At 34.6% G+C, this 53,873-nt stretch carries 50 protein-coding genes; 27 read left to right on the forward strand and 23 right to left on the reverse strand.

The window, feature by feature from the left end; all coding sequences use genetic code 11:
• Positions 1 to 209: 209 nt before the first annotated feature.
• Entirely contained in the window at positions 210 to 1,208 is a 999-nt protein-coding gene (locus ACTNDN_RS14390) for an inorganic phosphate transporter (protein ID WP_031535733.1), read from the reverse strand.
• Between the two features lie 14 nt (positions 1,209 to 1,222).
• Positions 1,223 to 1,840, reverse strand: a complete 618-nt coding sequence (locus ACTNDN_RS14395) for a DUF47 domain-containing protein (RefSeq protein ID WP_251628420.1) — start codon at positions 1,838 to 1,840, stop codon at positions 1,223 to 1,225.
• A gap of 276 nt (positions 1,841 to 2,116) precedes the next feature.
• Between ACTNDN_RS14395 and ACTNDN_RS14400 the strand changes: the two genes are divergently transcribed.
• From ACTNDN_RS14400 to ACTNDN_RS14415, 4 genes are all read left to right on the forward strand, one after another.
• Positions 2,117 to 2,623: a GNAT family N-acetyltransferase gene (locus tag ACTNDN_RS14400; RefSeq protein ID WP_235251766.1), complete on the forward strand. Its 507-nt coding sequence runs from the start codon at positions 2,117 to 2,119 to the stop codon at positions 2,621 to 2,623.
• 49 nt (positions 2,624 to 2,672) lie between these two features.
• Complete coding sequence (locus ACTNDN_RS14405) at positions 2,673 to 3,512, forward strand: SDR family oxidoreductase (protein ID WP_251628435.1); 840 nt, start codon at positions 2,673 to 2,675, stop codon at positions 3,510 to 3,512.
• A 148-nt stretch (positions 3,513 to 3,660) separates the two neighbouring features.
• A complete protein-coding gene (locus ACTNDN_RS14410; protein WP_441131340.1) occupies positions 3,661 to 4,491 on the forward strand; it encodes an aldo/keto reductase in 831 nt (276 codons plus the stop codon).
• A gap of 263 nt (positions 4,492 to 4,754) precedes the next feature.
• On the forward strand, positions 4,755 to 5,009 hold the full coding sequence (locus ACTNDN_RS14415; RefSeq protein WP_031535725.1) for a GlsB/YeaQ/YmgE family stress response membrane protein: 255 nt from the start codon (positions 4,755 to 4,757) through the stop codon (positions 5,007 to 5,009).
• A gap of 46 nt (positions 5,010 to 5,055) precedes the next feature.
• Here the strand turns inward: ACTNDN_RS14415 and ACTNDN_RS14420 are convergent, their stop codons facing one another.
• Positions 5,056 to 5,988 carry an RluA family pseudouridine synthase gene (locus ACTNDN_RS14420; protein WP_235251763.1) on the reverse strand — a complete coding sequence of 311 codons (933 nt, stop codon included), beginning with the start codon at positions 5,986 to 5,988 and terminating at the stop codon, positions 5,056 to 5,058.
• 154 nt (positions 5,989 to 6,142) lie between these two features.
• On the opposite strand from ACTNDN_RS14420, the gene ACTNDN_RS14425 reads away from it, so the two are divergent.
• Positions 6,143 to 6,550, forward strand: a complete 408-nt coding sequence (locus ACTNDN_RS14425; protein WP_031535721.1) for a DUF5365 family protein — start codon at positions 6,143 to 6,145, stop codon at positions 6,548 to 6,550.
• Between the two features lie 85 nt (positions 6,551 to 6,635).
• On the opposite strand, the gene ACTNDN_RS14430 is transcribed toward ACTNDN_RS14425, so the two are convergent.
• The gene (locus ACTNDN_RS14430; protein ID WP_031535719.1) at positions 6,636 to 7,109 is read right to left on the reverse strand and encodes a thioredoxin family protein; all 474 of its coding nucleotides are present in this window, start codon (positions 7,107 to 7,109) and stop codon (positions 6,636 to 6,638) included.
• Positions 7,106 to 7,549 (reverse strand): disulfide oxidoreductase, encoded by a 444-nt coding sequence (locus tag ACTNDN_RS14435; protein ID WP_031535717.1) that lies wholly within the window; start codon positions 7,547 to 7,549, stop codon positions 7,106 to 7,108. The genes ACTNDN_RS14430 and ACTNDN_RS14435 overlap by 4 nt, the downstream gene beginning before the upstream one ends.
• Positions 7,550 to 7,753: 204 nt before the next feature.
• Between ACTNDN_RS14435 and ACTNDN_RS14440 the strand changes: the two genes are divergently transcribed.
• Positions 7,754 to 9,295: a bifunctional GNAT family N-acetyltransferase/carbon-nitrogen hydrolase family protein gene (locus ACTNDN_RS14440; protein ID WP_109768306.1), complete on the forward strand. Its 1,542-nt coding sequence runs from the start codon at positions 7,754 to 7,756 to the stop codon at positions 9,293 to 9,295.
• Positions 9,296 to 9,362: 67 nt separating this feature from the next.
• Here ACTNDN_RS14440 and ACTNDN_RS14445 read toward each other — a convergent pair whose 3' ends face one another.
• Complete coding sequence (locus tag ACTNDN_RS14445) at positions 9,363 to 9,608, reverse strand: YhdB family protein (protein ID WP_031535713.1); 246 nt, start codon at positions 9,606 to 9,608, stop codon at positions 9,363 to 9,365.
• A gap of 203 nt (positions 9,609 to 9,811) precedes the next feature.
• Here ACTNDN_RS14445 and ACTNDN_RS14450 point away from each other — a divergent pair, with 203 nt between their 5' ends.
• Positions 9,812 to 10,813 (forward strand): M14 family zinc carboxypeptidase, encoded by a 1,002-nt coding sequence (locus ACTNDN_RS14450; protein ID WP_035416050.1) that lies wholly within the window; start codon positions 9,812 to 9,814, stop codon positions 10,811 to 10,813.
• A gap of 27 nt (positions 10,814 to 10,840) precedes the next feature.
• The gene (locus ACTNDN_RS14455) at positions 10,841 to 11,173 is read left to right on the forward strand and encodes a DUF3889 domain-containing protein (RefSeq protein WP_031535709.1); all 333 of its coding nucleotides are present in this window, start codon (positions 10,841 to 10,843) and stop codon (positions 11,171 to 11,173) included.
• A 35-nt stretch (positions 11,174 to 11,208) separates the two neighbouring features.
• Here the strand turns inward: ACTNDN_RS14455 and ACTNDN_RS14460 are convergent, their stop codons facing one another.
• The 5 genes from ACTNDN_RS14460 to corA form a co-directional block, all read right to left on the reverse strand.
• Positions 11,209 to 12,189, reverse strand: a complete 981-nt coding sequence (locus ACTNDN_RS14460; protein WP_441131341.1) for an ABC transporter permease — start codon at positions 12,187 to 12,189, stop codon at positions 11,209 to 11,211.
• Complete coding sequence (locus tag ACTNDN_RS14465) at positions 12,182 to 13,096, reverse strand: ABC transporter ATP-binding protein (RefSeq protein ID WP_441131342.1); 915 nt, start codon at positions 13,094 to 13,096, stop codon at positions 12,182 to 12,184. Before ACTNDN_RS14465 ends, ACTNDN_RS14460 begins: the two co-directional genes overlap by 8 nt.
• Positions 13,089 to 13,883, reverse strand: a complete 795-nt coding sequence (locus tag ACTNDN_RS14470) for an SGNH/GDSL hydrolase family protein (RefSeq protein WP_441131343.1) — start codon at positions 13,881 to 13,883, stop codon at positions 13,089 to 13,091. Before ACTNDN_RS14470 ends, ACTNDN_RS14465 begins: the two co-directional genes overlap by 8 nt.
• A gap of 216 nt (positions 13,884 to 14,099) precedes the next feature.
• Positions 14,100 to 14,945, reverse strand: a complete 846-nt coding sequence (locus ACTNDN_RS14475; RefSeq protein ID WP_414630348.1) for a YitT family protein — start codon at positions 14,943 to 14,945, stop codon at positions 14,100 to 14,102.
• A 212-nt stretch (positions 14,946 to 15,157) separates the two neighbouring features.
• Entirely contained in the window at positions 15,158 to 16,105 is a 948-nt protein-coding gene (gene corA / locus ACTNDN_RS14480; protein WP_441131344.1) for a magnesium/cobalt transporter CorA, read from the reverse strand.
• A gap of 336 nt (positions 16,106 to 16,441) precedes the next feature.
• On the opposite strand from corA, the gene ACTNDN_RS14485 reads away from it, so the two are divergent.
• On the forward strand, positions 16,442 to 17,140 hold the full coding sequence (locus ACTNDN_RS14485; RefSeq protein WP_284561839.1) for a response regulator transcription factor: 699 nt from the start codon (positions 16,442 to 16,444) through the stop codon (positions 17,138 to 17,140).
• A gap of 100 nt (positions 17,141 to 17,240) precedes the next feature.
• Here the strand turns inward: ACTNDN_RS14485 and ACTNDN_RS14490 are convergent, their stop codons facing one another.
• From ACTNDN_RS14490 to ACTNDN_RS14500, 3 genes are all read right to left on the reverse strand, one after another.
• Positions 17,241 to 18,617: a hemolysin family protein gene (locus tag ACTNDN_RS14490; RefSeq protein ID WP_441131345.1), complete on the reverse strand. Its 1,377-nt coding sequence runs from the start codon at positions 18,615 to 18,617 to the stop codon at positions 17,241 to 17,243.
• Positions 18,618 to 19,080: 463 nt separating this feature from the next.
• A complete protein-coding gene (locus ACTNDN_RS14495) occupies positions 19,081 to 20,397 on the reverse strand; it encodes a hemolysin family protein (protein WP_349204426.1) in 1,317 nt (438 codons plus the stop codon).
• 161 nt (positions 20,398 to 20,558) lie between these two features.
• Entirely contained in the window at positions 20,559 to 21,107 is a 549-nt protein-coding gene (locus ACTNDN_RS14500; RefSeq protein WP_048718708.1) for a GNAT family N-acetyltransferase, read from the reverse strand.
• 319 nt (positions 21,108 to 21,426) lie between these two features.
• On the opposite strand from ACTNDN_RS14500, the gene ACTNDN_RS14505 reads away from it, so the two are divergent.
• The 8 genes from ACTNDN_RS14505 to ACTNDN_RS14540 all read left to right on the forward strand — a co-directional run bounded on the left by ACTNDN_RS14505 (position 21,427) and on the right by ACTNDN_RS14540 (position 31,946).
• On the forward strand, positions 21,427 to 22,698 hold the full coding sequence (locus ACTNDN_RS14505; protein WP_235251756.1) for a methyl-accepting chemotaxis protein: 1,272 nt from the start codon (positions 21,427 to 21,429) through the stop codon (positions 22,696 to 22,698).
• 321 nt (positions 22,699 to 23,019) lie between these two features.
• The gene (locus ACTNDN_RS14510; protein ID WP_031535687.1) at positions 23,020 to 23,238 is read left to right on the forward strand and encodes a FeoA family protein; all 219 of its coding nucleotides are present in this window, start codon (positions 23,020 to 23,022) and stop codon (positions 23,236 to 23,238) included.
• 1 nt (position 23,239) lies between these two features.
• On the forward strand, positions 23,240 to 25,246 hold the full coding sequence (gene feoB, locus ACTNDN_RS14515) for a ferrous iron transport protein B (RefSeq protein ID WP_235251755.1): 2,007 nt from the start codon (positions 23,240 to 23,242) through the stop codon (positions 25,244 to 25,246).
• Between the two features lie 13 nt (positions 25,247 to 25,259).
• Positions 25,260 to 25,415: a FeoB-associated Cys-rich membrane protein gene (locus ACTNDN_RS14520; RefSeq protein ID WP_081836553.1), complete on the forward strand. Its 156-nt coding sequence runs from the start codon at positions 25,260 to 25,262 to the stop codon at positions 25,413 to 25,415.
• Positions 25,416 to 25,518: 103 nt separating this feature from the next.
• Positions 25,519 to 25,971 (forward strand): helix-turn-helix transcriptional regulator, encoded by a 453-nt coding sequence (locus ACTNDN_RS14525; protein ID WP_031535683.1) that lies wholly within the window; start codon positions 25,519 to 25,521, stop codon positions 25,969 to 25,971.
• A 487-nt stretch (positions 25,972 to 26,458) separates the two neighbouring features.
• The gene (locus ACTNDN_RS14530) at positions 26,459 to 27,748 is read left to right on the forward strand and encodes an MFS transporter (protein ID WP_441131346.1); all 1,290 of its coding nucleotides are present in this window, start codon (positions 26,459 to 26,461) and stop codon (positions 27,746 to 27,748) included.
• 428 nt (positions 27,749 to 28,176) lie between these two features.
• Positions 28,177 to 29,937, forward strand: a complete 1,761-nt coding sequence (locus ACTNDN_RS14535; protein WP_235251752.1) for an ABC transporter ATP-binding protein — start codon at positions 28,177 to 28,179, stop codon at positions 29,935 to 29,937.
• Positions 29,934 to 31,946: an ABC transporter ATP-binding protein gene (locus tag ACTNDN_RS14540; RefSeq protein ID WP_441131347.1), complete on the forward strand. Its 2,013-nt coding sequence runs from the start codon at positions 29,934 to 29,936 to the stop codon at positions 31,944 to 31,946. The genes ACTNDN_RS14535 and ACTNDN_RS14540 overlap by 4 nt, the downstream gene beginning before the upstream one ends.
• Positions 31,947 to 32,016: 70 nt before the next feature.
• Here the strand turns inward: ACTNDN_RS14540 and ACTNDN_RS14545 are convergent, their stop codons facing one another.
• A complete protein-coding gene (locus ACTNDN_RS14545) occupies positions 32,017 to 32,220 on the reverse strand; it encodes an alpha/beta-type small acid-soluble spore protein (protein WP_031535675.1) in 204 nt (67 codons plus the stop codon).
• A 326-nt stretch (positions 32,221 to 32,546) separates the two neighbouring features.
• Here ACTNDN_RS14545 and ACTNDN_RS14550 point away from each other — a divergent pair, with 326 nt between their 5' ends.
• Positions 32,547 to 32,789: a hypothetical protein gene (locus ACTNDN_RS14550; RefSeq protein ID WP_231512503.1), complete on the forward strand. Its 243-nt coding sequence runs from the start codon at positions 32,547 to 32,549 to the stop codon at positions 32,787 to 32,789.
• Positions 32,790 to 32,868: 79 nt separating this feature from the next.
• On the opposite strand, the gene ACTNDN_RS14555 is transcribed toward ACTNDN_RS14550, so the two are convergent.
• The 7 genes from ACTNDN_RS14555 to ACTNDN_RS14585 all read right to left on the reverse strand — a co-directional run bounded on the left by ACTNDN_RS14555 (position 32,869) and on the right by ACTNDN_RS14585 (position 40,538).
• The gene (locus ACTNDN_RS14555; protein ID WP_031535670.1) at positions 32,869 to 33,966 is read right to left on the reverse strand and encodes an ABC transporter ATP-binding protein; all 1,098 of its coding nucleotides are present in this window, start codon (positions 33,964 to 33,966) and stop codon (positions 32,869 to 32,871) included.
• 234 nt (positions 33,967 to 34,200) lie between these two features.
• Entirely contained in the window at positions 34,201 to 35,103 is a 903-nt protein-coding gene (locus tag ACTNDN_RS14560) for a PucR family transcriptional regulator (RefSeq protein ID WP_235251750.1), read from the reverse strand.
• 228 nt (positions 35,104 to 35,331) lie between these two features.
• Positions 35,332 to 35,508 carry a hypothetical protein gene (locus tag ACTNDN_RS14565; protein ID WP_441131348.1) on the reverse strand — a complete coding sequence of 59 codons (177 nt, stop codon included), beginning with the start codon at positions 35,506 to 35,508 and terminating at the stop codon, positions 35,332 to 35,334.
• A gap of 31 nt (positions 35,509 to 35,539) precedes the next feature.
• Complete coding sequence (locus ACTNDN_RS14570) at positions 35,540 to 36,733, reverse strand: YheC/YheD family endospore coat-associated protein (RefSeq protein ID WP_441131349.1); 1,194 nt, start codon at positions 36,731 to 36,733, stop codon at positions 35,540 to 35,542.
• Positions 36,730 to 38,094 carry a YheC/YheD family endospore coat-associated protein gene (locus tag ACTNDN_RS14575; RefSeq protein WP_441131350.1) on the reverse strand — a complete coding sequence of 455 codons (1,365 nt, stop codon included), beginning with the start codon at positions 38,092 to 38,094 and terminating at the stop codon, positions 36,730 to 36,732. The genes ACTNDN_RS14570 and ACTNDN_RS14575 overlap by 4 nt, the downstream gene beginning before the upstream one ends.
• Positions 38,060 to 39,160: a YheC/YheD family endospore coat-associated protein gene (locus ACTNDN_RS14580; RefSeq protein ID WP_441131351.1), complete on the reverse strand. Its 1,101-nt coding sequence runs from the start codon at positions 39,158 to 39,160 to the stop codon at positions 38,060 to 38,062. The genes ACTNDN_RS14575 and ACTNDN_RS14580 overlap by 35 nt, the downstream gene beginning before the upstream one ends.
• Positions 39,153 to 40,538: a YheC/YheD family endospore coat-associated protein gene (locus ACTNDN_RS14585; RefSeq protein ID WP_031535659.1), complete on the reverse strand. Its 1,386-nt coding sequence runs from the start codon at positions 40,536 to 40,538 to the stop codon at positions 39,153 to 39,155. The genes ACTNDN_RS14580 and ACTNDN_RS14585 overlap by 8 nt, the downstream gene beginning before the upstream one ends.
• A gap of 247 nt (positions 40,539 to 40,785) precedes the next feature.
• Here ACTNDN_RS14585 and ACTNDN_RS14590 point away from each other — a divergent pair, with 247 nt between their 5' ends.
• Complete coding sequence (locus ACTNDN_RS14590) at positions 40,786 to 41,142, forward strand: YlbF family regulator (RefSeq protein WP_031535657.1); 357 nt, start codon at positions 40,786 to 40,788, stop codon at positions 41,140 to 41,142.
• Positions 41,143 to 41,309: 167 nt separating this feature from the next.
• Here ACTNDN_RS14590 and ACTNDN_RS14595 read toward each other — a convergent pair whose 3' ends face one another.
• Complete coding sequence (locus ACTNDN_RS14595) at positions 41,310 to 41,513, reverse strand: alpha/beta-type small acid-soluble spore protein (protein ID WP_031535655.1); 204 nt, start codon at positions 41,511 to 41,513, stop codon at positions 41,310 to 41,312.
• 483 nt (positions 41,514 to 41,996) lie between these two features.
• Between ACTNDN_RS14595 and ACTNDN_RS14600 the strand changes: the two genes are divergently transcribed.
• From ACTNDN_RS14600 to ACTNDN_RS14635, 8 genes are all read left to right on the forward strand, one after another.
• Positions 41,997 to 42,863 (forward strand): Cof-type HAD-IIB family hydrolase, encoded by an 867-nt coding sequence (locus ACTNDN_RS14600; protein ID WP_031535653.1) that lies wholly within the window; start codon positions 41,997 to 41,999, stop codon positions 42,861 to 42,863.
• Between the two features lie 159 nt (positions 42,864 to 43,022).
• Entirely contained in the window at positions 43,023 to 44,531 is a 1,509-nt protein-coding gene (locus ACTNDN_RS14605; RefSeq protein WP_441131352.1) for a coproporphyrinogen III oxidase, read from the forward strand.
• Positions 44,532 to 44,804: 273 nt separating this feature from the next.
• On the forward strand, positions 44,805 to 46,103 hold the full coding sequence (locus ACTNDN_RS14610; protein WP_031535648.1) for an NCS2 family permease: 1,299 nt from the start codon (positions 44,805 to 44,807) through the stop codon (positions 46,101 to 46,103).
• 271 nt (positions 46,104 to 46,374) lie between these two features.
• The gene (locus ACTNDN_RS14615; RefSeq protein WP_031535646.1) at positions 46,375 to 47,274 is read left to right on the forward strand and encodes an ABC transporter ATP-binding protein; all 900 of its coding nucleotides are present in this window, start codon (positions 46,375 to 46,377) and stop codon (positions 47,272 to 47,274) included.
• Positions 47,267 to 48,514, forward strand: a complete 1,248-nt coding sequence (locus ACTNDN_RS14620; protein ID WP_031535644.1) for an ABC transporter permease — start codon at positions 47,267 to 47,269, stop codon at positions 48,512 to 48,514. Before ACTNDN_RS14615 ends, ACTNDN_RS14620 begins: the two co-directional genes overlap by 8 nt.
• 167 nt (positions 48,515 to 48,681) lie before the next feature.
• A complete protein-coding gene (locus ACTNDN_RS14625; RefSeq protein ID WP_031535642.1) occupies positions 48,682 to 49,890 on the forward strand; it encodes a metallophosphoesterase family protein in 1,209 nt (402 codons plus the stop codon).
• Between the two features lie 5 nt (positions 49,891 to 49,895).
• The gene (locus ACTNDN_RS14630; protein ID WP_031535640.1) at positions 49,896 to 52,892 is read left to right on the forward strand and encodes an ATP-binding protein; all 2,997 of its coding nucleotides are present in this window, start codon (positions 49,896 to 49,898) and stop codon (positions 52,890 to 52,892) included.
• Positions 52,893 to 52,894: 2 nt separating this feature from the next.
• The gene (locus ACTNDN_RS14635; protein ID WP_414630347.1) at positions 52,895 to 53,788 is read left to right on the forward strand and encodes an OB-fold nucleic acid binding domain-containing protein; all 894 of its coding nucleotides are present in this window, start codon (positions 52,895 to 52,897) and stop codon (positions 53,786 to 53,788) included.
• Positions 53,789 to 53,873: the final 85 nt, after the last annotated feature.

Consider the following 53,873-nt stretch of genomic DNA (forward strand, 5'->3'; position numbering starts at 1 on the left):
CGCTGCGCTGCGGGGTCTCAGCCTTTCCTCTATTTCCCGCAGGAGTCGACCGTCCTCCGCTCCATTTCACTTCATTTTTAAACCTTTTCCCCAAAAAATAAATACGAACAATTATGTAAACTTACCGCATAATCGTTCGTATTTATTGTTAGCTGAAATGTTTATGTCCCAGCCTCTTTTTGCTTTAGTTATAGTACTAAATTTTTTTATTAAAAAAAGAAATGAAGAATGTAGTAACAAATTGCAGCGATGCTTGCTGAAATTGGCAATGTAATTACCCATGTAATAATCATTCGTTGTGCTGTTCCCCATTTAACCCCTTTTAAGCGGTGTGCTGATCCAACACCAAGAATAGAAGAAGAAATAACATGGGTTGTACTAACTGGAAGATGAATTAAAGTTGATCCGAAAATAATCATTGCCCCTGATAAATCAGCTGCAACGCCATTTACTGGTCGGATTTTCATAATATTTCCACCAACTGTTTTAATAATTCTCCATCCACCGACAGAAGTTCCGAGTCCCATTGCAGTAGCACATGCTAATTGCACCCAAAATGGCACATCACCAGTTGAAACATAATTATTAGCTAATAATGCCATTGTGATAATTCCCATTGCTTTTTGAGCGTCATTAGTTCCATGTGTATAAGATTGCAATGCTGCTGTGAATATTTGAAAATAACGGAACCGTCTATTTGTTTTTGTTAAATTTAAATCCCTAAAGAAGAATTTAAAAATGGAGTATATGATAAATCCAACAACAAAGGCGATGATTGGTGAGAGAATCAATGCCTCAATAATTTTAATAAAACCAGTATAATTAAGCGATGAGAATCCAGATGAAGCAATAGCAGCTCCAGCGATTGACCCAATAATTGCATGGGATGAGCTACTTGGTATTCCGAAATACCATGTAACCAAATTCCATATAATTGCAGAAATCAATGCAGCAAGGATAACGAGTGAACCATTTGTTAAAGCAAATGGGTCTACAATCCCCTTTGTAATTGTTTTTGCAACGCCTGTAAATGTCATTGCACCAACAAAGTTCATACATGCTGCCATAATAATCGCATGCTTTGGTTTTAATGCTTTTGTTGACACTGCAGTCGCAATGGAGTTGGCTGTATCATGGAAGCCATTGATAAAGTCAAATGCTAATGCAAAGACAACGATTAATATAGTAAGTATTAATAATGTATTCATTGGAAAAAGACTCCTTACGCGTTCTTCATAATAATACTTTCAAGTGTGTTTGCAACACTTTGACAGTAATCTGCAATCTCCTCAAGATTTTCATAAACTTCTTTATATTGGATAATGCGAATTGGATCTTTTTCTACAGAGAACAGATTTTTAATAGATTGTCGTAAAATGCCATCACATTTTGATTCATGATCTTTAATTCTAATAGCATACTCTCTAATTTTAGGTAATTTCTTTGTTGTAAGTAGGTCTACTGCTTTGTCAATTTCAACTGCACAATTCTTTATTTCTTCCACAAAGCGAAGCATATATTCATCTGCACTAATAATATTGTACATTTCAAATAGTGCTGCAGTATGCTCTAAACCATCTAATACATCATCCATACTCATCGTAAGAGCTAGTATGTCTTCTCTTTCAATCGGTGTAATAAATGCTTTATTTAATTCAGTGATTACTTCATGAACATATGTATCACCTTTTGTTTCGATTTCTTTCATTGTTTCAGAAAAAGTTTTTAAATCGCTAACATTTGTCAATTTATAGTCAGCAAAAAAGTCTGCTCCTTCTTTTAAATTTGAAGCGATATTTTTTAACATAACAGCAAACTTATCTTGTTTTTTAAAAACCATTGCGGTTACCTCCATTAATATATAACAAATTATGACTAAGCCTTACATATTTTATAGGAAACTTGTCGAATAGCCTAGTGTTTTTTTAATAAATTTACAAAATCTTAATATTTTATTTACGAAATTTTAAGAAAATAGCCTTACATATTTACAAAGTTTGCACTAATTTAACATTTTTAGTGATATTCCCTTCGATTTCTCCTTTCCTAACAACCGTGTCCAATTTGTTATTCTAGAATATAGTAATAACATAATTCCTAGGGAGGAGGAGGTACCGTGTTAATCGATGACACGATTCTTATTCGAAAAACACAAGAGACAGAATTAACTTATGTGCGAAAAACAGAAAAAGATCCTACTAATAGTCCTTATATATTACAATGGTCCTTACAGGAACATAAAAGGGCGCTTACAGATAATCCTAATATATTACATTTACTTGTTATCGAAAGATTATCGAATAAACCAGTTGGCTATGTTCTAATAAATGGATTGGAAGATGAAAATGATAGCATAGAAATAAAAAGAATTGCTTTTTCGGAAAAAGGAAAAGGATATGGAAGAAAAATGTTGCACTTAATAAAACAATGGGCTTTTACTGACATGCATGCAAATCGATTATGGCTCGAGGTAGTAGATCACAACTTCCGTGCAAAATCTCTATATGAATCAGAGGGATTTAAGATAGAGGGATTACAACGAGAAGCAATAAAAATAAATAATAATTACCAATCAATTTATATGATGTCCATATTAAGGAAGGAATATCAAGAAAATAAATGAGTATTAAGCGAATAATGGATGTAATATAAAGGAAGAAAAAGGTGAAAAAGTGGAGAAGCAAGTAGTCTTAATAACAGGAGCAAACAGTGGATTTGGTCAATTAATGGCACTAGAATTTGCAAAATCAGAATATATCGTTATAGCATCAATGAGAGATAGGAACAAAGGTAAACAATTAATCGATACTGCAACAAAATTAGGGGTAATATCCAATATTAAGATCACCTCTTTGGATATTACTTCTGCCCAATCGGTAGAGAACTTAACGTTAATGTTGCAGGATATTGGACAAGTCGATTTATTGATAAATAATGCTGGCTATGCTGGAGGGGGTTTTTCTGAGGAAATTCCGATTAATGAATATCAGCTTCAGATGGAAACAAATTTTTTGGGGGCAATTCGTGTAACGCAATGTGTACTTCCTTTCATGAGAGAGAAAGGGAGTGGAATGATTATTAATATGAGTAGTATAAGTGGAAAAATTGGATTTCCAGGTTTATCACCATATGTCTCTTCTAAATTTGCATTAGAAGGATGGAGTGAGAGCTTAAGATTAGAATTGGCTCCTTTTTCTATTCCGGTAATTCTTGTAGAACCTGGATCTTTTCAAACTAATATTTGGACTACAGGAAAAAAGGTAACCGTAAAATCTACCTTGTCTTCTTCTCCATATTTTTCATACATGAAACAATTGGATACATATTTACAAAGAAATAGAATAAAGGATGGAGATCCAATGGAAGTAGCGAAAAAAGTAGTTGCGATCGCTCAAACAAAGCATCCAAGATTGCGCTATGTCATTGGGAAAGGAACGAGAAGTACAATCCTGTTAAAGAACATGCTTCCTTGGAAATGGTGGGAGAAAATCGTTCTATTTATCTTAAAATAAAAATATATTAAGAAGTAGTCTTTTTGTTGTTAGAAGCAAGAAGAGGTTATTGAACGAGTATTTATATGAAAAAGTTAAATCAAAATTATAGAGAAGTATTCAAATAAGTGTTATTATATGGATAATTCTGATTTTGGGGGTGTTTTGTTTGGTCAATAGCATCGAACATAAAGTGAAACTACATAACGGAGTAGAGATACCTCAATTAGGTATCGGCGTCTTTAAAGTAGAAGAAGGAGAGACAGTAATCCAAACGGTAAAAGCAGCTTTGGAACTTGGCTATCGTTCTATCGATACTGCCGCCATTTATAAGAATGAAGAAGGGGTAGGTAAAGCGATAAAAGAAAGCGTTATCTCGAGGGATTCTCTATTTATCACCACAAAAGTTTGGAATGAAGACCAAGGGTATGATTCTACACTACGCGCATTTGAAGCGAGTTTAAAGAAATTGGATTTGGACTATCTTGATCTATATTTAATTCATTGGCCAGGAAAAGATAAATACGTCGAAACATGGAAAGCACTTGAAAGACTGTATGACGAAGGAGTCGTTAAGACAATTGGAGTAAGTAATTTTCAGGAACATCATTTAGAGCATTTGCTAGCAAATGCGAATGAGGTTCCAACCGTTAATCAGATTGAACTCCATCCAAGACTTTCGCAAGAGAAATTAAGGGAGTACTGTCAGCAAAAAGAGATAAAAATTGAAGCCTGGTCACCGATAGCCAAAGGTCGATTAGTAAATGAACCAACCCTTAACTATATTGCAAAAAAACATGGCAAGACACCAGTTCAAGTTATTTTACGTTGGCATCTCCAAAATGGAAACATCATTATTCCAAAATCGATTCATCCAGAAAGAATAAAAGAAAATGCGGAGATATTTGATTTTCAACTTAGCTTGGTAGAAATGGATCAAATAGATCGATTAAATATGAATGAACGACTTGGAAGTAATCCAGATGAAGTGATTTTTTAATTTCTTGCACTTTTATTTATTTAAATAGGAACAAAAGATCTATGCCAAATTATATAATGGTGTAGATCTTTTTTTGAAACATATTATCAAAATCTTCCTAACAAAATGAATGTTTTTAGTAGGTTTAAAAGAATCAAAGGGTGGTAAATATAAGTACAAGCAGATAGTGAAAAAAAACCGTACGGGTAAATAATAAGCTGCAGCATGATTCCTCACTATCTCATGTTAAAAAATTAAACACTATAATAAAAGGAGTGTTATATATGGGATTTCTATGGTCATTAATTATAGGTGGTATTATTGGATGGTTAGCGGGATTAATCGTTGGTAAAGATATTCCTGGTGGAGTAATTGGAAATATTATAGCTGGTTTTGTTGGTGCATGGTTAGGATCATTAATTCTTGGAGATTGGGGTCCATCAATTGCAGATTTTGCAATAATTCCAAGTATTATTGGTGCAGTTATTTTAGTCTTTATTTTAAGTCTAATTATGCGCGGCATGCGTAAAACAACATAAAAGGTATAAAAGGAAAGGAAATGAGCTTTTTTGGCCCATTTCCTTTTTACTTTGTTTCCTTTAAAATTTCTTCCCAGTTTGCATTAGGAAAAATTGGCTGTTTGTCTAATGGAGGTGCAAAGACAGTTATTTCCTCCTTAGAGATAGGATGGATGAATTGTAGTTTTACCGCATGTAGTGCTTGTCGATTAAAAATCGGTTTTCCGCCATATAGTATATCGCCAGCAAGAGGATGATGAATGGAGCTTAAATGAACTCTTATCTGATGGGTTCTGCCTGTATCCAATGAACACGAGATAAGTGTCAGTCCTTCATTTGGCAATTGTTTTATTCGTTTAAAATGGGTGATTGCCGTTTGTCCTGTTTCTGATATTCTTCTTCGGCTTCCGTGGTGCCTATCCTTCCCTATTGGTTTATTAATCGTTCCTTTTTTTTGTGATAAGAATCCTTGAACAAGAGCGATATAGGTTCTTTTAATTTTTCGTTCCCGTAACATATAATCGAGCATGTTTGCGATTAAATCGTGTTTAGCAAACAAAACACAGCCAGTTGTATCCCGATCTAAGCGATGTATATGCTTTAACGGTCTTTCTTCCCCATTCAAAAGTAAATGGTAGGCAACTCCATTCAATAATGAAGACGCATCTTCTGAAGAATGTGGATGTGTATCAATAGAAGCTGGCTTATTAACAACGAGCAGAAAATCATCTTCATAAAGGATTGATAAATCCATATAGGTCGGAATGATATCATTTGGTTGTGGCTGAAATAGTTTTATTTTTAAAATATCTTCCTTCTTGAGCATCGTATTCCAAGGAACATTTTGGTTATTTAACTGGACCTTTTTCTCCATTTTAAACAGATGAATTTGTTTTTTTGATGCCAACAATACCTCTGAAAAGAATGCTTCAATTAATAATCCTTCCCATTGTAGAGGGATTTTGAGCAGAAGCCAATCTCCCTTTTTTTCAAATATCATATAAAATCTCCTTTACTTCTCTATAAGTATACATAAAAAAATAGGTTTAAATTTGACATAGTCATCATATCATGGTTTTAATTACCACAGAAATGGTTTTGTGGGATATGGTAGACTAGTGGTAATAATAGAAACAAAGAGGGTGTGTCATTTCATGAAAGTAGTTTTTGCATCAACACCAACACAAGAGGAAAGAATTGATGAACTGATTCAGACCTTTTACTCGAAGATATTTCCTTTCTATTTTTCAGATAAGGAAATAAATAAGTTTGAACGGTTAAAGGTGCTTACGATCACTCCCGACAAAGCACAGCAATTAAGTACATTAAAAACATCTTATCAAGTAATTGCAAGTCTTCAAACCCTTGTGAATATTTTAGAAGCTCCAGAAGATAAACATAAATATAAACATCTATTTGCTAAAAATGTTCGAATTTTAGAGGACTTGGATATCTTCTTCCCATTTGATTTAGACAATTTTAAACGCAATGAGGATGGAAGTTCCTTCAATCAATCAAATTTTAGTATGTATGCAGAGGCAACTAATCAGTATTTAGTATAAACCTTTTATTGCTTGCACTTATTATTCCTATCTGGAATTAAAATAAGCCGTCGCTTATACCGCGACGGCTTATTTTTAAAGAATTCTATTTCGAAACACTATATTCTTCTAGCCACTGTCTAAATACTTCAGGTTCTTTATAGCCGTTAATTCTACCTACTTCTTCTCCATTTTTGTACTGAACGATTGTTGGGGTTGAATCAATATTGTACTTATCCCATCCTTCTTCGAATTCCCATAGGTTATATTGATCAATCGATACATCTAATTCCTCTGCAAGTGGCATTAATTCTGGTGTCGTCTGTTTACAATACACACAATTTGAACTAAAGAAGTATACGGTAACATCTTCTTCTGTTTTTAATTTTTCCTCGAGTGCATCAGGAACAATAATATTTTGGTAATTTGGATCATCTAATATTTCCATTGTTTCAGGTTCCAAATCCTCTTTTTCATATAAATTTCCTTCTACTGCTTTTTCTTTTTGCATATTAGATAAAAAGGCTACTCCTGCAAATAATATAATAATAAAAACTAAGAAAAAAATTACCTTTTTCATTTATTCATCTCCTTTGTTTTTTTCCAAATGATGATGCTACAAGTAAAGATAATAATAAATCCAACAAGTGCCATGAAGGGGATTGTGATAAAGCCTAGCCAATTTATGTATTCGCCTGTGCAAGGGACTGGTCCACAAGCGGCAGAGCTTTCAAAGATGCTAGCTAATTTTTGTTTCGAGTAATGGTAAATGGAAATGCATGCACCGAAACCTGAAAGAAACATTGTGTAAAAAGTGATTTTATAATCTTTTCGGATTACAGCAATTCCTAAAATAATCACAAAGGGGTACATTAATATCCGTTGATACCAACATAATGTACAAGGCACGAACTCTCTAATTTCTGAAAAGTATAGGCTGCCGAACATACTGAGAACAGATGCAATCCAAGCTAAGTATAAAAGATGCTCTCGGGAATCATTCTTTGTTTTTTCTTCCATACGATTCTCCTTTATTGTCTTTATTCAACCACTTAAAAACATTTTCAATATAGAAAAAGTATAAAGCTATTTGGAAATGATGTAAACAAACTAGTTTTAATGAAAGACAGAGATTATATCTGAAAAAAATGGGGAAATGTAGAAATAGTAAATAGAAAGTAACATTATTTGAGAAAAAAAGAAACATACATAAGGGAGTCAAAGATTATGACGAAATTGGACTTGTCAAAATTTGAAAAGAAATTAATCATACGAAATACGGAATACCAGGATATTGATAAAATTATGAAGTTACAAGCTGAATGTTTTCCCGGTATGGATCCTTGGAAGAAAGATCAATTAAACAGTCATCTCGATATCTTTCCAGAAGGTCAATTTGTAGCGGAATACGATGGGGAAATCATTGGTTCTTGCTCGAGCTTGATTATTAACTTCGACGAATATGATGCAAGACATACTTGGGATGAAGTGACAGATGGTGGTTATATAACAAATCATAATCCAGATGGCTATAATCTGTATGGGATTGAGGTAATGGTCGACCCAGCTTTTCGGAGAATGAAAATTGGCCACCGTCTTTATGAAGCAAGAAAAGAGCTAGTTCGGCAATTAAATTTACAAAGCATTATTATTGGTGGCAGAATCCCGAATTATTATAAATATGAAGATCAAATGACAGCTAGAGAATATGTGCAGGAAGTGCTGCATCATAAAATATATGATCCTGTGTTGTCCTTTCAGCTCATTAATGGCTTTACGTTAATGCGCATCAATACAAACTATTTGCCAGATGATGCACAATCAAAGAGCTATGCGACGATAATGGAATGGAATAATGTAGAATATATGCCAAAATCAAAACGCTTTTTCACGAGCAGCTATCCGGTGCGAATTTGTGTTGTGCAATATATGATGAGACAAATATATAGCTTTGAGGATTTCGCCAATCAAGTAGAGTATTATACAGACGTCGCATCTAATGCTGAATCAGATTTTGTTGTATTTCCAGAGCTGCTTACCTCTCAATTAATGTCGTTTATGGATGAGCGTGTTCCAAGTACAGCCATTAGAAGAGTGACGGAGTATACAGAGCAGTATATTGAGCTTTTTACAAATTTGGCGATTCGATATAATATCAACATCATTGGCGGCTCTCATTTTGTGAAGGAAGATGATGATGAGATTTATAATATTGCTTATCTTTTTAGACGAGATGGGACCATCGAAAAACAATATAAACTACATATAACACCGAATGAGCGAAAATGGTGGGGAATAAGACGAGGAGATGCTATAAGGGTTTTTGATACAGATTGCGGGAAAATTGCCATTCAAATCTGTTATGATATCGAATTTCCAGAGCTTGCTCGAATTGCGACAGATATGGGAGCAAAAATTATCTTTACACCATTCTGTACGGAAGATCGCCAAGGATACTTACGAGTACGCTATTGTGCACAAGCAAGAGCGGTAGAAAATCAAATCTATACCGTTATTGCAGGGACTGTTGGGAATTTGCCGCAAACCGAAAATATGGATATTCAATATGCGCAATCGGCGATTTTTGCCCCGTCCGATTTTGAATTTGCAAGAGACGGAATCGTTGGCGAAACAAATGCGAACATCGAAATGGTCATGATTGGGGATGTTGACTTAGAAATCCTTAGACGACAACGTCAAGGAGGAACAGTTCGCCAATTAAAAGATAGAAGATTTGACGTATATCGAATTGAGTATAAGAAGTGAAAAAAGGGATATTGTACAAATTAAAACCACGGCGTAAACCGTGGTTTTTTGGTGGAATTCTTTTTTCTTACATAGTGGTTGTGTGAATCCAGTCATCTTCCGCTAAATCGTTGGCGTGGTCAATATAGCGCAATAATGAATATAAATGTTTTTCTATGACAGAATAATCATGTTCAAAGTTATAGGCATGTAAAAATTGTTCGATTTTTTTTGAGAGAAAGTTATCCTGGGTTCTTACCATTAATAGGAGAAGATTATCCCATTCTGATCGATGTGTATAGTAAAGGGCTCGATCATAATCTGTATTGTTCATTTTATTGCCTCCTTTGTGGGAAGGAGATGATTATATTATATGAAAAAAGGTTAGAATGTTACCCACTAAAAGTTGGCTATCTTGATTTATAAGGGTTATCTATTTTTACCTGTATAATTTCTCGTGGTAGAAAAGGGAGAAATTTTCTTTAAAGTGAATAAGTAATAACATACATCCACAATATAAAGAAAAAAGGAGTTATTATGAAAAGGCGACTCATTATTTTATTGACAGTATGCTTATTTCTTTATGCTTACCCTAAGCAATATAGTGCAGAATCAATTATTGATGCAAGCAATGAATATACATATGAGGACTATCAGGAAGACATTTGGATTTTGAAAAGTAAATATAAAAAGCAATTACAGGTGCATACGATTGGAAAATCAGAGTTCGGCAGGAAAATCTATGCGATTCAAATAGGAACAGGAGAGAAAAGCGTCCTCCTTTCTGGAGCACATCACGGAAGAGAATGGATAACTTCTTTATTAACAATGAAAATGGCAGAAGACATTGCAGTTAACATGAAAAATGGCGCAAATTATCTCGGTTCTTATTCCATCTGGATTGTCCCGATGATTAATCCGGACGGAGTGACGATCCAGCAAGGAAAAATTAATAAATTCCCGTTTTTTTCAAAAAGAAAAATAAAGAAAATGAATGACGGGCTAGATGACTTTACACGGTGGAAGAGTAACGGACTAGGTGTGGATCTTAATCGACAATATCCTGCTGGATGGGAAAATTTACAGGACTCTAAAAAAGAGCCATCTTATAAAAATTATAAGGGGAAAGCACCATTTGAAGCAAAGGAAGTAAAAGCAATCGTTGAATTGACAGAAAAAATAAAGCCAATCATTGCAGTAGCTTATCATTCTTCTGGCCAGGAGATTTTTTGGCAATATAATAATGGTGTGAATGAAGAAAGAGATCGCATGATTGCAGAAGTGCTTGCACAAGAGACTGGATATAAACTTGGCACTCCACCAAAAGATGCAGTTGGCGGAGGATATACGGATTGGTTTATCAATACGTATCATTTACCTGCGTTTACAATTGAAATATGTCCATTAGTGGATGAGAAGAATCCATCCTTAACTAACTTTCCAGAAGCATGGGAAAGAAATAAAACGATTCCAAGAACTTTAATCGAAGAAGCAAAAAAAATCGATGCGATACATAAAAAAATGCTGGGGGATAAATAATACTAATAAAAATTATTGGAGGTATTTATGAAAACGCGATCCTTATCGATTCTTATTGTTAGCGTCACAGTATTAATAATGGCATTTATGTTTCCATCCCATAATGTTGCTGTACAGGAGTTAGATTATAAAAAATTCGGTTCAATTGCGATTGCCGTAGTAAAAGCGGATTATCCAGAGGAGTCTGTCACAGATTATAAATATTTAGGGAGAAAGAAAATCTCCGCACAAGAAGAGCAAGATTCCTTTCAATTTATTGTAAAAGAGGATGGGAAAGAAAAAACAGTGGTTGTCACTGTTAATCACAGAACACAAGATGATAAATTTATTTCTTTAGTTGTAGAAGAAGCGAAGTCGTAAAAAAAGACCAGAAAGGTCTTTTTTTATGACTTCTATTAATAAATATCTTTCTTCGTAAACACAAGAAATGAGATAATAACTCCAGCTACTCCCCAAATAGTAAGAACAATTAGGGAGAATGGGAGGGACATTCCTTCAATGGGCGGAATATTTCCTTGGAGATAATCTGTTAATCTTAGGTTTACCATGAAAAAGTATTTGGCTGACTCCCAAGAAGAAGCAATCGAACTAATAATCGAACCAGAGATCAAGAATGCAAGCATGGCACCCATTCCTGCAGCTGTACTTTTAATAAGCACGGAAAACATAAAGGAAAGTGTACCTACTACAACAGACACAAACCAACCAAGCCCAAAAACCATTAAAATATATTGCCATTGAGGTACTAAATGGACATTAGCAGTATTTAATTCACCAGCTTCTACCGTAAAACCAGTTAATATGGGAGCAGTCCAACCAACATATCCAAAGAATAGACCAGAAATAAGATAAGAAAATAATCCAAAGATAAATAATATAAAGGAAACAGACAGAATTAGGGTTATATATTTACTCAAAAGGATCTTCCAACGCCTTACCGGTCTAGTCAACAAAAGCTTAATGGTACCAATACTTTTTTCTGATGAAACAAGATCAGCTGAAATAATCATTACCATTAAAGGAAGAAGGAGCTGGATGGAATTGTCAAGAAACACACGCAAAAAGGTAGGAGCTCCTGGTTCTTGCGGATTAATATTATTATCGAGATAATACTGGCTTTGATCAATCCTAACCTTTAATTGAGAGCGGAATTCTTCAGAAATCCCACTAGAACCAATTCTGTTTTGCATATCTACGATGGATTGCTGTAAAGTGACTCGCCAATCAGCATCCCCCACTCTCTTTTTGACATTTTCCATTTCACGATACTGTGCATATGTAAACATCATAATCATTATTCCAATAATAATTGTTATAACTAATAGACGCTTGCTTTTGACCAATTTTAGCATCTCGTTATATATAAGTTTATTCAAAAGAGGAATCACCTCCTATAAGCTCCAAGAAAAGATGCTCAAGAGATGGGATTTGTCGATTCATCTCTGTAATATTCACGTTCGACTCCATCAATACTCGACTCCAATTTCCTACTTCTGCCTCTATATAGGGGGTGATCACATACTCCTCTTGAACATGGATAGAAGGAGCAAGCTTTTTCAAGATTTCTATTCCCTTTTCTAAAGGAGTAAAACGCCAGATTAATTTCTCCTTTTGGGTTAATAAAGAATGAACAGATTCGGTATGAATGATTTTACCTTGTAAAATAATCGATACGCGATCACATAGTAGTTGAATCTCGCTTAATAAATGACTGGATACAAGTACACTGAGTCCTTCTTCCTTTGCAAGGAAGCGAATAAATTGCCGCATTTCTCTGATGCCAGAAGGATCTAATCCATTTGTTGGCTCATCAAGAATTAATACTTTAGGTCTGCTTAATAACGCTTGGCCAATTCCTAGTCGCTGCCGCATACCAAGGGAATATGTTTTCACCTTGTCATGAATGCGATCGGTTAATCCAACTAATTTTACAACTTCAGTAATCCGTTTATCATCTGAATTTGTTAACATTCGCGCAAAATATTGGAGGTTTTCCCAGCCAGTTAAATAAGGATATAATTCTGGATTTTCGACAATACAGCCTAAACGTTCCATTGCCTTTGAAAAATCCTTTTTTACATCGTAGCCACAAATGGATATTTGACCAGAGGTTGGTTTAATTAAACCAACCAGCATACGTATTGTAGTCGTCTTCCCAGCTCCATTTGGCCCAAGAAATCCAAATACTTCTCCACTTTTTAATTCAAAGCTAATGTCTTTAATAATGTCCCGTTTGCCAATTCTTTTTGTTAAATGTTGAACAGATAATGTTATATCATTCATTTTCATTTACCTCCCATGAAATAAGAGATGCTACACGTTCAGCCATCAGCTGATAGCCCTTTTTATTAGGATGGAAATAATCCGAATATAAATACTGCTGGACATTCTGCTGGAAAATGTCATAGGTGGGCACAAAAATCGTTTGGGCATAATTGGCGCATATCTCTGCTGTAGCATTATTCCATGTGCGAACTACTTGAGAAGTTAAGGCACTATCGTCTAAATCGTTAAATGGATTATATAATCCCATTAAATAAATGGGTGCATCTTTGTTGACAGAACGGATGGTAGCTAGAATGGTATGTAAATGCTTGGAATAGGTTGCCATTAATTTACTTATTGATTCTTCATCAATTTTTGTGAGGGATTGTCCTCCTTGAAAAAGATCATTACCTCCTATTGTAATAAAGAGAAGGTCAGCATTTGCCGTTTGTCTTTGTATTTCCTGCTCTGTTAATTGCTTGGCTAATTGCTCGGTTGTTAATCCTTTTATTCCATAATTAGTAATCGTTATTTCTTCTTCCGTTTTTTCTGCTAGCGATTCCTTGAGGTACCCTATATACCCTTTTCCAGTATCATCACCAGTACCACGAGTAAGCGAATCACCTAAAGCTAAGAGCTGTACACCATTTGTTTTGCTTATCTTTTGCTGTTCTTCGGATGTTGTTTGAAGATTATTATCTGGATGATTGTTATAGTCAACTAGCACCCATCCTAAGCCAATTAACCATAGCAAACAAACGATGGTTGATAATGTTAAAATGGAAACGGTTATGTTTTTTCGCAAATTTTAACCTCCTAACAGATGAAATTTTTCACAAAAACAAAGAGAAATAAACCTATCCATTGTAAATCTTTTTCTACTCGCCTTTAAATAGCGAAATAGAAACGAGGAAGAGTAAATGTAGAAAAGGATAAATGAAACAAGTCAGACAAGAAAGAGGTAGCCTAAAAAATACGAGTGGGAAATTTGTTTTTTAGGCAAGAAGGCAGAAAAAGGATTTTAATGAATGTCCTTTTTCTTAAATCTTCCACCGCGAACTTCGGAAATATTTGCTACTGCTAGAAATGCTGTCGAATCTAATTCTTCTATAATCGTTTTTAGCTTTGCTTCTTCTAAACGGTTAATGACACAAAAAATGACTTTCTTTGTATCTCCTGTGTAAGCGCCTTCTCCTTTCAAATACGTTACGCCACGTCCTAGTCTTGCTAGTATCGTTTCTCCTATAATTTCGGAGTGATCACTAATAATCCATACTGATTTTGATTCATCCAAGCCAGCTATTACAATGTCAATTACTTTAAAAGCAATAAAGTAGGCAATTAATGAATACATGGCCCGATTCCAGGAAAAAACAAACCCAGCACAAATAAAGATAAATACATTAAAAAACATAATGATTTCACCAACGGAAAAGGGACTTTTTTTACTGAAAAGGAGAGCTAATACTTCTGTACCATCAAGGGAGCCGCCAAAACGTAGAACAATTCCAACTCCGATTCCGAGAATGATTCCACCGAAAACAGTTGCTAGAAGTAAATCAGAGGTGAAAACCGGTACATCATGCAATAAAATGGTAGTTACAGAAAGAACGCTAATTCCTAGCATAGTGGATAAGGTAAAGGTTTTACCAATTTGCTTGTAGCCAATGTAGAAGAAGGGTATATTAAGTAAAAAGATAAAGTAGCCTAGCTTTGCGCCAGATAAGTGAGAGAGAATAATAGAGATTCCAACAATTCCTCCATCCAAGATTTGATTGGGAACAAGAAATTCCTCAATCCCAATTCCCATTAAAATACTACCGATAATAATGAAAAATATCCTGCTCGCTAAAACTCTTTTTGGCATAATCTTATGCTGTGGTTTTTCTAGAAAAGCCTCTGTGTGTAAATTTGATGACTCCATCATCAATCCCCCCCAATAGTAGAAATTCTATGTAAAAAGCGTGTGAAAAACGAATAGATAGATAATTCTATTTTATCATACTAGTTTTGAAATAGATGCATCATAGCTTCGTATTTACTAATATAATCAGTAACGTAAAAGGAAAAACTCTATCTTTACTTAAACCATCCTTTTCTTTTGAACAATATAAACATGCCGATAACGATTATTGCCATAAGAAACAATAACCCAAAGTATCCATATTTCCAATGAAGCTCAGGAATATTTACAAAGTTCATCCCATATAAGCCCGCTAAAAAGCTAAGTGGCATAAAAATGGTTGTTATGACTGTAAGAATTTGCATAATTCTATTTGAATGATGGGAATTGTATGAGAGATAACTATCTCTTATATCTGTTGTCAATTCGCGATTTGATTCAATCAATTCACTGATTTTTAATAAATGATCATAAATATCAGAATAATATTCTCTTTTCATTAAGAGAGCAGATAATTTTTCGGTATTAATCATTTTATATACCAAATCTTTCATTGGTACGACCGTATGACGTAAGGAGAGAAGCTGATGCCTTGTCGTAAATAATTCATCAAGCAATGCTTCCATTGTTTTTTTATCAGGATTTTCATCAATTTCTGCTAAAGTATCCTCAATCTCATAGACAATGGGAATATAATTATCCACTAGATGATCTAATAGCTGATAAAGAACGGTATATTGTGTCCATGCTCCAATATCGTCATTTGCTAACAAATTATTTACAGCATGAACTTCAATAGAAGTATGATGATGAAAGGTAACAATATAATTTTCCCCTAAGAAAATATTAAGTTCGTCTTTTTTAATTGTTTTAGGATTTAAACAATGAGTGACAAAAAAGGTGTATGTTTCAAAAAAGTCTATTTTAGGACGCTGCAAATTATGGAGACAATCTTCTATTGATAATGGATGGAATTCAAAAGGATGATGTAATTTCTCGATTTCCATTTCGATGGGTTGATCAAAATCAACCCAAAACCACTTATAATCTCCGTCTAAGATTTCTTCTAATGTAAGATCAGAGATTAGCTGATTGTTTTTCGTTATAGCTAAGGTATGAATCATATCAATAACTCCTTTTATAATTGGTGTTATTAATTAGGATAGTTTATCCCACTCTTAACGGACAAGTAAGACGCTCCATCTTTTGTTTATGGGAATTAGAAAAAAATTAATTGTCCGTAAAGTAGAATGGTTGAACGAACCATCAGCGAGTGATGAAGGAAACGCCAATTGTTGCAAGTTTCTTTTTTTTATTAGTTTATAACAAATGAAAAGAATTTTATGCAGGTTTGAAAAGGATTTGTTTTTTCTTCCTCTTAGCTAGAGGGTATGAAAGTTCCTAACAACTTCTGCTATAATAGATATATTAAAGGACGCTAGTAAATAGGAAGTGTTAGGATGAAAATACTCGTAATCGAAGATAATGAAAGTGTTTGTTCCATGCTAGAAATGTTTTTCCTAAAGGAAGGGTATGAAGGGAAATTCATTCATAATGGAAAAGAAGCATTAGACTTTTTTATGGCTAATCAGAACTGGGATATTATCATTATTGATTGGATGTTACCAGGAATGGAAGGTGTTACAATTTGTAGAAGGATTAGACAGGTCAGCTCTGTTCCGATTATCATGCTTACTGCAAAAGACAGCGAGTCAGATCAAGTACTTGGGCTAGAGATGGGCGCAGATGACTATGTGACAAAACCATTTAGCCCTTTAACGCTTATGGCCCGGATTAAAGCCGTGACTAGAAGATATCAAAAAGATGCAACAAATCAAGTGGATGAAAAATTTCTTGCGACAGAGCATTTTAAAATTAGTAAGGAAAGGAGAGAAGTTATATACAATAATCAAGTCCTTACCAATTTGACACCGAAAGAATTTGATTTGCTCTATTATCTAATCAGTAACCCTAAACAGGTTTTTACAAGGGAGCAGTTACTGGATCGAGTTTGGGGCTATCAGTTCTATGGGGATGAAAGAACGGTAGATGTTCATATTAAGCGGTTAAGAAATAAAATTGGCACGAAAGATCAGCCATTTATCCATACTATCTGGGGTGTTGGCTATAAATTTGATGAATCATTGGTAAGTGGCTAAGTGAGAAGAGCAACAAGCAATTTTGCTTATTGATTCAAATATCTTTGAGTTTAACTGAAAAATGTAGCCTTTACCGCGTTTTTGGTAAAGGCTACATGTCTTATGATACAATTTCTGCTTCGGATGAAGGAGAAGGAAGAGTTTGCTTCATGGTAATAAGCTTTGTTTGTTGTTCGATCACTGTGGCAATTTTTTTAACCTCTACATATTTAACATGATGATCTTCCATTTCTATAATCTTAAAGGAATAGGATTCATAGTTAATGATATCTCCTTCAGATGCTTCATAATTGGAAGTAAGAATCCAGCCACCCAATGTATCGATTACTTCATCATTTATGCTTATTTGGAGTAAAGCATTCACTTCATTTATTATAACTTTGGCATCCAATATATAGTGATTTTCTTTTATCGTCCGAACTGGAGGGATTTCATCACTGTCAAATTCATCCCATATATCCCCAACGATTTCTTCAATAATGTCTTCCACTGTAACTAACCCTGAAGTTCCGCCATATTCATCCATTAAGATCGCCATATGAATGCGATCTTTTTGCATTTTTACTAATAAATCTTGAATGGGATAGGTTTCAATGACTCGAATGACAGGTCTTATATAAGGTTCCAACGTTTTTTTTGTTAAGTTCCTGCTTTTTAATAATTCGGTCATAATTTCTTTTACGTTTATCATGCCGATTATATGGTCCTTATCCCCATCAGTAATGGGATATCTAGTAAATTGCTCTTTCTGTATAAGATGAAGTAATTCATCTAAGGTACTAGATTGTTCAAGGGAAATAATTTCTGTCCGCGGCACCATAATTTCTTTAGCAATTCGATCATCAAAGTCAAAAATATTATTTACATACTTATATTCGGATTGATTAATCTCCCCATTTTTATAACTCTCTGATACAATAATGCGAAGTTCCTCTTCCGTGTGTGCCAATTCGTGTTCGGAAGCAGGCTTTAGTCCAAACATTTTTGTGATGACTCTAGATGAACCATTTAAAGTCCATATAAATGGATATAGCACTTTATAAAATAGGATTAAAGGCTTTGCTGCCCATAATGTAATTTTTTCTGCCTTATGAATAGCGAATGTTTTTGGAGCCAGTTCTCCAACGACAACATGTAAAAATGTAATAAATGTGAACGCCAAAGAGAAGGATAAGACGGTTATGGCTGTTTCAGGAACATGGATGATTTGAAGCAATGGTGATAAAAAATGCTGTACAGTTTCTTCTCCAATCCAACCAATTCCAAGTGCAGTAACGGTTATGCCGAGCTGGCATGCAGATAAATATTCATCAAGATTACTAGTAACTTTTTTGGCTGAAAGGGCATTTTTATAGCCTTCCTCTATAAGCTGATCAATCTTTGAACTACGAACTCTAATAATAGCAAACTCTGAAGCTACAAAAAAAGCAGTCAAAGCAATTAAAATGGCTATTATAACCAAGTTAAATATGTCCAAATAAATTTCCTTATCTCGTTTACCGAGTAAGGAGTCACCTCCTGATTAATTCAGATTGAAAGGAACTAAATCTACATTAAGTAAGCCACTTTTTGACGTATTGTCTATTTTTCTTAATAAACGAGGGTTGCAGGATGAGTTAGTATAATAATCGTTTTAAAGTAATCTTTGCTATTATATTCTTTATTTACATAAACAATCCCATTATACCACCTCACATTTGGATAATTGTATTAATAATTATACGGTAAGCCAAACTATCTAGTCAAACAATGATAACGTTAACTTTTTTAATTTTCTGTCTTTAATATAGTGTATGAAGTTAAAGGAAGCTTCATGTTCTCTATCCACTGATTCCTGTTAGGGACAGAAGAAAGAAAAAATAAGTATTACGATGAAACATTTTTGTTTAGCTGTTTCATCGTAACTAGTAAGGGGAAGTTTCCGATCATGGAAAGTAAAATCATTTTTCTATAGTTAGGTGTGAAGGTATTTTTTGAACATCAAAGGTAAAAATATGCTGTCGAATCATTTTGTCAATTTTAAATAGATAGCCATTATATTCGATGGCTTCCCCCTTTTTAATGTTGGGGTTTTGAAACAAAATCCAGCCACCAAGCGTATGAATATCCTCTCTATTGATTGTGATGGATAGCAATTCATTTACTTCTGTTAAGGATAGCTTTGAATCAAGGATATAGTGATGATCACTAATTTTTTGAATAAGCGGTGTTTCCTCTTCGTCAAATTCATCCCGAATTTCGCCAACAATCTCCTCTAATATATCTTCCGCAGTAATCAGACCTGCAGTACCGCCAAATTCATCATAAAGAATGGCAATGGAAGTTCTTTCTTTTTGCATCTTTAAAAAAACAGCTTGTATCGGTGTTGATTCAATTATATGAATAATTGGTTGAACATAGTCCGATAAAGATTTATTTTCATTACCATTTTTTATCCAATCAGTGAGAAATTGTTTTATATGGATAAAACCAATGATGCTATCTTTATCCTCATTTTTAGTAAGGGGATATCTAGTATATCGTTCTGTTTGAATGATATTTACGGCTTCTTTAATTGTTAAGTTATCAGTTAATGTCACCATTTCGGTCCGTGGAACCATAATTTCGTTTGCCAATCGGTTATCAAATGCAAAAATGCGATTAACATAGTTATATTCTGAAAGACTAATTTCTCCATTTTTATAGCTATCTTTTAATACAATTTGCAGTTCTTCTTCAGATAGTGCCTCATTATTGGCAGTTGGATCTGAGATTCCCCATAATTTTGCTACTTGTCTTGACGATTTATTTAGGAGCCAAATAAAGGGATACATAATGGTGTAAAACCAGATAAGTGGTTTACTTACTAATAAGGAGATTTTTTCCGTAAGAATAATAGCGACAGACTTTGGGAAAAGTTCTCCAATAACTACATTAATATATGTAATAATCGAAAAAGAGAGTACAAACGCCAAACCTTGGGATAGAGCAGCTGGAACGTCCCAATTTACCATTAAAGGCTGAATCAACTTTAAAATGGTAGGTTGTCCTAACCAACCTAGTCCTAAAGAGGTAATAGTTATCCCTAATTGGCAGGCAGATAGATAGCTATCAATATTTTCAATTATCTTTTTTACTGTAAGGGCATTTTTATGTCCTTCTTCTACAAGTTGTTCAATCCTTGCAGGTCTTACACGAACAATAGAAAATTCTGTTGCCACAAAAAAAGCAGAAAAAGCAGTTAGTATGACAATTACCAATAGTTGCATTCCAATCATTATTTCTTTCATCACCAATCATTTATTATCAAAGAAGTATTATCATAATTCTTTTATTTTCTTATTTTATACCTTTTCTTTCATAAAATAAAATAAAGAGAGGAGAGGATTTGAACAATTTTTGTTTTTTATCCTCATTTAAATGAATGGGACGGGAAAAATTACTGCTTTGCTGCCCATTCTCTTGCCAGCATGCTGTAGGAATATAAATCGTGATAATGGTCATAAAGAAATTCACCATCTCTGATAATTCCCTCTTTAGTAAAGGCTAGCTTTTCAGGAATTGCTTGGCTTTTTATATTTCTTACCCCACATTGTATTTCCATTCGGTTTAACTTTAAATAATAAAAAGCATAATTCAGCATGGCAGCTACAGACTTTGTCATAATACCATGTCCTTGTGCATCTTCTGCTAAAAAGTAACCAATGCTTGCTTTGCGGCTTCCCCAATCTATTTGTTGTAACGTAATCATCCCTACTAGCTTACCATTAAAAAAAATGCCTGCATTTAGTTCCGTTTGTTCAGTAAAGAGTTTATTCCATAAGGGAATAATGGTTTGATATTGATAAGGAGAAGTTATTTGATCGACCCATGGGAGCCACTCCCGTAAATACTTTCTGTTTTGATTAACGATTTGAAAAAGTTCACTGGAATCTTTTACTTCTAATAGTCGTAATCTAATCTGCTGATCTACAAAAATATTAAACAACATCGTTCATCCTTTCTAATTTTCTAAGAAGGAGATATCGTTGTATTTTATGCGAAGAAAAATATTTGGCTCGCAAACTTTGAAATCTTACGCTATCTAAAGTGGAAATTAGGCGTTTTGAAACCAGACAGTAATTTTTATAAAATATTGTAAAATAGGTTAAAAAATAGGTAGAATGTACCGATATTAAAGATATAGAGACATAACTAAGGCATTCTCTGATGGAGACGCTGTTTATTAGTGAAAGCGTTTATTTCATATCGGTGTTTGCTTAGAAATGGCCCCTTAATATGGACGGCGGAAGAGAGGATGTTTCGTAATGAAAAAGAAAAATAGTTTTAAAGTGAAAACGCTCATTATAATGAATGTGCTTATCCTAATAACTACATTAATTAGTGCATTTGTTGGTTTTTATGTCGCCAAAAATGAAAATTCAGAAACAGTAATAATCTTTATAGGTGCAGTAGTTATCATTACTGTATTAAGCTCATTTGTTTTATATGTTCTAATGAAAGGTAAATTTAAGGCAATCTCCCGCCTGAATGACAAAGTAAATATGGTGTTGCAGGGACAGCCATCTTTCGAATATAGCTACAAGGCGAAAGATGAAATAGGTCAATTAAGCCGTTCTATTGATCAGTTACAGGAGAAATATTCTTTTTTAGTATCCAGTTTAAAAACGGTGAATGAAAATGGGCTGAATCAAGCAAATGATGTTTCGGTTATCGCAGAGGAAACATTGGCAAGTTCAGAAGAAATTGGTAGAGCAATGGCTGAAATTGCGGAAGGAGCTGTAAGCCAAGCGTCCGAATTGGAAGAAGTGAAAAGAGAGATTGATAGTCTTACTAATTCGATTGATAATATGGAAGGAAAAAATCAAATCATTAAGCAAGCGACTGAAAATGCGCAAGAAGCATCCCATAATGGACAAAAGACGATTAATTCTCTGAAAATATGTAATGAGAATGCAAGTAAGTCTACAAACGATGTAAGTATTGGAATCAGCAGTCTCTATCAAAAAGTGCTAGATATTTCAAAAATTACTTCCACTATTAATAGAATTGCAGAACAAACAAATCTTCTCGCTTTAAATGCAAGCATTGAGGCTGCAAGAGCTGGCGAACATGGAAAAGGCTTCTCTGTTGTTGCAAATGAGGTTCGAAATTTAGCTGAAGAGACAAACTCTGCTACCAAACAAATTCAAGATATGATCCAAAATATTGAAAAAGAAATGGAAAGTACGGTCATGTCGATATATGAAACGACAAACCAAACAGCAGAATTAGACACAGCAGTAAAGGATACAGAAAAAGAATTTACTGCGATTGCAGCAGCTGTTATTAATAGTATTGCAGCAGTTAAAGAAATGACAGGTGAACTTAACCGTGTGGTTGAACAAAATAATCATATTTCCCGTTCCATTGCAATGGTTTCAGAAGTATCAGAGTCTGTAGCTGCAGCAGTTGAACAAATTGCTTCTAGTACTGATGAGCAAACATCTGCAATTGGAAATATGGCCAAAACAGCAGAAGTAATGAAGAGTAGTAATGAGGAATTGAAGGATTCATTGGTAAAATTTAATCTATTATAAAGGAAAAGCCTTTGCTTGGGAGCAAAGGCTTTTTTTTATAGTTTCGAAAACATAAAGAAAGCAATTATCAAAAGCTAGTTTCCTAGATAAAGATGCCATTTCACTATGGTTAGAAGAAGTCCTAGAGTTTTAACTAAAAGCCTCCACAAAAACAATTCATCTCAGTGGGGAGGGTAGTGCACAAATACATTAGTTTCTAAAATTCATTGAATTGTCACAATTATCTGTATAAATCAGATTGAATACTGTTGTTGTGATTGATATAACTATCTTATAAGAGAAAGATAATCATTCTCAATTGAAGAAAAGAGGTGAAGTAAGGTGGAAGTTAGGGTTGGACAAAGATTAAAAATAAATAAAGTAGAAGAAGGAAATTCTATGCTTCAAAGAAGATTACTTGATTTCGGATTAATGGAGGGTGCTGTAATAACTATCCAGCAAATTTTGCCATTTGAAGGACCATGCATTTTGGAATATGAAGGTACAGTAATTGGGATGAGAAAAAGAGATATGAAAATTTTGCAAATGGAGAGGGTATAAGATGGAATTAGCACTTTTGGGAAATCCGAATACTGGAAAGACATCTTTATTTAACCATCTAACGGGAACATATGAATATGTTGGAAACTGGAATGGAGTGACGGTAGAGAAAAAGATCGGTACTTTAAAAAATAAAAAGGCAATTTTAGTAGATTTGCCAGGTGTTTATTCTTTAACACCAATCTCTGAAGAAGAAGCTGTAGTCACAAAGTATTTATTAGAAGGAAAGATGAGTCGGATTGTCAATATCATTGATGCCTCTCAGTTAAAGCGAAATTTGTTATTATCAATCCAATTAATAGAATACGGTAAACCAGTTATTTTTGCCTTAAATATGATAGACATTGCAAAAAGAAATGGGAAGAGTATTGATTATCCTTTGTTAGCAACCTATTTAGGAGCTACTACTATTGCAATAAGTGCAAGAAAAGGGAATGGTTGTGAGGAGCTATCACGAGCGTCCACTATTAAACAGACGATGGAGAATGAAGAACATACTCTATCTATTCATTATGGAGAAATAATAGAAGAGGCAATAGAAAAAATGACCCTCATGCTTCAAGAAAAAACAGACCTTTCAATAAGATGGCTTACAATCCAATTACTTGATGGAAATGCAGCAATTCGTTCCTTTCTAACTAATCTTTTGACAAAACAAGAGATAGATTCATTGATTAATGATGTAACAATAGAATGTGAAAAAATAGGAAAAAAGCCAGAACAAGTAATCTATCTTAAACGGAGAGAAGTGGTTGATCAAATTGTACAAAGAGTCGAAGTAATAGCAGATAAAAAACGTATGCCAATCTCGGATAATTTAGATTATCTTGTAACAAATAAATATTTAGGTTTTCCTATTTTTATAGTCTTTATGTATTTATTATTTATGATGACTTTTGATTGGTTTGGAACACCGTTATCTGATTTGCTAGATTATTTTATTTCTGATTTATTAACGAATGGAGTAACAAGTCTTTTAACAAGTTTGCAAGCTACAGACTTTATAAAATCCCTTGTTATTGATGGAATTATTGCAGGGGTAGGTGGGGTTTTGGTTTTCGTTCCGCAAATTTTTATTTTGTTTTTTTGTATTTCCTTTTTAGAGGACTCGGGCTATATGTCTAGAGTAGCACTCGTAATGGATAAATGGTTAGAAAATGTAGGATTGAATGGGAAAGCCTTTATCCCAATGATTATTGGGTTTGGCTGCAATGTTCCTGGGGTCATGGCGGCAAGAACGATCGAAACAAAGAAGGAGAGATTATTAACGATTTTATTGTTACCATTAATGAGTTGCTCGGCAAGATTTCCTGTTTATGCATTATTCATAGGAGCTTTCTTTGGAAAAAATGGAGCGATAATAGTGTTATCTCTCTATATTTTAAGTATTGTAATGGCCTTATTACTCGCTAAATTATTTTCCTCCACTATTTTAAAAGGAGAAAAATCTATCTTTCTAATCGAACTGCCACCATATCGATTACCTAGTATAAAGGTATTATGGAAAAGTACATGGGACAAAGGAAAAGGATTTTTAAAGAAGGCAGGTACTTTTATCTTCGCTGGTTCTGTTTTCATCTGGTTATTAACTTATTTAGGCCCAGGGGGATTAGATGTAAAAATGGACCAAAGCTTTTTAGCGTTAATTGGTTCAGTGATGGCTCCAGTTCTTGCCCCACTAGGTTTTGGAACATGGGAAGCAGGAGCATCCTTATTAACTGGATTTCTTGCAAAAGAAGCAATTATTTCTGCTATGAATATCATATATGCCGTTCCTGATACAAGAAGCTTGCAGCATTTAATGGGTGAAGTCTATACGCCGCTAGCCTCCTATAGTTTTATGGTGTTTATTCTATTATACATTCCTTGCCTAGCAACACTTGGTACTATCTATAAAGAAACAGGATCAAAAAAATGGTCTGCATTTTCTGTTGGTTATGCACTTATTCTTGCATATCTTATTTCTTTTGTAATTTATCAACTCGGAAAATGGATCGGTTTAAATTAAAGGAGTGAATAGAATGTTGATCAGCATTTTACTCGGATTTCTGATTTTTAGTTACGCAAGTTATGGGTTATACCGTCACATTCAACAATCGAAAAAGGGAAGATGTGCAGCGTGTTCCTTACAGAAAGCTTGCGAACAAAAATGTGAAGCATTGAACAAAAATAATTAATTTAGGGCATCTCATAGTTTTAAATTGATATTTATGCAAAGGAAGCTTATAATATTAGTGATGGTGTAAAATTACACATAACTAATAAGGGAATGAAGAAACTTTGACTAGAGAAGAAATTATTGAGAGTGTATCGGAAAAGATGAGATTAATACGCACAGAAGCGGGATATACCCAAGATAAGATGGCTGAGGTTATTGGTTTATCAAAAAAGACATTAGTGCAAATTGAGAAAGGCAGACTATACGCAGGTTGGTCTACTGTAGTAGCAGTTTGCGCACTTTTTAGAGAGACAGAAACGGTTCGCTTTTTATTTGGTAATGAGCCATTAGAGGTATTAGAAACAGTTGCTCGAGATGGAATGGATTATCGAAAAGAGAAAACCCTTGGTGGAAAAGTATGGTGGAGAGAAGTAGAAAAAAAGAATGGATTTATTCTACAACAAAATATTATAAGTCAGCATTTTCGAATTATTGACGAGGACCATTTTCGAATCTTCTCTAGCTTTGAAGAAAAAGAATCAAAAGATCGTTTTAAGGAACTTAACGGCGAATAAATCATGCATAAATTAGGCTGTCCTATGAGTGTTAGTTTTTATTGAAAAAGACTAATAATTTAATAAGGGCAGCCTATTTTTGTGCTACTTTATTAGAAAATCACTTATAAATCTTAATATGAAATGATTGAATGGGTCCATGCGGTGAGGAAAAACAACAAAGGAAAACATAGATTGAAATGCTATACAGGTTTAAGCGTTAGCATCCGTGTCTATAAGAGCATCTTTCAAGAGGAAAAGGTAAAGAGAGAGCATCTCAGTAACCATAAAAGCCTCAATTAAACGAAAAAGAGACATCTGGCAAAGTATATTTTCATTACATTCAAAGAGCCTGGCTCCCTTTCATAAAGAAAACAATCTGATATCAGACTTAATAATGGAATTTCTTTCCGTCTATAGACGGAAAGAGAAACCATCGCATGAATGTTCATTATCTATAGCAAGAAAGATAGAATAAACTCATCAACTAAAGGATGAGGGATAAGAAATGAATAAATTTACAGAAATTTTTAAAAATGCGAGCTTTACCAGACTATTTATAGCCAATGTCACATCACAAATGGGGAGTGTTATTGGTTTAACAGCTTTCATGTTTTATATTCTTGATCGTTTCTCAGAGCAGCCATCTTATGCCACGATAACGGAATTAATGTTTTCCTTGCCAACGCTAGCCGTGTTTTTTCTTGTTGGAGTAGTGGCAGATCGACTAGACCGAAAGAAGATTGCTTACCATTGTGAGATGATAGCAGCAGCCATGTCTCTATGCTTATTAGGCGCAGTTTCCACTGGCTGGATGCCACTTATCTTTCTCACTTTATTTATTCGAAGTGCTGTTCAGAAATTCTTTTTTCCTGCAGAACAAGGCATTCTTCAAGGGGTATTAAGAAAAGAGGACTATACAACCGCAGCAGGACTTAATCAATTCATTAATAGTGTCTTTATGCTATTCGGTAATGCGATTGGTATATTCGTATATTGGACATTGGGGATTTATGGAGCGATAGTAGTTGATGTTGTTACTTTAACGATAAGCGGGCTTCTCATTAAGTCAATGAAGCTGAGTGAAGAAATTCGACAACCAAATGGCACCCACTCGTTAAAAGACTTAAATATTCGATTTATATGGAGTGACTTTATGATTGGTCTAAAGTACATACTCTCTAATAAATTATTATTAGCATTAATTTATGGATTTATTGCATTTGGGGTTGTAAATGGCGGATTTAGTGTGATACAAGTATTTATTTTGAAATATAAATTAGCTCCTGATAATTATGAACAAGTATCAATTTATTTGGGAATTGTCTTTGGCACAGGAGTAATGATTGGAAGCTTCCTTTCTTCTCTTCTTACCCAAAAGGTAAAATTATTTAAGCTGATTATAATCGGAGCATTTTATATTGCTGTTATGACAATTCTAGCGTCATATGCCACAAATGTCCTATTCTTTTTAACAATTTGTTTCTTATTAGCATTGGGGTTACCGATGATTAATATTGCAATTGGTGGATGGATGCCAACCATTATAGAGCCGAAAATGATGGGAAGGGTACAAGGCTGGATTACCCCGCTAATGATGCTGTCACAGTCCATTACGCTTGGGATTATCTCAATCGGCTATCCTAAATGGTTTTCTATAGAGATAATTTATTGGTTTGTGGGCACATGTTTTCTTATTGTTGGTGGCTATTACAGTTTAGTATTGCCAAGATTAGCAAGAGAAAAGGAAGCAAAAGAAAAGTTAGCTGGGAAAAAAGAGGTTCAACTAAATTATTAAATTCTTTTGATTTTCGAAATATTTGCAATTGACTTTATAAAAACTACGTGTTAATCTCATTTATATTGGAAAATAAATGTAGAGAAAGGATGGTTACTGATGAAAAGATTAAATAGATATTACTCCATTAAAACTTCATACATTGGTAACCTTCTTCTTTCTTATCGATAATTTTTTGCAAAAAAAAAGCTGGTTGCCATTATAGGTAACCTGTGTATTTTTCTATCATCTAGAGATGGGTCGCATGGTTGCGGTCTGTCTCTTTTTTTGTGGGAAAATATGGAATGCAAAAAAGGGCAAAACGTTTATTTTCTAATGAATAGTAAAGGAGGAAAAGTCGATGATTGTATCAGTAAAAGAGGCGAGAAATGAGTTAAAGGATTTAGAAAGTGGCTAGTCAGCAAAGAAGAGAGACAGGGGATGAGTGAATGTTTTCGATATTTTTTAAATTAAAATGGTTTTTTAAAGAGCATTGGAAAAGTTATACGATAGCTATAATTCTGTTAATTATTGTTGGATTTATTGAGGTATTGCCACCAAGAATTTTAGGATTGTTTATCGATGAACTAACGATTGGAACACTAACGACCAATAAAACAATGATGTATATACTTGTTGTATCAGGAATCACAATCAGTACGTATATCATTACCTATTTTTGGATGTATAAGTTATTTGGTGGAGCAAATATCTTAGAATTGAAACTAAGAAGCAAATTTATGAATCACCTATTAAAAATGACGCCAACCTTTTTTGAAAAAAATAAAACCGGAGATTTAATGGCAAGAGCAACGAATGATTTAAAGGCAGTGTCGGTTACTGCGGGGTTTGGTATTTTAACATTGGTCGATTCCACAGTATTTATGCTGACAATTTTAATTACGATGATCATAACAGTAAGCTGGAAATTAACACTTGCAGCGATTCTTCCACTTCCTATTATGGCAGTAATCATGAAAATATATGGGGAAAGAATCCATAAGCGGTTTATGGAAGCACAGGATGCTTTTGGTGATATGAATGATAGTGTCTTGCAGTCTGTTTCAGGAGTACGCGTGATTCGTGCATATGTTTTAGAAAAAGAAGAAGAAAAACAATTTCATCATTTCACAGAAGATGTGTTCAAAAAGAACTTGCGTGTTGCTAAAATAGATTCTTTATTCGACCCTACTATACGAATTCTTGTTGGGTTAAGCTATTTAATTGGTCTTGGCTATGGAGCTTATCTAGTATTCCAGCAACAGTTAACAATTGGGCAGCTTGTTACATTTAATGTGTATTTAGGAATGATTGTTTGGCCAATGTTTGCAGTGGGGGAATTAATGAATATCATGCAGCGCGGAAATGCTTCTTTAGATCGGGTGCAGGAAACATTAAGCTACAAAGCGGATGTCATCAGTTCGGGAAGTGGAAATGGACTGGGTGTTCCAGAAATTATCCAGTTAAAGGATGTGCAATTTCAATACCCATCATCTAAACAAGAAAATCTTCGTGATATTTATTTAACCATCAGAAGAGGAGAAACCGTTGGGATTGTTGGTAAAACAGGAAGTGGGAAAACGACAATTATAAAGCAGCTCCTTAGAGAATATCCAAAAGGGGAAGGGAAGCTTGAGATTAACGGGAATAGCATTGATTCGATCGATTTACATACGTTAAGAGGTTGGATTGGCTATGTTCCCCAAGATCATGTTCTTTTTTCAAAAACAGTGAAAGAGAATATCTTATTTGGAAAAGAAAATGCTACGGAAAAAGAATTGGAGGAAGCAATTAGCCTTGCCTCTTTTAAACAGGATATTGATATGCTTCCAGAAGGGTTAATGACACTTGTTGGGGAAAAAGGAGTCGCATTGTCTGGCGGGCAAAAACAGCGTATTTCGATTGCCAGAGCCCTTATCCGTAAGCCGGAAATTTTAATATTAGATGATTCTTTATCAGCGGTAGATGCAAAAACGGAGCAAAAGATTATTTCGAATATAAAGCAGGAACGCCAAGCAAAAACAACGATTATTACAACACATCGTATGACAGCTGTGCAACATGCTGACCATATTATCGTAATGGAAGATGGTTATATCATAGAGCATGGAACACATGATGAGCTAATGGATTTGAATGGCTGGTACAAAGAACAATATATTACGCAACAGACGAAAGCAGAATCTGAAGAAGTGGAGGTGCAAGCATGACTACTGGACAACGTTTATTTCGATATGCATGGAGCTTTAAAGGAATAATTCTTACTGCGCTACTCATGCTGACAATTGCTGTTATCGCCGACCTTGCAGGACCGTTTGTTGCAAAAAAAGTAATTGATGATCATATAACAGGGATTGAATCCCTTTGGTATCAAACAGAACCAACTAGCGATGCAGTAGCATATAACGGGAATTTTTACAAAAAAGCTGAATACCTTGATTTAGATGAAGAAATGCTTGCAGAAGCTAGAATTCTTCAGGTTGGAAGACAATTTCTTTTTGTAGATGGCACTATTTCCTTTGATGGAAGTCGACAATTTGCGAATGGCACACTGACAATCAGCAGAGAGGGAGAAATGGCAACCTATCCCGCTACTGCTTTAACTCGAACGGAAGTATTTGATTTTTATAAGCCAGAAATTATGCCTATTTTAAAGCTTTTATCTTTTTATTTTGGATTAGTTATTATTTCTGCCATATTCCAATACGGCCAGCATTACTTATTACAAAAGTCAGCAAACCGAATTATTCAAAAAATGCGGGAAGACGTATTTGCGCAAATTCAGCGGTTGCCGATCAAATATTTTGATAATCTTCCTGCTGGTAAAGTAGTTGCCAGAGTAACAAATGACACAGAGGCAATTAGGGAGCTATATGTAACAGTACTCTCGAATTTCTTTTCAAGTGGAATTAACATTATCGGAATTTATATTGCCCTGTTTATTTTGAATCCGCCTCTTGCAGCGATATGTTTAATTCTTCTTCCCATTTTATATATATGGATGATTGGCTACCGCAAATTTGCGTCTAGATATAATCATGTGATTCGTGCAAAAATTAGTGATATTAATGGAATGGTGAACGAATCTATTCAAGGAATGCATATCATTCAAGCCTTTGGCAAAGAAAAGCAAACAAGGGAAGAATTTGAGGATTTAAATAAGGAGCATTTTCGCTTTCAAAATAAGATGCTCCATTTAAATAGTCTTACCTCCCATAATTTGGTGAATGTATTAAGAAACATAGTATTTGTCGTGTTTATTTGGTATATTGCAGGTCAATCTTTAACAGCAACAACGGCTCTTTCTCTTGGGATGCTCTATGCATTTGTTGATTATATTAATCGTCTTTTTCAGCCGGTACAAGGGATTGTCAATCAATTGGCTAATTTAGAGCAAGCTCTTGTTGCAGGGGAACGAGTATTTGAATTATTAGATGAAGATGGAATTGATGTGAAGGATGTTACACTAGAACGCTATAAAGGGAATGTAACGTTTGATCAAGTAAACTTTGCCTATAAAGATAATGATTATGTATTGAAAAATATCTCTTTTGAAGCAAAGCAAGGAGAAACAGTCGCATTAGTAGGTCATACTGGATCTGGAAAAAGCTCTATTATGAATCTATTATTCCGGTTCTATGATATTCAATCAGGGAAGATTACGATAGATGGAAAAGATATCATGTCTATTTCCAAGCAAGATCTTCGTAAATATATGGGAATTGTTCTTCAAGATCCGTTCCTCTTTACTGGAACAATCGCCTCAAATGTAACGTTAAATGACCCATCCATATCAAGGGCAACCGTGGAGAAAGCATTAAAGGATGTAGGTGCAGATAGGGTATTAAAGCATTTAGAAAAGGGATACGATGAGCCAGTAATTGAAAAGGGAAGTACGCTTTCTAGTGGGCAAAGACAGCTAATTTCCTTTGCCAGAGCGCTTGCTTTTGATCCAGCGATTCTTATTTTAGATGAAGCAACAAGCAGTATTGATACGGAAACAGAACAAATCATTCAACATGCGATGGAAGTACTAAAGGAAGGCAGAACGACCTTTATCATTGCCCATCGACTATCAACGATTCGGAATGCTGATCAAATTATCGTACTTGATCATGGAGAAATCATCGAAAAAGGCAATCATGATGAATTGATGGGATTAAAAGGAAAATATTATCATATGTATCAGTTGCAGCAAGGGGAGAGTTTAGCAGGATAATGGATAATTTCTCTTCATAAGCAAGCCCTCCTAAATGTAGGAGGGCTTTAGCCATTATATTAAATTGTTATTAGCCTTGAAATCCACCTAGTTGCTTTTCAGCCATTTGTACTAAGCGTTTTGTAATTTCTCCACCAACAGATCCGTTAGCGCGAGAAGTAGTTTCTGCACCTAGGTTTACACCGAATTCAGATGCAATTTCGTATTTCATTTGGTCTAGAGCTTGAGATACTCCTGGTACTAATAGTTGATTTGAAGAATTGTTGTTTGCCATTGTGTTCCAGCTCCTTCTAGTTGTTTTTTTGGTTGGGTTAACTGGAATTGCACCAGTTGTAAGAGAATTCTTACTACCACTAGGTGTAACCCATTAATAGATATGGCATTTTGCTGGTTAGTTGTTGCCTTGGTTGTTGCTTGTACTATTATTATGGATGGATTTCTTGTTCTTATTCAACAAAAAATGGAGGAAATTAATTCCTTTTACAACAGTTGGATAGTTTCTATTTCAATACAGAAACTAAAGGCAGAATAAAGTGCATTTTCTCTTTAAGGCACTACTTAATGTCTCCGGATTGTGGAAAAAAGGAAGGTGAATATAAAGTGGGCTCAATATGTCCGATTTGTAATGGGATGGAAAGCTTAGAAAAGCCTTGTACTAACTGTGGATATCAAGTGGAAGACAGGGGGAGAGTGATGGACTATTATGATGACTATAGTGCATATATGCCAATTGATCAGATGAAGTTAGAAGATGGCTATCAAGATTTATCTGCACATTTATGTCCTCATTTTATACAGTGTCCTCATTGTGGGCAGGAAGAAATTTTATTAATAAAGGAATAAAAATGATATGGAGACCATTGTATCTAATAGTAAAAAAGCTTACCGAGCATATATAGGTAAGCCTTTTTTTAGTATGCAATTAACGAATACGAAGTTCTGTTTCTTTATCGAAGAAGTGACCTTTATTCATATCAAACGCTAATTTAACCGATTGACCAGCTTGAAGGTCGGCTCTTGAATCTAAGCGAGCAACAAATTCTTTTCCAGATAGAGTAGAGTACACAAGGCTCTCTGCACCTGTTAATTCAAATACATCTACTTTTGCGTCAAAGCTTGTATTTTCTGAACTGCTTATAAATACTAATTCATCATGGATATCTTCTGGACGAACACCGAAGATAACTTCTTTACCAACATAATTTTGTTCGCGCAATGTTTTTAATTTTCCTTCTGGAATGATGAAAGAACTATCGCCAATTACCATTTTATTGTCGACTACTTTTCCTTCAAAGAAGTTCATTGCTGGTGAACCAATAAATCCGCCAACAAAAACATTTTCCGGTTTTTCGTATACTTCTTTTGGAGCACCAACCTGTTGGATAACTCCATCTTTCATAACAACAAGTCTTGTTGCCATTGTCATCGCTTCTGTTTGGTCATGCGTTACATAAATAGTAGTCGTTTGTAGTCTTTGGTGAAGCTTTGAAATTTCAGCACGCATTTGTACACGTAATTTAGCATCTAAGTTTGATAATGGCTCATCCATTAAGAATACTTTTGCATCACGAACAATGGCACGGCCTAGTGCAACCCTTTGACGTTGTCCACCGGATAATGCTTTTGGTTTTCTTTTTAAGTATTCTTCTAATCCAAGAATTTTTGCAGCGTTATTTACTCTTTCTTCAATTTCCGCTTTAGGGAATTTACGAAGTTTTAATCCGAATGCCATATTATCATATACAGTCATATGTGGATATAGTGCATAGTTTTGGAAAACCATCGCAATATCGCGATCTTTTGGAGCAACATCGTTAACACGTAATTCATCAATAAAGAAATCACCTTTTGAAATATCTTCAAGACCTGCAATCATACGAAGAGTTGTTGATTTACCGCAACCAGAAGGACCAACAAATACGACAAATTCTTTATCCTGAATGTGTAAATTAAAATCTTTAACCGCTTCTACTTTTTCATCATAAATTTTATAAATATTCTTTAACACTAGTTCTGCCATTTTGTTCTCCCCCTACTATTTTATAGTTATACTTTAACACTTTTGATACCGTTTTCAAATTGGCGAATTGCATGAAAAACGCTTACAAAATTTTGAGCAAAATGCCTAAGAACTTGTATAATCAGGTGAATTCGCTCGTTTTTATAGCAAATAATCTATAGGCAATGTTTATTTGGGTGGAGAATAAGAGGGGATGCAAAAGAAAAAAGCCAATAATGGCTTTGGAAAAGTGTGCTATCTTCCACTTGTATAATATAAGCAAGCAAGATAGGTTGTTATGTAACTATGATAATTTTTTAAGTCAAATCCTGTTTTTTCAGTAAATTTATCAAGGCGGTATTGTAATGTATTGCGGTGGATAAATAATTGTTTGGCTGTATTGGTGCTGTGTCCATTGTTTTCTATGAATGTTTTAATGGTCAGCAGAAGTTCTTTATCTTCATCAAATATCGAGAACCATTCTTTAAATAAATGAAGTTCGTCTTCTCTTAGTCGGCTGATTAATAGGTTTGGGAGAATCGTTTCCATACTGAGTACATTTGATTTTGGCATAAATGCCAAGCCTTTTGAAAATAAGTTTCTTTCTTGTCCAAATATTGTGGGGATTGGACTACTTAGCTTCATTTCTTTTCCTAAATAAAAACAAATGGAAAAAAAGAAATCGGATTGTAAAGCTTGCGCAAGAGCAAGTAAATCTTCCTCTTCTAAATATTGTGCATTTTGCTCAATGACCACACCTTCACTTAAGCCATTCCATATAATAAGACTATTTGTATCTATAAATCCTTCAAAGGCAGACTCAATCAATTTTTTTTCAAGAGAAACAGAAATTCCTTTAATTTGAAACTGGATGAAACGTATGGTTTCAACATTTTTAAAAGCAGGCTTTTCTCCATTGAAATAAAGATATTGATTCCAGGTATACTCTTCTTTCTTTAATGTTTCATCAGGTTCGAAAAAATCATAGCATGCTTTTAATAATTCTAGCTGAGATTCATCGATCTCCTGCTTTAGAATGCCAATCCAATCATCTTGAAAATTAGTCTTGAACCAATGATAATCAGAAAGCTGAGACGGGGCTGGAGGCGTTGATTGCTCCAAGCTATGTTTATAATAAGCTAATATTTTATGCTTCAATTGATGTTACCTCCGAAATAGTAAAAACATTATCATAATTTTATTTTATAACTTTTTATAGAAATGGGGCAAGTGGGGGCGTTTGTGGAGGGAGAGTTTGGCTGAAAAGGATTCAGTATTGGCTGAAAAATCTGAAGTTTGGCTGATAAAAACTAACATTAACCGAGATAAAGTTAAAATGCACCCCCTTCCATATAAAATCACTAATTAAGGGGATGCTGAATGAGTTTATTCACTTATATAAGGTGGTTCTTCTTCAGGCAGCTCTCTTGCTTCTTCGATATTAGCATTTTCTTCTCTATTGAAAACCGTACCGCCAGCTAATCCTTCATTAATCATACGGTCAATATCTAAATAGGCTTTGTCCTTGCCTTCAAATTCAAGATCTTTTTTTGCTCTTTTCATGAAAATCCCTCCTACCATTAGGATGAGTCTTCTAATTAGTTTTATTCTTGGAGGGAAAATTAGTTAGTGTATAAAAAAGCTTTACTAGTTGCTGGCATCTTTTTTCCTCAATCTCTACTTCATCAAATAACATTGGTTTTGCATTGACTTCAAAAAGATAATAATTGCCTTCTTTATCTACACAAGCATCAATCGAGAATTCACCTATGAAACCATATTTTTTTGTTAAAACCTCTCCACAATGGGTGACTAGTTTTTCGAAAAATAGATCATGTTCCTTTTGTGCTACTTCACGATAGGCCAATAGTTTTCCGCCTGATGGAATATGAGTCGTTACATCTTGTTGATTTGCCTGTCTTACGCCAACTCCTGATAGAACATAGCGATTTTCTTCAAACATAACTAACAGGCGGAAATCATAGCGGCTTCCTTTATATAATGCTCCGTCAATTTCTTCTTGGATAAGAAATTTCTTTTGGGACCATTCTTGATAATACTGATTCCAAACTTCATCTATCGAAGAAAAAAAAGCTGTTTCCTTCGTTGTACTTACTTGAATGGAATGCTCTTTTTCTAGCCTTATGCGATAAATATGATTCCCCTTAGATCCCTCAATTGGTTTTAAATAGATTTTTTTATATGCATGAAAAAAAGCAACAAAATCCTCTTGTCTCTCTAAAAGTGATGTTTTTGGTATGTGTCTATTTAACAAAGGATGCTCGCTAAATAGCTCATAAAGTTCCCATTTATTTATAAAGGATGGATTAAAAAAAGGGATTCCATTTTTTTTTAGAAAAGATACGGCATTTTGGAAGACCTCTTGCTTTTCTGTGTTTCGAAATGGCACTCGGTTATAAACTATGTCTGGCAATGGTGTAATGGCTTTAAGCCACTTATTTTGAATGGAACAAAAAATATAACCTGTTAGCTCATCTCTTTGTAAATTTTCAGGCGGAAAGATGACGACAATCCCGCCTGTAAGCTGCAGCTGTTTCTGAATCTCCTTAAAAAGCGCACCATTCCCTATTAATTTGTCCTGCTTATTTTTTGCAATCATAATGCCAATTAATGGGCCAACTTTATTCTGGTATTCGACAATCGGAAAAGCTACATGATTGGAAGGAGGCCTTGCGAAAGATAATCGCGTTTTAGATGATCCAAAAAAGTAATTTTTTGTTGAATCTGTATACCAACATTCTTTTTCGGAATCATAATAAATATTCATTGATAAATATCCTCTAGACTAAGGATGCTTTGTTCCATTAGAAAGACTGCGTACTCTAGGGATTTTCGGCGTGTTTCCAGATCGAATTTTTTTAGAGAGGGATGTTTAAAGATGCTTCTTCCAGGTTTAGCGTTCGCCTCAAATAACCAGACACGCCCTTTGCGATCCAACCCTAAATCGAATCCGATTTCGCCAATATATCCTTCCATCTGCTTTTCTAGAGCTTTACTGATTTGCAAGGATGCTTTAGTAAGTTTAGTTATCATTTCTTCGCTTTTTAAATCTGTATCCGATAATTCGTCCATTGCTTTAACAATTCCTCCATTATTAAGATGTGTAGTCACACTTCCTGGACCAGCAATTTTTGCTGCAATTGCAGTCATTTCCCATTGTCCATCTTTATTTTTATTTGTATGAATTCGAAAATCGACTGACTTATTTTCCGAACGAATTAAGTGAATGCCTTGTTGAACGATATAATGAGATAAGTTTTGCTTATCGAATAAATGATTCATTAATGCTTCTAAATGGTCAAATTTCATGAGCCGATTACCTTGGTCTATATCTTTAAAGCGGGTGTAGTAATAGCCATCTTTTTTATCATACAATAGCTGGTAGATCCCTTTTCCAAGACTCCCGTTTTTTGGTTTAATATAGACATTGCCAAAGTTTGAGAGCATTCTTTCGATAACAGAAAAATTAGTGAGTGCATGGGTCTCTGGCAAATAATCGGAAATATTATCATCTTGCAGTAATCTTTCATAAATATCCAATTTATTAAAGAAGCCTGGATTATACCAGGGAATCGAATATTCCTGTTGCAATCTGTTTTTAACGGCTTGAATTTTGTTTAAGTTTTCAATTCTACGATTAGGTATGCGGTCATAAATAACATTTGGGAAAGGAACCTCTACTGATTTCCAGCCATCCTCATAAAGTAGTCCATTAATGGTACCAGTATCCCAATTAACATGTTGCTCCCCAAATAGGAAGGCTATGACACCAACTGTTTTTTGCACAGAAAGAAGCTTTGAAAATAAAATGGAACGATCTCCGATTGGACGCACTTTTATAGTTGAAAATCCGGATGTGAATATTCCTAGTAGTGGACCTGCGTATAACGTCTCATTAACCACAAATAAATGAATATTAGAAGTGGACGATGGGAAATGCAAGTCATTAAATAGATTGGAACTAATTCCTACCGTATTTCTTGATTTATTCTGTTTTTTGATCGTTGCTTCCTTACTTGCAGTGCCAAAAGCAAGTATTTTTAAATCTGTGTTTATATCAAAGTCAGTTGGTAAGTAGACTGTATTTTCGCTATCAGTTATTATTTCGATAGGATATAGCTTTTTCATCCATATTCCTCCTTTTATCATCAGCTAATTTAGCAGCATAAAGGACAGGAGCTTTATAAAGTTTCTCGCTTAGATGAGGATAGGCTGTCATGATTACTTTTCTTCCTGGCTTTGAATTTACATCAAGAATCCATAGGGAGCCATTTGGGGTAATACCAATATCTACGCCGATTTCAAATAATGGAGAGAAAGAACTTTCTAATATGGAAGGAAGGAGTGAAAATATTTCCTCTATTTCCTGTTTAAGAAAGCTTTTTAATTTAATGTGAATGGACAAAAACCAATCATCAAAGGCAACAATCGATGCACCAGCACTTAAATTTGAGATGATTCTCCCTTTTTCCCCAATACGGACTCCTTTCTCAACGACTTCCCATTCTTCCTTCACGTTTTTTTGCATAAGAGCACGAATATCAAATGGTTGTTCGTCTTTGTTTGACAGTGGAAGATATGCTTGCATTAAATAAGCATTTCTTTTTAAAAGCTGATTAAGCCATTTATTAAAAGTTATCCGATCAGAAAATAACTTTTCTACGGTTTTATCTTTTTTATCCGTTCTTACCAATATTCCTTCTTTTTGTTTCTTGATAAAAAATAGTCCATTTCCTTGGGAGCCGTTTATCGGTTTTATGATTATTGGATTTAAGCTCTGAAAATTAACTTGATTTGCTGCTTGTAAGAGAAATGTTTCTGGAAGATATGCTGCAAGCTTTGATTCGCGCAATACTTGATATAGTTGCCATTTATTTGGTAATCCATTGCCGATAAAGGTGATATTAGGCTGTTTTTTTAGCCATTGAATAATATTTTTGCATTGGATAGAATGAGAATCATCATGATAAAAACAACGATCATATAGAATAGTAGGAACTGGGAATTCTGATTCTATCCAAGTATCTGAGTCTGGCATATATTCTTTTCCTTTTACAGTATGTGTAAAGGGATGATAGGTGGATGGGACAAAATGATAGATCGTTAAATGATAATCGCGTCCATATTTTGCTATTTCGTGAATGTATTTGTTTTCATGCTCTAAGGATAATGACATAATTCCAAATTTATTCATCTTCTGATATCTCCTTTAAACAAGGGGAAAAGGAAAGTGCAATAAAATATTCAAGCAAAGCTTTCGTAGATGGCCTTGTTTTTTCAATATGTTCTTCTAATTTCTTAGAAGGTTTGGAATTTACTTCGATAACCCACAGATGACCTTGTTTATCCATACCAATATCGATACCTAATTCTCCTAAGTATCCATCTGTATTTTCACTAAGGATAGCTGCTATCTCTAAAGCTAATGCTTTTAACTCTTCTATTTTCTGTACTGCTTTTTCTGTAGTCAGTAATTCATGTAACACGACTTTTGCTGGCTTCATTTCTGCACCTTGGGCCAAATTTGCAACGATCGCATTTTTTTGAGCAATTCTTGCAACAATGGAGGTAATGCTCCAGTTGCCTTGGTAATTTTTATGACAAAGAATACGGAAGTCAAGAGAGCGCCCATTTGATTTGAAAAAATCAATTCCTTGCTGACATATATAGCTTCTTCGCTTGGCATAACCTTCTAGCCATTTCCATAGCTTTTCTTCATCTGAAAATAGTTTAGTTATCCCTTTTCTTTTTCCAGAAGAAATAGTTGCAGAAAATCCATTGTTTAAGTGTTCAATATGAATGATATTTCTACCTTGGCTACCATGAACTGGTTTAACATAAAGAAGTGGGAATGTTAGCATGGAGATAAAATTTTGATAGGTGAGTTCCTTTGTTACAGGTAAATGTTCATGCATTGTTGCACTTTTGTTTAGAAGTTGATAGGTTTCATCTTTTGAAAAAAATCTGCTATTGAAAATAGGAATATCTTTTTCCTCAAGTAATTTTTTAAGCTTTAAAAAGGCGGTGCTAGAATCTGCTTTTCGAGAGTGAAGCCGGTTATAAATAACATGAGGATAAGGGAAGTCCAGCCTATTCCAAGTGTTATGATGAAAAAAATATCCGTTCATTTTATCCTCTTGAACATTTTGTAGTCCAAAAAGATAAAAGAATCCACCTATTTGAGTTAATTCTTCTGTTAATTCCTTGCATAAATGTTGAATGCTAGGAAATATGATTTCTTTCTTATCATCGTTAATTTCTGTTAATATGCCAATCACTGGGCCTAAATGGATTAATTGATTTTTGTTAAAATATGGGATGAGAAAAGTATCGATTTCCTTTGGAAGTAGTAAACTCTTTTCTAAATCAGTACTAAACACAATATCTTGCTTTTCAAGAGAATGTGTTTGAACTGCAACTTGAACATTCCTTTTAGCTAGACATACATACACAGGCTCATTCAAATTTATGTTTAAAAATTTTAGCAAAGAGGGACTGATAGCTATAGATAATCCATCTAAAGCTTCTTGAAAATCGTCTTTTTTAAATAGTTGCAAAAATTTAAGTGTCATTCAGATTCCCCATTTGTTTTTTCAATTTAGGAAGAGCGATACTGACATTCGCCTATTTTGGTGCTGATATATCGTATGAAAATATAGCTAAGTTGTGATAACTTTGAAAAAAGATTTCACTGGCTCAAGCTCAAAGCTGATACAGGCATAGATACTTTTCCTATATTTCTGAAATAAAGGTATTTCTGGTATTATGATGCATAGTTTGTTATAGTGGAGACAATTGTTAAATAAAGGAGTTGTTTTAATGGCAGTAAATGTACATGACCCTGCAAATGAATTAGAGAAAGCGATTCGTCAAAGTGATGAATATACAGAATTGAAAACAATGTATGATACGGTAAATGGAGATCCTTCCGCAAAAGCAATGTTTGATAATTTCCGTAATATTCAACTACAGCTTCAGCAAAAGCAAATGGCAGGTCAAGAAATTACTCAAGAAGAAGTAGAACAAGCACAAAAAACAGTGGCACTTGTTCAACAACATGAAAGTATTTCAAAGCTAATGGCTGCAGAACAACGCATGAGTGTGTTAATTGGTGAATTAAATCAAATTATCATGAAACCATTAGAAGAGTTATATGGACCAGCACAACAACAATAATAAGACAAACGAAAATCCTCTGCTTATGTAGGGGTTTTTTTATGGAGAAAAGCATAGAGATTGAATGCCAAGTACTAAAAATCATAGGGAAAGTGGATAAAATAATAGGAGGATGGCGAAATGCCATCCTCCTAAAGTCATATCTATTTAATTAAAATATTTTTTAATTAAAACTTGCTTCCGCCAAGTTGTTGCTCAGCCATTTGTACTAATCTTTTAGTGATTTCGCCACCTACTGAACCGTTAGCACGAGAAGTAGTTTCAGCACCAAGGTTTACTCCAAACTCTGATGCAATTTCATATTTCATTTGATCCAATGCTTGAGATACTCCTGGAACTAATAATTGATTTGATGAATTGTTATTTGCCATGATGAATGTTTCCTCCTTGAGTGATTTAATTTGTGTTACGTTTATTATTTTAAAAAAAATCACGTTTTTTATGCAAAAAAGCAAAAAGTAATTTTTTCCATAGGAAATAAAATGTTGTTTTTATGCAGTTATTGTTAAAAACAGGTTCGTTCCATTTCGCTCCAGAAAGTTGCTTTCCGCGGGGAGGAACCTGAGCCTCCCTCTAGAAATGTTGGAATATCAACCTTTAAAGCCGTTTTATGGCTCCTCGGCTTTGCCTGCGGGGTCTCAGCCTTTCCTCTATTTCCCGCAGGAGTCAACTTTCTTCCGCTCCATTCCACTCTCGATTTTAAATTAATTTTCATAGCTACTAACCTTTTAGAAATAACCACAATAAATCGCTATATCTTCTGTTAATCTTCTGTCAAAAGTTCTAATATGCTTGTTTCTCACATAAATGATATATAAAGACAATACATCTACATCGAAGAAATGGGGGATTTTATGATTTATCGCTTATTAGCTTTAAATATCGATGGTACTCTCCTTCAATCAAATGGGCGTTTAACAAAATCGACGAAGGAAGCAGTTGAATATGTTCAGCAAAAAGGAATTTATGTGACACTTGTAACCGCTAGGAGCTTGCCATCTGCAAAAAAGGTAGCTAAAGCGTTAAAATTGGATAGTTATATCGTTGCACATGAAGGGGCATTAGTTTCCAATCATGATGACGATACCATTTTTGTGAAACGAATAGCAGAAGATTTAACAGCAGATATTGTTCGATTTTTAGAAGGATTTATCTGCCAAATTCGCTTAGTACATGAAAAGTTCTCACTAGCTAATAAATCAAAGCTCCATCATAATATGCTTGCAAAGACAGTCTTATCTTCCGGTGATCCTGTTTTTTATTCCCACCAATTCGTCGATGTTTTAAGTGATGTTTTATTAGAAGAACCAGTAAGCCCACCTAAAATGGAAGTATATTTTGAAGAGAAAAAAGATTGTCAGGATGCAAAAGAAGTGCTTGAAAAAATGTTTGATGATATTTATGTTGTTCAGCATAATGAGTTGCGCTTAGATATTTTGCCAGCTGGCGTGTCTAAGCTTAATGGCTTGTTATATTTGGGGGAGAAACTCGGAATTAAGAGTAGTGAAATGGTTGCTATAGGTGATGGGTTGGATGATTTAGAACTAATTGAAACAGTTGGTCTTGGCGTAGCAATGGGAAATGCATCAAATCAGGTGAAAATTGCTGCAGATTGGGTAACGAGATCGAATAACCAAGATGGCGTTGCCTATATGGTAAAAGAGCATTTCCGTAAACAGCAGCCAATTGAATTTTTACGAAAAATGAATATTATTAAATAGCCATTATTTATATTTTTACTAAAGGAGAAGTCATTATAGGGCTTCTCCTCTTTTAGCTTTTCTTTACAAAGTTTTTTGACCTTTCTAGTTACTTTTTGTAGACTAAAGTATAATCGGATAAGGAAGCATTATTTTTGAATAAAGGTGAGTTGAATGATTATGAAAGTTATATATATACAAGGATTAACAGATGAACGTTATATAAGGCCATTAGAGCATATAGCTAATCTATTTTTTGAAGATACAAAAGTGCTTTATAGAGCAGAAGAAAAGGCAGACCTTCATGTTCGATTTGAAACAGAAAGCATTGGAAATGTGTTTTTTGTAAAAGGGAAGCTAGATGAACTAGAAGAAGGAACTACATTTGAAAGCAATGCAGATCTTAGCCATTTAACTGATAAAGAAATATTTAAGCAAATGAAAAAAGCTATTTCAAAAAGCTACTTATTAATGTTGCAAGAATACACAGGTATGGTGCAAAAATGGGGAATATTAACAGGGATTCGCCCGACGAAGCTCCTTCATCGACATATGCAAGCCCAAACTCCCACAGAGGAGGCACATCAGGCTCTTCGCGAGGAATTTTTAATGTCAGAAGAAAAAATCCATTTAATGCAGAAAATTATCGATCGGCAACTAGCGGTGATCCCTGATTTGTATGATTTAAAAAAAGAAGTAAGCATCTATATTGGCATTCCGTTTTGTCCGACAAAATGTGCTTATTGCACATTCCCTGCATACGCGATTAATGGACGTCAAGGTTCTGTTTCTTCCTTTTTAGGTGGGCTTCATTATGAAATGGAAAAAATCGGCGAGTGGCTGAAAGAGAAAAATATTAATATTACAACCGTTTATTATGGTGGCGGTACACCAACAAGTATCTCGGCAGAAGAAATGGACATGCTTTATGAGCGCATGCATGCTTCTTTTCCGAATGTCGAAAACATTCGTGAAATAACGGTCGAAGCGGGAAGACCCGATACGATTACCCCAGAAAAGCTGGAAGTTCTAAAAAAATATAATATTGATCGCATTAGTATTAATCCACAATCGTATACACAACAAACTTTAAAAGCAATTGGCAGACATCATACAGTGGAAGAAACAATTGAAAAGTATCATTTAGCGCGTAAGCACGGAATGAATAATATTAATATGGATTTAATAATTGGTCTTCCTGGTGAAGGAATAGAGGAGTTTAAGTATTCTCTTGATAAGACGGAAGAGTTAATGCCTGAATCATTGACTGTTCATACCTTATCTTTTAAACGTGCATCTGAAATGACTCGAAATAAATCAAGATATAAGGTAGCAGATAGAGAAGAAATTCAGCAAATGATGAAGATGGCAGAAGAATGGACAGAGGAATATGATTATGTACCATACTATTTATACCGTCAAAAAAATATTCTGGGGAATTTAGAGAATGTCGGCTATTCAAAGAAAAACCAAGAAAGTATCTATAATATTATGATGATGGAAGAATTGCAGACGGTAATTGGTGTAGGTTGTGGAGCGTCCAGTAAATTTATCCACCCTGTTACTGGGAAGATTACACAATTTTCTAATCCAAAGCATCCAAAAACATATAATGAAAGCTTCGAGGAATATACAGATAAAAAAATAGCATTGTTAAACGAACATTTTTCATTAGAAGCTTCAAAATAAGGATTAATAAATTTTTCTGAGTCAAAATATCTGCGTTGTTTGTCTTGGACGCGGAATAAAATAAAATCTATTAGAACCATTTTTCGTTCTGGTAGATTTTTTTCTATGTTCCCGCCTTTATTTTTCGTATGGAAAAGAATAGCTAGTGTCAAACTAATAAATGCTTTTCACTAAATAGACATTTTTTTATCAAGAAAAATAGTTGCTTTTTGTGTTAAAAACGAATAACATAGAAAATGTTGTTTTTAAATGTTCGTTTTTTGGAGGTCTTTTATGTTTAACTTAAAGCAAAATAATACTACCGTGAAAACGGAGTTAATGGCTGGATTCACTACTTTTTTAACAATGGTTTATATAGTAGTTGTCAATCCAGATATTCTATCAAAAGCAGGAATTCCGTTCGATCAAGTGTTTCTTGCGACGATTATTGCAGCAGTTTTAGGAACATTATGGATGGCTCTTTTCGCCAATTATCCAATTGCAATCGCACCTGGGATGGGGTTAAATGCCTATTTTGCCTTTTCGGTGGTCGGAAATAATAATGTTGATTATACAGTTGCTCTATCAGCAGTGTTTGTTGCAGGTATTATCTTTCTAATTCTGTCTTTAACATCCTTTAGAGAAAAACTGATACTAGCAATACCAGATAATTTAAAGCATGGCATTACAGCGGGGATTGGGTTGTTTATTGCTTTTATTGGATTAAGACAAACAGGAATTATTGTGGACAATGCAGAAAATCTTGTTGGCTTAGGAGATTTTAAGTCGACTACCGTTATTCTGGCATTGGTCGGTTTGGCTATCACCATCATTCTGTTTAGCTTGAATGTAAAAGGAGCTTTATTCATAGGGATGATTGCAACAAGCATTATCGCTTATTTCACTGGATTCTTATCTTTTGACAATGGGATTATGGCAACACCACATTTGCCAGAAGGGCTTATTATCAGTAATCCATTTACTGCGTTTGGCGATGTTATTCAACATGGGCTATATGCCGTCGTTTTTTCTTTCTTATTGGTAACGATTTTTGATACTACGGGAACAATGGTTGGTGTAGCAGAACAAGCAGGACTCATGAAAAACAATAAATTGCCTAAAGCAAGACAAGCCCTACTTGCTGATTCACTTGGAACATCTGTTGGGGCGATGTTTGGAACAAGCCCAACAACAGCATTTATTGAATCTACTTCAGGTGTGGCTGCAGGTGGACGTACTGGGTTAACAGGGGTCACTGTATCCGTATTATTTATTTTATCTGCCTTTTTTGCACCGTTAGTAGGTAGTATATCTGGATTATCTGCTATAACTGCACCTGCATTGATTATTGTAGGAAGCTTAATGATGGGATCGATAAGTGATATAAAATGGAATGAATTTGATGAAGCTTTTCCAGCATTTTTGGTTATTTTAAGCATGCCACTTACATCAAGCATTGCAACCGGAATAGCACTTGGCTTTATCTCCTATCCATTATTAAAACTAGTAAAAGGGAAGGGCAAAACGGTACATCCATTAGTATATGTGTTTGCTGTGTTATTCCTTTATCAATTAGTATTTTTACCACATTAATAGGAAAAAAGCTGCTGATAGACTCAATAGAGCTTATCAGCAGCTTTTTTTATAGAGTTAGTTTCTTGCTTGACGACATAGCTTCTGGCGAATTTTCCACATGGGGTGAAGGAGAAAGGCTCTTAGTTAACTACTTTATATGGGAAAAGAATAAATCCAAACGTAGAGGATGAAAATATATATGGTGAGTTATCAAAAATAGTAGTAACATCCGTATACAATGAAACCTTTTACAATCTTAAACCGTATAGAGGAGTGAGGAGGGGATTCTGTGTCTTTAGAGTTAAAAAACGTGACAAAAAAATTTGGTTCGTTCACTGCAGTGGATGATTTATCCATTTCCATTCCTGAAAATGAAATGTTCGGCTTTTTAGGAGGAAATGGGGCGGGTAAGACAACGACTTTTCGCATGATCCTAGGTATTTTGGAAAGTACAGATGGGCAAATAACATGGGATGATAAACCGATTAATTATTCCACAAGTCCTTATATTGGATATCTTCCAGAAGAAAGAGGGTTATATCCAAAATTAAAAGTACGTGACCAGCTTGTCTATTTAGCTAGACTAAGAGGGATGGAAAAAAAGGCTGCTTTAAGGGAATTGGAATATTGGCTTGACCGTTTTAAAGTTCCTGAATATATAGATAAAAAAGTGGAGGAGCTTTCCAAAGGAAATCAGCAAAAAATCCAATTTATCAGTGCTGTTTTACATAAGCCGAAACTATTAATTCTCGATGAGCCGTTCAGCGGTTTAGACCCAGTAAATGTTGAGCAATTAAAAAGTGCTGTCGTTGATTTAAAAAATAATGGAACGAGTATTGTTTTTTCCAGTCACCGAATGGAGCATGTGGAGGAATTATGTCAGCATTTGTGCATCATGCATAAAGGAAAACCTGTTGTTCATGGCGCGCTTAAAGAAATTAAAAGAAGCTTTGGGAAGAAAAATGTAACCATCCATGCTGATTTTGATTTAACGCATTTAATCCGATATCCAGGCGTATTAAAATTAAAGGAGAAAGCAGAGGGAGTTTCTCTTCAGATTGAGGGAGAGGAAATTGCAGAGAGAATTTTAAAGGATATTGTTGGAAAAGGCTTTATCCGCAAATTTGCCTTAGAAGAGCCTTCTTTAAACGATATTTTTATCGAAAAGGTAGGTGCTTCTCTTGAATAGTTTTTGGATTATCCTTTTTCACACCTTTCTAAGCAAGTTTAAAACAAAATCCTTTCTCATCACAACAGCTATCACTTTAATATTGGTTATTGCACTTACAAATCTTACTACCATTATTGAGACATTTTCTGGAGAAGACGAAAAAACAGAAGTGGCAGTTATCGACCAGAGTTCCTCACTATTACCAGTCATTCAAGAGGCAATACAGACGATGAATGAGGATGTCAAACTTATTTCATTTGAAGATAGTGAAGAATCAGCTAAAAAAGAAGTAGAAGAAGGCAACTATAGTGGTTTGCTGATTGTAGATGTTGATTCGAGCAAATTACCAGTAGCCACCTATTATACGATGGATATTGCGGAATCGTCTCTTTCTGATAATTTATTAAATAGTATTCAACTAGTTAAAAATCAATTAGCAGCTAATCAGCTTAATTTAACAAATGAGCAGCTCGTTAAATTGAATGAGCCTGTTTCCTTTGAGAAAATTGCTCTTGTAAAAGATGCAAAGACAGAGGAAGAATTAAGTCAAGCGAGAGGATTAGTTTACATTCTTTTATTCTTAATATATTTTGCTGTTGTTTTATATTCTGGAATGATTGCAACAGAAGTAGCGACGGAAAAATCATCGCGTGTGATGGAGATTTTAATTTCAAGTGTATCTCCGATTAAACATATGTTTGCTAAAATACTAGGAGTTGGTTTATTAAGCTTGACTCAACTTGCGTTATTAATGATTGTTGGTTATTTTTCTTTAACAAGCAATGATAGCATGGGGTCAATGGAAGGATTCTTAGGATTTAGCGAAGTACCTGTAAGCACGATTATTTATGCTGCTATCTTCTTTATTTTAGGCTATTTCCTATATGCTACACTTGCTGCATTGCTTGGATCACTTGTAAGCAGAATTGAAGATGTTCAGCAAATGATTACACCAATGACATTATTAATTGTTGCAGGATTTATGATTGCTATGTTCGGGCTAAGTGCACCAGACAATACGTTTGTAACCATCACATCTTATATCCCATTCTTCACTCCAATGCTAATGTTTATGAGAGTAGGAATGTTGAATCTGGCTTTTTGGGAGCCGATTTTAGGTATCATTATTTTAGTTGCTACTATTATGATTCTTGCTATATTTGGGGCAAGAGTATATAAAGGCGGAGTACTGATGTATGGAAAATCAAATTCTTATAAAGATATTAAAAAAGCTCTGCAGCTTACAAAAAAAGAATAAACATAAAAAAGCCTCATGAATAGTGGGGCTTTTTTTTGTGGAGTAATCTAACTAATAACGATAAACGAAGGTATTCTATTAAAAACACTGACTAAGAGAAGATAAGAACGTGCATTCGTATTTTTGGCATGGTAAAATAGAAGCAAATAGCTTTAGGACGTGAGAGTATGGAAATATCCTTTATACATTGTGCAGATTTACATTTAGACAGTCCGATGGTTGGGTTGAAGAATTTGCCTGTAACACTGCATACTAAATTAAAAGAAAGTACGTTTACCGCATTTAAAAAAGTTATTGACACAGCAATTAGCAAAAAGGTAGATTTTATGATTATTGCTGGAGATATATACGATGGGGAAGACAGAAGTATCAAAGCACAAATACGTTTTCGAGATGAAATGCTGCGTTTAGAAGAAAAGCAAATTGAGGTATATCTTGTCCATGGAAATCATGACCATTTAAATGGAAGCTGGGTACAAATAGAATTACCTCCTAATGTTCATGTGTTTCCATCTATGGTGAGTGTAAAACAATTTGTGAAAAATAAATTATCGGTTAATCTTTACGGTTTTAGTTATGAAACCAGACATGTAAAAGAGAGAAAGATTGATGAATACGCACGAAGAGATCCGGCTCATTTTCATATAGGAATCTTACATGGGAATTTAGAGGGCTCTACTGAACACAGTTCCTATGCTCCTTTTCAAGTGAAAGATTTGCTTGCTAAAAAAATGGATTATTGGGCATTAGGTCATATCCATAAAAGGGAAATTTTAGAGAGCATACCTCCGATTGTCTATCCTGGTAACATTCAAGGGCGACATAAAAAGGAAACAGCGATTAAAGGATGCTATTATGTGGAGTTAAGAGAGGGAGATGCTAGTTTAGAATTTATCCCAACATCTGAAGTGATTTGGGAGACTGTGAAAATAGATGCTAGCACTGTAAAAACATTTAATGATTTATACATGCTTTGTCGGAAACAAATAGATGAAATAGGAGATGGAAAATCTTCTTTTATTATTACTCTGGAGATAGAGCAATTGCGAATAGAAGAATCTTTTCTTGATTCCGATTTATTAGAAATTCTTCAGCAGGATGAGGTAGATTCAGACTCTTTTGTCTGGGTTAGCTCTATTAAGATACAGGAAAATACAGTATGGCTAAAAGAGAATCTGTTAAGAGAATCAGCTTTTTATGAGGAATTATTTGCTGTAACAAAAGATTCAGAACTGTTAAATGAAGCAGTTGCTCCTCTATTCCAACATCCAAAGGTTCATCGATTTTTAGCAGAGCTTACAACCGAAGAGAAAAAAGAACTAGCAGAAGAAGCAGAAGATTTGCTCCTTACAATGCTTGTGAAAAGTGGGAGGTAACAGATATGGAACTAAGAAAGATAACCATTTACGGATATGGAAAACTAGAGAATATAACATTTTCCATTCACTCCCCTATTCATGTGTTTTACGGAGAAAATGAGGCTGGTAAATCGACCATAATGAGTTTTATTCATAGTATTTTATTCGGATTCCCAACAAAACAGCAAACAGAGTTACGCTATGAGCCAAAACTTCAGCATAAATATGGTGGCAAATTGGAAATCTTTTTTCCAGAAATTGGGCTTGCGACAATCGAAAGAGTCAAAGGTAAATCTTCTGGGGATGTGACCGTTACTTTAGAGGACGGGAGAAGAGGGCAAGAGGAGCTTTTAACTGAATTATTAGCAGGAATAGATAAAGGTCTTTATCAATCGATTTTTTCTTTTAATTTACACGGATTGCAAAATGTCCAGCAATTAAGAGGAGAAGAGCTGGGAAGATTTTTGTTTTCGACTGGTGCGGTAGGCTCTGACCGCTTATTGAAAGTGGAAAATGAGTTGCAAAAGGAATTGGATATACGCTATAAGCCTAATGGTAAGAAGCCTGCCATTAATGAAAAACTGCAAGCATTACGAGATAAGCATAGCCAATTAAAAAGCGCAGAGAAGGAAAATAATCAATATGAACACTTACTTACTAAGAAAAGAAAGCTAGAAAAAGAAAAACAGCTTATAGAAGCAGATTTAAAAAAAGAAGAGCATGAAAAACGATTATTAGAAGAATGGATTAAGATTAGAGGAATTGTACAAGAAAAGGTAGTATTAGAACAAAAATTAGCTACCTACAAAGAGCTTCATTTCCCGCAAAATGGATTAACTAGATGGGAAGCGCTGAAGGAAAAATTACTCTCCATAGAAGCGGAAATTCGCAATGTAGAAGCAAGAGCCTTAGAAATAGATCAAGAACTATCAAGCATTCCTACACAGGAAGAACTTCTTAGCGCTGAACATAATATCTTACTTGCTGTGGAAAAATTCCCCGTATATGAACAGTTACAGAATCGGCAAACTCAAGTAGAAAATCAAATGAAGAAGATAGAGGAAGAAATTGATAGTTTAAAAAGTAAATTGCATTTACCGATTGAAGAAGAAATTCTATTAAAGGAAAGCAATACAAGTATCTTTTTAAAAGAGCAATGCGCACAAGCAGCTTCTAAACAACGGAGGTTAAAGGAGCAGAAGGAAGAGCTAGACGAGCGATTAAAGGCTGAGCAAGCAGCTTTAGAATCTTTAGAAGAAGCAGTGAAGATAGATAAGCAGAAGCTCTTGCCAAAAGAGGAGAGAGCTAGATTAGAAGAGCATGTACAAAGTGATCATCAGGTTAGATGGAACAAAGAGAAGGCAGAATTATTATCAAGAGAAATAAGTCAACTGGAAGCTCAAGGGAAGCTAGAAGAGAAACGGATGAAGCAGAATACGTTAATAACAAGTGGTTTATCGATATTTCTTCTGCTGGTTGGAACAGGGGCTTTGGTATTTGGGCAATGGGTATTAACAATTATTTGCTTTACCGTATGTGTTGTTTATTTTTTTGTCTTCCTTTCGGGAAGAAAACTCGCAAAAAATGAAATTCGCAAAAAGGAGCATAAATTAGCGCTTGTTAAGGAAGAACATGCTCAGCTACTTGTAACCTTTGAAAAGGGACAAGGTGTTTCTCGTTACGAGGCACAGAAGCTAGAAGAGGATACAACAAGGAGAGAGAAATTCACTCAGCTTCAATTTAAATTAGAGCAGCAAAATGAGAGCTATGAAAGAGTTCTACAGGGATTTGAAAAGTGGGAGGCGAATTTTCTTTCCCATCAAAAGTTGTTAAGACAATTGGCTAATGAACTTAAAATTCCTTATGAATTAGCGACACAACAAATATATGATGCATTTCTATTAATAGAAGAATGGAAAGCAAAAGATAGAGAGAGAAATTCCTATCTTCAGGAACTTAAGGAAATTCATCAGGAAAGGGAGCAGATAATTAGCAAGATCAGCTATTTTTTTGAACAGTTTATGGAGAATGAGAAAGATACGATCGCTAATATGTGCTACCGTTTAAAAACAGCATTAACGGAAGAAAAAAAGAAAAGGGATCGAATAGAAGCATTGCAGAGAAAGAAAGCGGACCTATCAGAGGCTATGGATAAATATCAAACAGAATATAATCGCTATCTTGAAGAAAAGAACGATCTATTTTCGATTGCCGGTGTAACAGAAGAAGAGAAATTTCATGAAAAAGCTGCAATGGAAATGGAAAAAGGTAAATATAAAGAAAGACTTGCTACTATTAACGGTCAATTAGAAATGGCTAATATAGCAAAAAATCATATTCCTGTCTATCAACAAATCCTTGATCCTGAGCTGCAGTTAGAGGAAAAGAAAGGGATATTGGATCGATTAGCATCTCGCATACAAGAACTTGTAGAAGAAGTTGCAGCGACTAACTTTAGTATTTCTAGAATTGAAAGTGGAGGTACGTATACGGATTTATTACATACCTTTAAACAATTTCAGTCAGAATTCAAGGAAGATGTGAGAGAATGGGCAAAATTTGCCGTGGCAAAACAGCTCTTGGCCAAAACTATTGAGCAATATAAACAAAAACAGCTGCCTGCTATGCTGCAAAAAGCAGAAGAAAATCTCGCATTTTTAACGGAAGGAAAATATATTCGGATCGTTCCTAAGGAAGAGGGAGCTGGGTTTTTAGTAGAAAGTCATCACCATCTTTTTTATGAAGCGAAGGAATTAAGCCAGGGAACGACCGAGCAGCTATATTTATCTATTCGAATTGCTTTAGCACAAACATTTTATCAAAACTTTGGTTTTCCATTTATCATTGATGATAGCTTCGTTAACTTTGATGAAAAGCGAACAGATAAAGTGATTCAATTATTAAAGAAATGTGAGCAGAATCAGCTTATTTTCTTTACTTGTCATCGCCATCTACTAAAATATTTTCCTGATGAAAGTTTGCATGTATTACCAGCAGAGGAAAGAGAAACAAGTTTATAAAGATGAATTGTCTTCATGCTATACTAAATAAAGAGAAAGATAAAGGAGAGAGTGAGTTGGACAAAACAGGAGTACTTCAGTATGAGGTTGGGGAGCAATTTGAATCCTATTTATTAATAAAGAATGCAACAAAAGCCATCGCAAGTAATGGAAAGCCGTTTATGACGCTTATTTTTCAAGATAAAAGTGGGGAAATTGAAGCAAAGCTTTGGGATGCTACGGAAATGGATGAGCAGAACTATCGACCGGAAACGATTGTAAAAGTGAATGGGGATATTCAAAGCTATCGTGGAAAGCTTCAATTAAGAATTCGCCAAATTAAGGTGGCAACAGGAGAAGAGGGCATTCGATTGGCTGATTTTCTTGAAACTGCACCATTAACAACAGATGAGATGTTAAGTAAAATTACGCACTATATTTTTGAAATGCAGAATCCTAATATTCAAAGAATTACAAGACATTTAGTAAAGAAGCATCAGGAAGCATTTTTGCAATATCCAGCAGCGACGAAAAACCATCATGAGTTTGTTTCTGGATTAGCCTATCATGTTGTTAGTATGCTAGATTTGGCAAAGGCAATTGCAGGCCTTTATCCAAGCTTGGATAAAGATTTACTATATGGAGGGATTATCCTGCATGACCTAGGTAAAGTAATTGAATTATCTGGACCAATTTCCACTTCGTATACATTGGAAGGGAACTTGCTTGGACATATTTCCATTATGATTAATGAAATAGGAAAAGCAGCGGATGAGTTAGGGATAAAAGGAGAAGAGGTAGTGATACTTCAACATTTAGTATTATCCCTTATCTATATACGTGTGAGAAATAAAAGTAAAAATACATATAATAGTACAGAGGAAGCCCTTAGCAATAAGGGCTTTTCTTATTTATAGAAAAGAAAACCCTGGGCTATGCCTAGGGTTCCAAAAAGCTTACAGCGTGGTATTAAAAAAACTTCCTCAAGGTGCTAAAATATTT

The organism is Niallia sp. HCP3S3_B10 (assembly GCF_052064465.1).
In the GTDB taxonomy this organism is placed as follows: Bacteria; Bacillota; Bacilli; order Bacillales; family Cytobacillaceae; genus Niallia; species Niallia hominis.

Coding starts and splice junctions, on each gene's coding strand:
- ACTNDN_RS14450 (WP_035416050.1), top strand. CDS start 9,812: ATGAAAAGGCGACTCATTATTTTATTGACAGTATGCTTATTTCTTTAT.
- ACTNDN_RS14485 (WP_284561839.1), top strand. CDS start 16,442: ATGAAAATACTCGTAATCGAAGATAATGAAAGTGTTTGTTCCATGCTA.
- ACTNDN_RS14595 (WP_031535655.1), bottom strand. CDS start 41,513: ATGGCAAATAACAATTCATCAAATCAATTATTAGTTCCAGGAGTATCT.
- ACTNDN_RS14425 (WP_031535721.1), top strand. CDS start 6,143: ATGAAAGTAGTTTTTGCATCAACACCAACACAAGAGGAAAGAATTGAT.
- ACTNDN_RS14520 (WP_081836553.1), top strand. CDS start 25,260: ATGTTGATCAGCATTTTACTCGGATTTCTGATTTTTAGTTACGCAAGT.
- ACTNDN_RS14420 (WP_235251763.1), bottom strand. CDS start 5,988: ATGATATTTGAAAAAAAGGGAGATTGGCTTCTGCTCAAAATCCCTCTA.
- ACTNDN_RS14545 (WP_031535675.1), bottom strand. CDS start 32,220: ATGGCAAACAACAATTCTTCAAATCAACTATTAGTACCAGGAGTATCT.
- ACTNDN_RS14415 (WP_031535725.1), top strand. CDS start 4,755: ATGGGATTTCTATGGTCATTAATTATAGGTGGTATTATTGGATGGTTA.
- ACTNDN_RS14575 (WP_441131350.1), bottom strand. CDS start 38,094: ATGAAAAAGCTATATCCTATCGAAATAATAACTGATAGCGAAAATACA.
- ACTNDN_RS14625 (WP_031535642.1), top strand. CDS start 48,682: ATGGAAATATCCTTTATACATTGTGCAGATTTACATTTAGACAGTCCG.
- ACTNDN_RS14465 (WP_441131342.1), bottom strand. CDS start 13,096: ATGAATGATATAACATTATCTGTTCAACATTTAACAAAAAGAATTGGC.
- ACTNDN_RS14430 (WP_031535719.1), bottom strand. CDS start 7,109: ATGAAAAAGGTAATTTTTTTCTTAGTTTTTATTATTATATTATTTGCA.
- ACTNDN_RS14395 (WP_251628420.1), bottom strand. CDS start 1,840: ATGGTTTTTAAAAAACAAGATAAGTTTGCTGTTATGTTAAAAAATATC.
- ACTNDN_RS14585 (WP_031535659.1), bottom strand. CDS start 40,538: ATGACACTTAAATTTTTGCAACTATTTAAAAAAGACGATTTTCAAGAA.
- ACTNDN_RS14535 (WP_235251752.1), top strand. CDS start 28,177: ATGTTTTCGATATTTTTTAAATTAAAATGGTTTTTTAAAGAGCATTGG.
- ACTNDN_RS14455 (WP_031535709.1), top strand. CDS start 10,841: ATGAAAACGCGATCCTTATCGATTCTTATTGTTAGCGTCACAGTATTA.
- ACTNDN_RS14555 (WP_031535670.1), bottom strand. CDS start 33,966: ATGGCAGAACTAGTGTTAAAGAATATTTATAAAATTTATGATGAAAAA.
- ACTNDN_RS14635 (WP_414630347.1), top strand. CDS start 52,895: ATGAATTGTCTTCATGCTATACTAAATAAAGAGAAAGATAAAGGAGAG.
- ACTNDN_RS14580 (WP_441131351.1), bottom strand. CDS start 39,160: ATGAATAAATTTGGAATTATGTCATTATCCTTAGAGCATGAAAACAAA.
- ACTNDN_RS14630 (WP_031535640.1), top strand. CDS start 49,896: ATGGAACTAAGAAAGATAACCATTTACGGATATGGAAAACTAGAGAAT.
- ACTNDN_RS14495 (WP_349204426.1), bottom strand. CDS start 20,397: ATGATTGGAATGCAACTATTGGTAATTGTCATACTAACTGCTTTTTCT.
- ACTNDN_RS14605 (WP_441131352.1), top strand. CDS start 43,023: ATGAAAGTTATATATATACAAGGATTAACAGATGAACGTTATATAAGG.
- ACTNDN_RS14540 (WP_441131347.1), top strand. CDS start 29,934: ATGACTACTGGACAACGTTTATTTCGATATGCATGGAGCTTTAAAGGA.
- ACTNDN_RS14530 (WP_441131346.1), top strand. CDS start 26,459: ATGAATAAATTTACAGAAATTTTTAAAAATGCGAGCTTTACCAGACTA.
- ACTNDN_RS14590 (WP_031535657.1), top strand. CDS start 40,786: ATGGCAGTAAATGTACATGACCCTGCAAATGAATTAGAGAAAGCGATT.
- ACTNDN_RS14435 (WP_031535717.1), bottom strand. CDS start 7,549: ATGGAAGAAAAAACAAAGAATGATTCCCGAGAGCATCTTTTATACTTA.
- feoB (WP_235251755.1), top strand. CDS start 23,240: ATGGAATTAGCACTTTTGGGAAATCCGAATACTGGAAAGACATCTTTA.
- ACTNDN_RS14505 (WP_235251756.1), top strand. CDS start 21,427: ATGAAAAAGAAAAATAGTTTTAAAGTGAAAACGCTCATTATAATGAAT.
- ACTNDN_RS14570 (WP_441131349.1), bottom strand. CDS start 36,733: ATGAATATTTATTATGATTCCGAAAAAGAATGTTGGTATACAGATTCA.
- ACTNDN_RS14390 (WP_031535733.1), bottom strand. CDS start 1,208: ATGAATACATTATTAATACTTACTATATTAATCGTTGTCTTTGCATTA.
- ACTNDN_RS14445 (WP_031535713.1), bottom strand. CDS start 9,608: ATGAACAATACAGATTATGATCGAGCCCTTTACTATACACATCGATCA.
- corA (WP_441131344.1), bottom strand. CDS start 16,105: ATGATTCATACCTTAGCTATAACGAAAAACAATCAGCTAATCTCTGAT.
- ACTNDN_RS14565 (WP_441131348.1), bottom strand. CDS start 35,508: ATGAAAAGAGCAAAAAAAGATCTTGAATTTGAAGGCAAGGACAAAGCC.
- ACTNDN_RS14600 (WP_031535653.1), top strand. CDS start 41,997: ATGATTTATCGCTTATTAGCTTTAAATATCGATGGTACTCTCCTTCAA.
- ACTNDN_RS14610 (WP_031535648.1), top strand. CDS start 44,805: ATGTTTAACTTAAAGCAAAATAATACTACCGTGAAAACGGAGTTAATG.
- ACTNDN_RS14475 (WP_414630348.1), bottom strand. CDS start 14,945: ATGCCAAAAAGAGTTTTAGCGAGCAGGATATTTTTCATTATTATCGGT.